The organism is Streptomyces sp. NPDC101225 (assembly GCF_044767585.1).
Classification (GTDB): Bacteria; Actinomycetota; Actinomycetes; order Streptomycetales; family Streptomycetaceae; genus Streptomyces.
In genome coordinates this window covers 406736-450851 of sequence record NZ_JBIWOE010000001.1, presented here as the reverse complement: position 1 = coordinate 450851, position 44116 = coordinate 406736, and the positions used below count along the sequence as shown (strand labels likewise).

At 72.1% G+C, this 44116-nt stretch carries 42 protein-coding genes (1 of these 42 only partly in view); 13 read left to right on the top strand and 29 right to left on the bottom strand.

Going from position 1 to position 44116, the window contains the following annotated elements; all coding sequences use genetic code 11:
• Positions 1-233: 233 nt before the first annotated feature.
• Positions 234-902, bottom strand: a complete 669-nt coding sequence (locus ACIRPX_RS02080) for a chaplin (protein WP_404187343.1) — start codon at positions 900-902, stop codon at positions 234-236.
• Between the two features lie 299 nt (positions 903-1201).
• On the opposite strand from ACIRPX_RS02080, the gene ACIRPX_RS02075 reads away from it, so the two are divergent.
• A complete protein-coding gene (locus ACIRPX_RS02075; protein ID WP_404187342.1) occupies positions 1202-2782 on the top strand; it encodes an alpha/beta hydrolase in 1581 nt (526 codons plus the stop codon).
• Between the two features lie 22 nt (positions 2783-2804).
• Here ACIRPX_RS02075 and ACIRPX_RS02070 read toward each other — a convergent pair whose 3' ends face one another.
• Positions 2805-3230: a MarR family winged helix-turn-helix transcriptional regulator gene (locus ACIRPX_RS02070; RefSeq protein ID WP_404187341.1), complete on the bottom strand. Its 426-nt coding sequence runs from the start codon at positions 3228-3230 to the stop codon at positions 2805-2807.
• Between the two features lie 82 nt (positions 3231-3312).
• Between ACIRPX_RS02070 and ACIRPX_RS02065 the strand changes: the two genes are divergently transcribed.
• The gene (locus ACIRPX_RS02065; RefSeq protein WP_404187496.1) at positions 3313-3735 is read left to right on the top strand and encodes a PaaI family thioesterase; all 423 of its coding nucleotides are present in this window, start codon (positions 3313-3315) and stop codon (positions 3733-3735) included.
• A gap of 34 nt (positions 3736-3769) precedes the next feature.
• Here the strand turns inward: ACIRPX_RS02065 and ACIRPX_RS02060 are convergent, their stop codons facing one another.
• On the bottom strand, positions 3770-5026 hold the full coding sequence (locus ACIRPX_RS02060) for an arginine deiminase (protein WP_404187340.1): 1257 nt from the start codon (positions 5024-5026) through the stop codon (positions 3770-3772).
• 26 nt (positions 5027-5052) lie between these two features.
• The gene (locus tag ACIRPX_RS02055) at positions 5053-6480 is read right to left on the bottom strand and encodes a basic amino acid/polyamine antiporter (protein WP_404187339.1); all 1428 of its coding nucleotides are present in this window, start codon (positions 6478-6480) and stop codon (positions 5053-5055) included.
• A gap of 150 nt (positions 6481-6630) precedes the next feature.
• Here ACIRPX_RS02055 and ACIRPX_RS02050 point away from each other — a divergent pair, with 150 nt between their 5' ends.
• Positions 6631-7728 carry a chemotaxis protein gene (locus tag ACIRPX_RS02050; protein WP_404187338.1) on the top strand — a complete coding sequence of 366 codons (1098 nt, stop codon included), beginning with the start codon at positions 6631-6633 and terminating at the stop codon, positions 7726-7728.
• 1 nt (position 7729) lies between these two features.
• Here the strand turns inward: ACIRPX_RS02050 and ACIRPX_RS02045 are convergent, their stop codons facing one another.
• Complete coding sequence (locus ACIRPX_RS02045) at positions 7730-8143, bottom strand: SsgA family sporulation/cell division regulator (RefSeq protein WP_404187337.1); 414 nt, start codon at positions 8141-8143, stop codon at positions 7730-7732.
• Positions 8144-8489: 346 nt separating this feature from the next.
• On the opposite strand from ACIRPX_RS02045, the gene ACIRPX_RS02040 reads away from it, so the two are divergent.
• Positions 8490-9905, top strand: a complete 1416-nt coding sequence (locus tag ACIRPX_RS02040) for a PP2C family protein-serine/threonine phosphatase (protein WP_404187336.1) — start codon at positions 8490-8492, stop codon at positions 9903-9905.
• Between the two features lie 57 nt (positions 9906-9962).
• Here ACIRPX_RS02040 and ACIRPX_RS02035 read toward each other — a convergent pair whose 3' ends face one another.
• Positions 9963-11456: a hypothetical protein gene (locus ACIRPX_RS02035; protein WP_404187335.1), complete on the bottom strand. Its 1494-nt coding sequence runs from the start codon at positions 11454-11456 to the stop codon at positions 9963-9965.
• A gap of 233 nt (positions 11457-11689) precedes the next feature.
• Between ACIRPX_RS02035 and ACIRPX_RS02030 the strand changes: the two genes are divergently transcribed.
• Both ACIRPX_RS02030 and ACIRPX_RS02025 read left to right on the top strand, forming a co-directional pair.
• Positions 11690-12832 (top strand): aminoglycoside phosphotransferase family protein, encoded by a 1143-nt coding sequence (locus tag ACIRPX_RS02030; RefSeq protein WP_404187334.1) that lies wholly within the window; start codon positions 11690-11692, stop codon positions 12830-12832.
• A gap of 289 nt (positions 12833-13121) precedes the next feature.
• Positions 13122-15089 carry an N-acetylmuramoyl-L-alanine amidase gene (locus ACIRPX_RS02025; protein ID WP_404187333.1) on the top strand — a complete coding sequence of 656 codons (1968 nt, stop codon included), beginning with the start codon at positions 13122-13124 and terminating at the stop codon, positions 15087-15089.
• Between the two features lie 21 nt (positions 15090-15110).
• Here ACIRPX_RS02025 and ACIRPX_RS02020 read toward each other — a convergent pair whose 3' ends face one another.
• Both ACIRPX_RS02020 and ACIRPX_RS02015 read right to left on the bottom strand, forming a co-directional pair.
• Complete coding sequence (locus ACIRPX_RS02020) at positions 15111-16229, bottom strand: XdhC family protein (RefSeq protein ID WP_404187332.1); 1119 nt, start codon at positions 16227-16229, stop codon at positions 15111-15113.
• On the bottom strand, positions 16222-16881 hold the full coding sequence (locus tag ACIRPX_RS02015; protein WP_404187331.1) for a UbiX family flavin prenyltransferase: 660 nt from the start codon (positions 16879-16881) through the stop codon (positions 16222-16224). Before ACIRPX_RS02015 ends, ACIRPX_RS02020 begins: the two co-directional genes overlap by 8 nt.
• Before the next feature lie 42 nt (positions 16882-16923).
• On the opposite strand from ACIRPX_RS02015, the gene ACIRPX_RS02010 reads away from it, so the two are divergent.
• Positions 16924-17670, top strand: coding sequence for a GntR family transcriptional regulator (locus tag ACIRPX_RS02010; protein ID WP_404187330.1), 747 nt, complete (start codon positions 16924-16926; stop codon positions 17668-17670).
• On the opposite strand, the gene ACIRPX_RS02005 is transcribed toward ACIRPX_RS02010, so the two are convergent.
• The 10 genes from ACIRPX_RS02005 to ACIRPX_RS01960 form a co-directional block, all read right to left on the bottom strand.
• The gene (locus ACIRPX_RS02005) at positions 17600-18676 is read right to left on the bottom strand and encodes an amidohydrolase family protein (RefSeq protein ID WP_404187329.1); all 1077 of its coding nucleotides are present in this window, start codon (positions 18674-18676) and stop codon (positions 17600-17602) included. The two genes, ACIRPX_RS02010 and ACIRPX_RS02005, sit on opposite strands and share 71 nt — an antisense overlap.
• A complete protein-coding gene (locus tag ACIRPX_RS02000) occupies positions 18673-19518 on the bottom strand; it encodes an alpha/beta fold hydrolase (protein ID WP_404187328.1) in 846 nt (281 codons plus the stop codon). Before ACIRPX_RS02000 ends, ACIRPX_RS02005 begins: the two co-directional genes overlap by 4 nt.
• Entirely contained in the window at positions 19515-20414 is a 900-nt protein-coding gene (locus ACIRPX_RS01995; RefSeq protein WP_404187327.1) for an FAD binding domain-containing protein, read from the bottom strand. The genes ACIRPX_RS02000 and ACIRPX_RS01995 overlap by 4 nt, the downstream gene beginning before the upstream one ends.
• Positions 20411-22726 carry a xanthine dehydrogenase family protein molybdopterin-binding subunit gene (locus ACIRPX_RS01990; RefSeq protein WP_404187326.1) on the bottom strand — a complete coding sequence of 772 codons (2316 nt, stop codon included), beginning with the start codon at positions 22724-22726 and terminating at the stop codon, positions 20411-20413. Before ACIRPX_RS01990 ends, ACIRPX_RS01995 begins: the two co-directional genes overlap by 4 nt.
• On the bottom strand, positions 22726-23280 hold the full coding sequence (locus tag ACIRPX_RS01985) for a (2Fe-2S)-binding protein (protein WP_404187325.1): 555 nt from the start codon (positions 23278-23280) through the stop codon (positions 22726-22728). Before ACIRPX_RS01985 ends, ACIRPX_RS01990 begins: the two co-directional genes overlap by 1 nt.
• Positions 23277-24038 carry a GntR family transcriptional regulator gene (locus ACIRPX_RS01980; protein ID WP_404187324.1) on the bottom strand — a complete coding sequence of 254 codons (762 nt, stop codon included), beginning with the start codon at positions 24036-24038 and terminating at the stop codon, positions 23277-23279. The genes ACIRPX_RS01985 and ACIRPX_RS01980 overlap by 4 nt, the downstream gene beginning before the upstream one ends.
• Positions 24032-25489, bottom strand: coding sequence for a UbiD family decarboxylase (locus ACIRPX_RS01975; RefSeq protein WP_404187323.1), 1458 nt, complete (start codon positions 25487-25489; stop codon positions 24032-24034). Before ACIRPX_RS01975 ends, ACIRPX_RS01980 begins: the two co-directional genes overlap by 7 nt.
• Positions 25490-25552: 63 nt before the next feature.
• The gene (locus tag ACIRPX_RS01970; RefSeq protein ID WP_404187322.1) at positions 25553-26563 is read right to left on the bottom strand and encodes an ABC transporter substrate-binding protein; all 1011 of its coding nucleotides are present in this window, start codon (positions 26561-26563) and stop codon (positions 25553-25555) included.
• Between the two features lie 15 nt (positions 26564-26578).
• Complete coding sequence (locus ACIRPX_RS01965; protein WP_404187321.1) at positions 26579-27412, bottom strand: ABC transporter permease; 834 nt, start codon at positions 27410-27412, stop codon at positions 26579-26581.
• Positions 27384-28223, bottom strand: a complete 840-nt coding sequence (locus tag ACIRPX_RS01960) for an ABC transporter ATP-binding protein (protein ID WP_404187320.1) — start codon at positions 28221-28223, stop codon at positions 27384-27386. Before ACIRPX_RS01960 ends, ACIRPX_RS01965 begins: the two co-directional genes overlap by 29 nt.
• A 436-nt stretch (positions 28224-28659) precedes the next feature.
• On the opposite strand from ACIRPX_RS01960, the gene ACIRPX_RS01955 reads away from it, so the two are divergent.
• Positions 28660-29928, top strand: a complete 1269-nt coding sequence (locus ACIRPX_RS01955) for an NAD(P)/FAD-dependent oxidoreductase (protein WP_404187319.1) — start codon at positions 28660-28662, stop codon at positions 29926-29928.
• A gap of 13 nt (positions 29929-29941) precedes the next feature.
• On the opposite strand, the gene ACIRPX_RS01950 is transcribed toward ACIRPX_RS01955, so the two are convergent.
• Together ACIRPX_RS01950 and ACIRPX_RS01945 are read right to left on the bottom strand one after the other, a co-directional pair.
• Positions 29942-30838 (bottom strand): SDR family oxidoreductase, encoded by an 897-nt coding sequence (locus ACIRPX_RS01950; RefSeq protein ID WP_404187318.1) that lies wholly within the window; start codon positions 30836-30838, stop codon positions 29942-29944.
• Between the two features lie 33 nt (positions 30839-30871).
• Positions 30872-31882, bottom strand: a complete 1011-nt coding sequence (locus ACIRPX_RS01945; protein ID WP_404187317.1) for an alcohol dehydrogenase catalytic domain-containing protein — start codon at positions 31880-31882, stop codon at positions 30872-30874.
• 227 nt (positions 31883-32109) lie between these two features.
• Here ACIRPX_RS01945 and ACIRPX_RS01940 point away from each other — a divergent pair, with 227 nt between their 5' ends.
• The gene (locus tag ACIRPX_RS01940; RefSeq protein WP_404187316.1) at positions 32110-33006 is read left to right on the top strand and encodes a LysR family transcriptional regulator; all 897 of its coding nucleotides are present in this window, start codon (positions 32110-32112) and stop codon (positions 33004-33006) included.
• Positions 33007-33033: 27 nt separating this feature from the next.
• Here ACIRPX_RS01940 and ACIRPX_RS01935 read toward each other — a convergent pair whose 3' ends face one another.
• The 4 genes from ACIRPX_RS01935 to ACIRPX_RS01920 are packed head-to-tail and all read right to left on the bottom strand — an operon-like array spanning position 33034 to position 36854.
• On the bottom strand, positions 33034-34026 hold the full coding sequence (locus ACIRPX_RS01935; protein WP_404187315.1) for an ABC transporter substrate-binding protein: 993 nt from the start codon (positions 34024-34026) through the stop codon (positions 33034-33036).
• 8 nt (positions 34027-34034) lie between these two features.
• Positions 34035-35057 (bottom strand): amidohydrolase family protein, encoded by a 1023-nt coding sequence (locus ACIRPX_RS01930; protein WP_404187314.1) that lies wholly within the window; start codon positions 35055-35057, stop codon positions 34035-34037.
• Positions 35047-35742 carry a 4-carboxy-4-hydroxy-2-oxoadipate aldolase/oxaloacetate decarboxylase gene (locus tag ACIRPX_RS01925; protein ID WP_404187313.1) on the bottom strand — a complete coding sequence of 232 codons (696 nt, stop codon included), beginning with the start codon at positions 35740-35742 and terminating at the stop codon, positions 35047-35049. Before ACIRPX_RS01925 ends, ACIRPX_RS01930 begins: the two co-directional genes overlap by 11 nt.
• On the bottom strand, positions 35739-36854 hold the full coding sequence (locus tag ACIRPX_RS01920) for a zinc-binding dehydrogenase (RefSeq protein ID WP_404187312.1): 1116 nt from the start codon (positions 36852-36854) through the stop codon (positions 35739-35741). Before ACIRPX_RS01920 ends, ACIRPX_RS01925 begins: the two co-directional genes overlap by 4 nt.
• A 73-nt stretch (positions 36855-36927) precedes the next feature.
• Here ACIRPX_RS01920 and ACIRPX_RS01915 point away from each other — a divergent pair, with 73 nt between their 5' ends.
• A complete protein-coding gene (locus ACIRPX_RS01915; RefSeq protein WP_404187311.1) occupies positions 36928-37875 on the top strand; it encodes an ABC transporter substrate-binding protein in 948 nt (315 codons plus the stop codon).
• A gap of 154 nt (positions 37876-38029) precedes the next feature.
• The gene (locus tag ACIRPX_RS01910; protein WP_404187310.1) at positions 38030-38482 is read left to right on the top strand and encodes an RpiB/LacA/LacB family sugar-phosphate isomerase; all 453 of its coding nucleotides are present in this window, start codon (positions 38030-38032) and stop codon (positions 38480-38482) included.
• 44 nt (positions 38483-38526) lie between these two features.
• Here the strand turns inward: ACIRPX_RS01910 and ACIRPX_RS01905 are convergent, their stop codons facing one another.
• The 5 genes from ACIRPX_RS01905 to ACIRPX_RS01885 form a co-directional block, all read right to left on the bottom strand.
• Complete coding sequence (locus tag ACIRPX_RS01905; protein WP_404187309.1) at positions 38527-39375, bottom strand: alpha/beta fold hydrolase; 849 nt, start codon at positions 39373-39375, stop codon at positions 38527-38529.
• Positions 39376-39403: 28 nt separating this feature from the next.
• Positions 39404-40237, bottom strand: coding sequence for a 3-methyl-2-oxobutanoate hydroxymethyltransferase (locus ACIRPX_RS01900; protein WP_404187308.1), 834 nt, complete (start codon positions 40235-40237; stop codon positions 39404-39406).
• Positions 40238-40249: 12 nt separating this feature from the next.
• On the bottom strand, positions 40250-40747 hold the full coding sequence (locus ACIRPX_RS01895) for a 3-methyl-2-oxobutanoate hydroxymethyltransferase (protein WP_404187307.1): 498 nt from the start codon (positions 40745-40747) through the stop codon (positions 40250-40252).
• 1 nt (position 40748) lies between these two features.
• Positions 40749-42035 (bottom strand): Rieske 2Fe-2S domain-containing protein, encoded by a 1287-nt coding sequence (locus tag ACIRPX_RS01890; protein ID WP_404187306.1) that lies wholly within the window; start codon positions 42033-42035, stop codon positions 40749-40751.
• 69 nt (positions 42036-42104) lie between these two features.
• Positions 42105-42419, bottom strand: a complete 315-nt coding sequence (locus tag ACIRPX_RS01885; protein ID WP_404187495.1) for a 2Fe-2S iron-sulfur cluster-binding protein — start codon at positions 42417-42419, stop codon at positions 42105-42107.
• Between the two features lie 152 nt (positions 42420-42571).
• On the opposite strand from ACIRPX_RS01885, the gene ACIRPX_RS01880 reads away from it, so the two are divergent.
• Both ACIRPX_RS01880 and ACIRPX_RS01875 read left to right on the top strand, forming a co-directional pair.
• Complete coding sequence (locus tag ACIRPX_RS01880) at positions 42572-43333, top strand: 2,3-diphosphoglycerate-dependent phosphoglycerate mutase (protein ID WP_404187305.1); 762 nt, start codon at positions 42572-42574, stop codon at positions 43331-43333.
• Positions 43334-43426: 93 nt separating this feature from the next.
• On the top strand, positions 43427-44116 hold the 5' portion of the coding sequence (locus tag ACIRPX_RS01875; protein WP_404187304.1) for an ethanolamine ammonia lyase-activating protein. It continues 444 nt past the right edge of the window; 690 of the gene's 1134 nt are visible here — the first part of the coding sequence; its start codon is at positions 43427-43429; the stop codon falls past the right edge of the window.

The window sequence follows — 44116 nt, the reverse complement described above, 5'->3', positions numbered from 1 at the left end:
CGGGCGCACCACAGCCGGGCGCACCACAGCCGGGCGCACCACAGCCGGGCGCACCACAGCCGGGCGCACCACAGCCGGGCGCACCACAGCCGGGCGCACCACAGCCGGGCGCGTATCCGCGCCGGCTCTCCCGTGCGCGCACTCCCCTCGCGCCGCTCCCGCCGTGGCGACGGCGGAAGGCCCCGCCGGTCACCCGGCAGGGCCTTCCGTCCGGCTCGGCGTACGGCGTGCGGTCAGCGCGCGGCCCGCCGCCTGACGCCCCGGTGGAGGACCACCCCGCCGACGATCAGGGCGGCACTCGCCGCGGCGGCGGGCAGCGCCTGGTCGCTGCCGGTGTGCGCGAGGGAGGCCTCGGCCCGCGGAGGGGCGGCGTGCCGGGCGGGGACCGGCCGCGGATGCGTCCTGGCCGGGGTGGTCGGTTCCGGCGCCGGCTCGGTGCAGTGGGGACCCGAGGTGTTGGTGGCGCGGTTGCCCGTGGCCGCGTTGCCCACGCCGACCACGTTCGCGGTGTTCCCGCTGACGTTCAGCGGGAGGTGCACCGGCAGCTCGACGGTGTTGCCCGAGACCACGCCCGGTGAATCCTCTGCGCCGCTCTGGGCCGTGCTGCCGCCCGCCGCGGAACCGTCCGCCGCCTGCTCGCCGCCCGGGCCCGCGTTCGTGCAGCTGTTGCCGGCGGCCGGGTTGAGGAGCCCCACGACGTTCACGGTGTTCCCGCACACGTTCACCGGGACGTGCACCGGCAGCTGGACGGTGTTGCCCGAGAGCACGCCGGGCGAATCGGCGGCGGCACCGTCGGCGGACGCCCCGTCGGCCGCGAAGGCGGAGCTCACCGGAGCTGCCAGGGCCATCGCGCCGGAGGCGGCGGCGACGGCGATCACACCGTTTCGGGTAACCCTTCTCATTGGTTCCCTGCCTTCCAGACTTGGTCGCGGGCACGTACCCCGCGCCGGAGAAGCGGGCGAGGCCCGCACGGGATAAAACGCGGGCGAACCATCCGGGTTATGGCTTATCGGTCTTTCACCCCATCGAGCGGCACGGTTATCGAACTAGCAGCAAAACCGCCGTACGTGCACGGACGGGTGCACAGGGTAGGACACCGTGCGCTCTCCCGCTGGCCCGGAGGCGGGCCCCACGACGCCCGCTTATCGTGATCGAGGGCGCTGCTCTCCCGGTCCCCCGGCGGGCGTCCCTGGAGGCATTCATGCTGGCCAAGTTGTCAACGCGGCCCGCTGCCGTCCGGCGCTGCGCCGCCACCGGAGTCACGGCCCTGGCCCTGGTGGGCGCGGGCCTGCCCGCGGCGGCCTCGGACGGCACCGGCCCCGACCTGACGCGGTTCTACCGGCAGAAGGTCAGCTGGTCGACGTGCCAGGGCGAGGACATGCCGAAGGACCTTCAGTGCGGCAAGGTCACCGTCCCCCTCGACTACGGCCGCCCCGGCGCCGGGACCCTCGACCTGGCTCTCGCCCGCTACCGGTCGACGGGCGGGAAACACGGCTCGGTGGTGCTGAACTTCGGCGGCCCCGGCGCGGCCGGCGTCAGCGAACTCGCCGCCGGCGGCGACGACTTCATGGGCCTGACCAACAACTACGACGTGGTGTCCTTCGACCCGCGCGGCGTCGGCAGGTCCTCCCCGGTCAGCTGCGGGGACGGCACCCCCGGCACGTCGTCCGCGACCGGCGGGAGCACGCCGACCAGCGATCCGCGGGCCCTGCTCGCGCAGTTGAAGAAGGCGGCCGACGCGTGCGCCGCGCACTCGGGGCCGGTGCTGCCCCACATCGGCACGGTGAACTCGGCGCGCGACATGGACGTGATCCGCGCGGCCCTGGGCGACAAGAAGCTCAACTACCTCGGTTTCTCCTACGGGACCCGGCTCGGCGCCGTCTACGCGGCCCAGTTCCCCAAGAAGGTCGGCCGGTTCGTCCTCGACGGCGTGGACACACTGACCGAACCGCTGTCCGAGCAGGGCGTCGCGGCCGCGGAGGGACAGCAGACGGCGCTGGACGACTTCGTGGACTGGTGCACCGAGGACATCGCCTGCCCCTTCGGACAGGACGCGCGCGACGCCCGCGACCAGGTCGTCCACCTCGTCCACTCGCTCGACCAGGACCCGGTGCCGACGGACTTCGGCCAGTCCTTCACCGGCCAGGATCTCGTCGCCGCCATCAGCCAGGCGCTCTACAGCAAGCAGTTGTGGCCCTCGCTGGAGCGGGCGATCGCCGAACTCGTCGAGGACGGCGACACCCGCGGGGTCATGGGCTTCGCGACCGGCGGTGCGGGCCTGCCCGTCCGGCAGCACAGGAACGGCGGCCTCGTCGACGAGAACGACGTGCCCCTCGACAACCTTCCGGCGGCGCTGATGGCGATCAACTGCGCGGACGATCCCGACCGCCCCGGCGCCGACCGGATCGTCGGCGAACTCGGCACGCTGCGCGCCGAGTACGAGCAGGCCTCACCGGTCTTCGGCCGCTACCGCCTCACCGAAATGCTGATGTGCTACGGCCGGCCCAAGGGCACCGACTTCATCCGCAAGGACGTACGGGACGTGCACACCCCGAAGATGCTGCTCGTCGGCACCCGGGGCGATCCGGCGACGCCGTACCGCTGGACCGTGGAGACCGCGAAGCGGCTCGGCTCCTCCGCCGTGGTGCTCGACAACAAGGGTGAGGGGCACACCGGTTACGCCTCCTCCAAGTGCGTGCACGGCAAGGTCGACACCTTCCTGCTCTACGGCACCCTGCCGCCGACCGGCAGTTCGTGCGGGCCGGAGCCGGAGGACCAGTGACGGCCGGTGACGGCGGGGCGCCTCACATCTCCCAGTGGGCGAGCTGGTGCAGCGCCCCCGCCGTCCGCACGAACCCGTCGTCCCCGAGCAGGTCCCGCAGCTCCGCGTTGAAGCGGTCCACCTCCGGCTGTGCCGCACGCAGGGCCGCGGCGCCCGCCTCGGTCAACTCCAGTACGACAGCGCGGTGTTCACGGGGATGTGCCTGCTTCAGCAGCAGGCCGGCCGCGGTGAGCCGGCCGGCGAGGGCGGTGACGGCCGACTCCCGCAGGCCGAGGGTGCGGGCCAGTTCCCGCTGGGTGATCCCGGGCCGGTCCCGCACGGCGAACAGCGCGCCGAGCTGGGCGGTGGTCACCCCGGCGGCGGCCAGGCAGCGCCGGTCGACCGTGGTGCGCAGCCGGTGCGCGGCCCGCTGGAGCAGGAAGAAGAGACGCTGATCAGGCTCGGCCATGGGCCGATGTTGACAGACGGCACCGGTGCGCGCCACCCTCACTTCACTGGTGAAGTGAGCTGAGGGGAACGTGAGCGGGACGATGGATCTGGAACTGGCCCAGCAGGTCCTCGGCCAGCAGCCCTTCAGCAGGCTGCTGGGCGCCCGGGTGACGGCGTTCGGCGACGGCGAGGCCACACTCGAACTGGACATCCGCGAGGAACTGCTCCAGCAGTACGGCTTCGTGCACGGCGGGGTGCTCTCCTACGCGGCCGACAACACCCTCACGCTGGCGGCGGGGACCGTCGTCGGGGCGGGGCTGATCACGTCCGGCTTCACCATCGACTATCTGCGCCCGGCCAAGGGCGCGGTCCTGCGCGCGCACGGCCGGGTGGTACGGGCGGGCCGGACCCGTGTCGTCACGCGCTGCGACGTGACCACCGTCGGCGCCGACGGCGCGCGGACCCTGTGCGCCGTGGCGCAGGGCAACATCGCGGTGATCGAACCCGCGGTCGGGAAGGATTAGGGAGTGCGGCACCGGCGCGGCGGGGGTCCTCCGTTCAGAAGCTGACGGGGTCGCGCACGATCGGGCAGGTCATGCAGTGCCCGCCGCCACGGCCGCGGCCCAGCTCCGCGCCGACGATGGTGATCACCTCGATGCCGGCCTTGCGCAGCAGCGTGTTCGTCTGGGTGTTGCGGTCGTAGGTGACCACGACGCCGGGCTCCAGGGCCACCGCGTTGTTGCCGCTGTCCCACTGCTGGCGCTCGGAGGCGTAGACGTCGCCCCCGGTCTCCACGATCCGCAGCGCGGACAGGCCGAGGGCCTTGGCGACGACGTCGACGAAGGGCCTCGACCCCTCGTCCGTGATGTCGAGACCGGGTGCCTTGTCGCTGGGCCGCAGGGAGAAGGTGCGGACGCCGTCCATGATGGACGGGTACAGCGTCACCAGGTCACGGTCGGCGAAGGTGAACACGGTGTCGAGGTGCATCGCCGAGCGCAGCTTCGGCAGGCCGGCGACGACGACGTGCTCCGCGGCTCCGGCCTCGAACAGCGCCTTGGCGACCTGGGTGACGGCCTGCCGTGAGGTCCGCTCGCTCATGCCCATCAGGACGACGCCGCCTCCGACCGGCATGATGTCGCCGCCCTCGAACGTCGCCTGTCCCCAGTCGCGTTCGGGATCGCCCCACCACACGGTGGAGCCCGTGTAGTCGGGGTGGAAGGAGTAGACGGCCTTCATCAGCAGGGTCTCGTGGTGGCGGGCGGGCCAGTACAGCGGGTTGAGGGTCAGGCCGCCGTAGAGCCAGCAGGTGGTGTCGCGGGTGTACAGGGTGTTCGGCAGCGGCGGCATCAGGTATTCGCGCACGCCCGTCGACTCGCGGGCCAGCGCCAGGTATCCGGTGCGGTACTCGTCCGGCAGGTCTCCGGTGGCCATACCGCCGATCAGATACCGGGCCAGCGTGCCGGGTTCGAGGGAGTCCAGGTAGGCGCGGGTGGCGTCGACGAGGCCGATGCCGACCTCGTTGGCGACGATCTTGCGGTCCAGCAGCCAGTCCCGGGCGCCCGGGACCGCCATGGTCTCGGCGAGCAACTCGTGCAGCTCGACGACCTCGACATCGCGTTCACGCAGTTTGTCGACGAAGTCGGCGTGGTCGCGCTGGGCGTTCTCCACCCACATGACGTCGTCGAAGAGCAGGTCGTCGGAGTTGGTGGGGGTGAGCCTGCGGTGGGCGAGGCCGGGGGCGCAGACCAGCACCTTGCGCAGCCTGCCCACCTCGGAGTGCACGCCGTACGCGGGACGGGAATCGTGACGGGTCACGGTGGGTCCTTCCGGGGAGCGGGCGGTCAGAGGTGGATCCAGCCCAGTGCCAGGGCGACGACACCCAGCGCGGCGCCGGCGACCGAGACGGCGAGGACGGCGAGTTCGTTCGGCGAGAACAGCCGCCGGCCCTGTTCCCTGCGGGCCATCACGAACAGGACGGTGGCGGGGGCGTAGACGATCAGGGAGACGAGGACGAACTTGAACCCGGCCGCGTAGATGAGGAAGGCCGTGTAGACGGTGGCGAGCACGGCCACCACCAGCTCGCCCCTGCCCGCCCGGTCCCCGGCCGCCGCGATCCGTGCGGCGAAGGCCGCGGCGAGCAGGAACGGGATCAGGGTCAGTGCGCTGGTGAGGTCGAGCGCGAAGTTGAAGGCGTCGTCCGAGAACAGGGTGACGATCAGGACGAGCTGGCTGAGCAGCGTGGACATCACCAGCGCGGGCACGGGCACGTCGGCCGGGGTGGCACGCCCGAGGAAGCGCGGCATGTCGTCGTCCTTGGCCGCGACGAACAGCACCTCGGCGGCCATCAGCGTCCAGGCGAGGTAGGCGCCGAGGACGGAGACGATCAGGCCGACGCTGACGAAGACCTGGCCCCAGGTGCCGACGGCGCTCTCCAGGACGCCCGCCATGGACGGCTGGCGCAGGTCGGCGATCTCGCTCATCGGCAGCAGGCCGTAGCTGACGATCGTCACCGAGGCGAAGACGGCGAAGACGCTGAGGAAACCCAGGACGGTGGCGCGGCCGACGTCCTCGCGGCGCCTGGCGTGCCGGGAGTAGACACTGGCTCCCTCGACGCCCAGGAACACGAAGACGGTGGCCAGCATCGTGCCGCGGACCTGCTGGAACAGCGAGCCCGCGTAGTCGGCGCCGCCGAAGTTCTCCGCGAAGACATGGGGTTTGAGGAAGAAGAGCGCGAGGACGACGAAGACCAGGATGGGCACGACCTTGGCGACCGTGACGATGCGGTTGATCGCCGCGGCCTCCTTGACGCCCCGGCTGATGAGCCAGAAGAACAGCCACAGCCCGGCCGAGGAGAGGACCACGGAGAGCACGGTGTCGCCGTCGCCGAGCGCGGGTGCGATCGCGCCGATCGTCGACATGATGAGCACCCAGTACGTCACATTGCCGACGCAGGCGCTGGCCCAGTAGCCGAACGCCGAGAAGAAGCCGAGGTATTCGCCGAACCCCGCCTTGGCGTAGGCGTACACCCCGGCGTTCAGGTCGGGCTTGCGCACCGCGAGCGTCTGGAAGACGAAGGCCAGCATCAGCATGCCGGTGCCGGCCACCGCCCACGCGATGAGGGCACCGGCGACACCCGTCTCCTCGGCGAACCGGCGGGGCAGGGAGAAGACGCCGGCACCGACCATCGAGCCGACCACCATCGTGGTGAGGGTCGGCAGGGAGAGTTTGGCCGCCGGTGCGGCCTGGGCTTCGTTCTCGACCTGCGTCATCCGACGTCCTGCGGAGTTCGGGCATCGCGGTGGCCGGCGATGCGGAGGGTGCCGTCCGAAGACGCGAGCGACGCTAGCAGCGAAATGTCTCTCTTGCCCGGTGCGCCCGCCCCTGATGCCTGATCGGCCGAACGGTCCTATCGTGCTGATATGGAGCACGACCTGAGTCCCTCAACCCTGTCCGAGCTCCGGCGCCCGCGCGCCTATCCGGCCGTGTCCGTGCTGACGCCGACCCACCGCCGGGAGCCCGAGAACACCCAGGATCCGGTCCGGCTGCGCAACGTGGTGGCCGAGGCCAAGAAGCAGCTGGAGGCCGATCCCGCCGTGAGCCGGGAGCGGCGTCTGGACGTGGTCCGCCACCTCGACCAGGCCCTGACCGAGGTGGACCTGGCGCATGCCGAGGACGGTCTGGTGATCTTCGCCGCCCCGGGTGAGCACCAGGTGTGGTCGCTGGCCCGCACCGTCCCGGAGCGCGTGGTCCTCTCCGACACCTTCCTCACCCGCAACCTCGTCTCCGCGCACGCCGCGGAACGGCCGTTCTGGGTGCTGTCGGTCTCCGCCGACCGGGTGACTCTGTGGAGCGGCGGGCCGGATCGCGTCACGGAGGACCGCAGCGGCGGCTTCCCCCGCACCCGGCGCCCGGAGAACTTCGACGCCGAGCGCAAGGAGCGGATCGGCGACGTGCCGAGCACGTTCCGCGACGAGGACACCCGCCACTTCCTGCGCGAGGCCGACGCCGCGATGGGCATGGTCCTGCGCGAGGCGCCCCGGCCGCTGTACGTCACCGGCGAGCCGGCCGCCCTGGCCCTGCTGGACGAGATCGGCAGCATCACCAAGGAGGCGGTGCACGTCCCGCACGGCGGTCTCGCGCACGGAACGCCCGACGCCGTACGGCAGGCGCTGCGGCCGACGCTCGCCGAGGAGGCCCGCCGCGGCACCGACGCCGTCGCCCGGGACCTCGAGTCGGCCCGTGGCCACAAGGCGTTCGCGGCCGGTGTCGACGAGGTGTGGCGCAGCGCGCGGGAAGGCCGCGTGCGGCTGCTGGCGGTCGAGGAGAACTACGGCCTGACGGTGCGCGACGTCCTCGGCGACCACCTGGTGCCGGCCGAGAGCGGCGATCTCGACGCCCGCGAGGACATCGTGGACGAGATCGTCGAGCAGTGCCTGGAGACGGGCGCCGACGTCCGCTTCGTCCCGGACGGCACGCTCGGGGACGCCTCCGGCATCGCGGGCATCCTGCGGTACTGACTCACACGTTGCCGAACAGCGCGCTCAGCCCCTCCTCGACGGACGCGCCGATGTCCTCCTGCCCGGCTGGCACCGCCGCGTACGTACGCAGCAGGAAACGGCGCAGGGCAGGGGTGTCGAAGCGGAGCAGCGCCATGCCGTAGGGCGAGTGGAGTTCCATCACCGTGCGCTGCGCGCCGCACGGCCACAGGTGCACGTCGCCGGCGCCCGCCGGACCGCGCAGCCCCTCGTCCAGCAGGGTCCGGCCGAAGGTCCAGGTGACCTCCGTGCCGTCCAGCGACACCTCGGGCGGGAAGTCGAGATGCACGGCCAGCGGGTCCGTGGAGAGGTACCGCAAGGTGACGGGGACGGGAAACTCCTGCTCGTCGGCGGTGATCAGACGGCCGCGGGCGGGCTGCTCGAGGGTGATGTCCATGATCGGTCTCCACTGCGGTCACCGGGTCGGCGGGATTGCCGTGTTCTGGTACGAGTCCGCAGATGCCGTCTGCATTACATGGAAGCGCTTCCACATTTGTGTGATCTGTGTCACTCGCTCCGCGCCACCCAGGCGGTGGCGTCACAGCGCCGGCGATCCGGCCGCCGTCACGGCACAGGACACGCGTACCGTCCGGCCGGTCCGGGAAGACGCTGGCATATGCCGGATGCACGACCGTGTCGTGTGTCGCCAAATCCCTTACAGCGCGTCGCGGGCTGTGCAAGAGTCGTAACCGGTCCCCAGCTCCGTCCGTCCCGGTCGCACCCTCCCCGCCTCGGAGTGCTTCATGCCGTCCCACCTCTCCGCGGATCGCTCAGCCGCCCAGCCGCCAGGACGCGGCTCGGTCGATGCGCTGATATCGCAGGCGCGGCGGCTCAAGGGGGACGTGGACGCCGTACGGCGGGACGCGCACGGCGACGGTTCGGACCCCCAGGAGCGCTGGCAGCGCGCGCTCTACGATCTGGCACTGCACCAACTCACCGACCTCGACGCCCACTTGGGGCAGCTGCGGGACGGCCCGGGACCGCCGCCGCCGGCCGACGGGACGAAGCCCGCGCCGGCCGTCACGCGCCCCGGCTCCTTACTCAGCCGCGTCGGCAGCGCCGAGTGGAACCTGCTGACGGACGAGGCGAGCTGGTCCGGAGAGCTCTACCAGATCCTGGGCCGTGACCCCGCCGCTCCCCCGCTCAGCCTCGACGAACTGCCGTCCGTGGTGGTCGACGAGGACCGCGCGATGCTGACGGCGATGGTCACGGACTGTCTCATCGACGCGCGGCACATCGACGGCGAGTTCCGCATCGTGCGCCCGGACGGCGAGGTGCGCGCGGTGCACATGATGGGCGAGCCCGTGCTCGACACCGACGGCAGCACCTCCTCGATGTGGGCCGTGCTGCGCGACGTCAGCGAACTGCGCCGCAGCCAGAAGGCGGTGAGCGAGACCCGTGACTCGCTCCAGCGCCACCAGCACCGCGCGCAGACCGAGCACCGGCTCGCGGTCGAGCTGCAGGAGGCCGTGCTGCCGCCGTGGCGCGGCTTGCTGCGGCTCCCGCACCAAGGACCCGAGACGCTCGATCTGGCGGCGCGCTGTCTGCCGTCCGCGGCCGGCGCCCTGATCGGCGGCGACTGGTACGACGCGCTCGAACTGCCCGACGGCCAGACCCTGCTGAGCGTCGGCGACCTCACCGGACACGGTGTCGCCGTCGCCTCGGGCATGGCGACGCTGCTGGGCGCGGTGCGGGGCATGGCGATGGCGGGCACGGCGCCCGGGCAGCTGATGTCCTGGCTGAACCAGCTGCTCGACGCCACCGTGCAACCGGCTCTCGGCAGCGCCGTCTGCTGCCGCTACCAGCCCGCGACCCGCACCCTGACCTGGGCACAGGCCGGACACCCCGCCCCGCTGCTGTTCCGCGACGGGACGGGGCGCAGGCTGCGCACACCGGGCGGCGTGCTGCTCGGCGCGACCTCCGGTGCCGTGTACGAGCAGGCCGAGGAGACCCTCGAGCCGGGCGATCTGCTTCTGCTGCACACCGACGGGCTGGTGCCCGGGCACACCGTCGCACAGACCGTGAACCGTCTCCTCGACCTGGCTCCGCGCTTCGGCAGGGCCCGGACCGCACAAGAGTGCGTACGGACGGTCGTCAACGAGTTCGGCGGGACCGAACGCGAGGACGACGCGTGCGTACTGGTCGCCAGGGTGCTGTGAACCGCCGTCGGGCGGCACGCCGACCCGGCGGGAATCGCCCGCAGCGGCACGGACGCCCTACACCCGTGCGCTGTTGCCGCCTTTCGCCGTCGGCCTGGGCAGCGCCATCTTGATCTCCTCCCGCAGCTCGTGGATCTTCGGGAAGCTGGAGAACTCCGCGGTGAGCCGGTACATCTGGCGCAGCCGGTCCCAGGTGCGGTGGGAGGAGTTGGTGCCCATCGACATCAGGGCCAGGCGCGCGTACCGGTCCGCCTGCTCGGGGTCGTCGGCGATGAAGCAGGCGGAGGCCATGGACAGGAAGTCGAAGATCTTCGACCGCTGCCGTCCGTCGACCCGCAGGGCCAGGGCCTTCTCCGCGTAGTGCTGTGCGTGCGCGGCCGCTCCCGGCTCGTGCTCGGCCAGCGTGCGGTAGGCCAGGGCCTGCATGCCGTACAGGTCCTCCTCCTTGAACATCTGCATCCAGCTCGGCGGCGGCACGTCACCCTTGTCGGAGACGAAGAGGTCCTCCGCCCGGCCGAGGGTGCGGCGCATCGCCTGGCCCTTGCCCATCGACGCCTGCGCCCAGGCCTCGATGGTGTAGAGCATCGCCCTGGTACGCGGCAGTACCTCTTCGCCGGAGCCCGACTGGGCGAGCTTCATCAGGTCGAGTGCGTCGTCGGGCCGGCCGAGGTGCACCATCTGGCGAGCCGCTCTGGAGAGCGCCTCCCCGGCACGCGGCCGGTCGCCGCCCTCCCGGGCCGCGTGGGCGGCGATGACGAAGTACTTCTGGGCCGTGGGTTCCAGGCCGACGTCGTGCGACATCCAGCCCGCGAGGACGGCGAGGTTGGCGGCGACGCCCCACAGGCGCCGCTGGAGATGGTCGGGGTGACGGTAGGCGAGCATGCCGCCCACCTCGTTGAGCTGGCCCACCACCGCCTTGCGCTGCAGCCCGCCACCGCGGGCTGCGTCCCAGGCCCGGAACACCTCCACGGAGCGCTCCAGTTCCTCGATCTCCTGCGACCCGATGGGGGCGGCCTCGAAGCGGTCGAACCCAGCGGGGTCGGCGTGCAGGGGATGGTCGTAGTCGGGAGCGTCGGCGGAGAGTGTCGCATCGGTGTGCAGCCATTCGTACATGGCGCTGCTGAGGGCGGATCCTGCGGTGAGCGCGACGCCCGCACCCACCAAGCCGCGTCGGTTGAGCATGAGGTCCATTCCCGTGAATTCGGTGAGGACCGCCGCGGTCCGCTCGGGCGCCCACGGCACACCGTCGGGATGTTCAGCGCTCCCGGCGTCCTGCCGTTTCCCCACACGCCCGTGCCGGACCAGACCGAGGTCCTCGATGGTCACGACACGGCCGAGACGCTCGGTGAACAGCGCCGCCAGCACCCTCGGCACCGGATCGCGCGGGATCTCTCCCATGTCGATCCAACGCCGTACCCGAGAGGTGTCGGTCGACAGCTGGGGGTGGCCCATGGCCGCCGCCTGCCGGTTGACCAGCCTCGCGAGTTCACCCTTGGACCAGCCGGCCAGGCCGAACAGGTCCGCAAGGCGGGTGTTGGGTTGTCCGCTCACGTCAAGCCCCCAGGTTCTCGGCTGAGTTGACAGTAGCCCGGTGCAAGTTGCCGGGCGACTATTCGCCAGGGTTCGCCAGGGTCCGCCAGATGGTGTGCCACTGGTCCACGGGTGTCAGGTAGGAACGCGCCACCCCGACCCGGTTGCCGAGGGGCATTCCCCAGGGTGCACCCAAGGGGCCGGGCCGGGTAGCGCACTGTCGTCGCAGGCACACGAAGGGATCTGTTTCGCCCATGTACGCAGCATCGTCCTCCGTGTCCGCCCCGCCCCGGTCGCTGCGCCCCCGCCCGGCCGGCGGCGGCCCCTACCTCGACCCCGGAGCCCGTCCCGCGGCCCCCGCGCTCGGCACCGGCCGGCCGCGGCGCGCGCCGGGGACCGGCACCCAACCGCTCAGCGGGAGACTCGACTTGTCCGGCCCTCAGGGCGCCCAGCTGCGTACGGCCATCGCGTCGGTGCACCGGATCTGCCCGGAGTTCGCTCCGGTACAGGTGCTGCGCCGCAGTGGCCGGTCCGTGCTCCTGGTCGGGACGACCGGGCGCAGCACGGCCGTCGCGAAGTGTTTACTGGACCAATCTCCCGCGTGGGCCGAGCGGATCCGCCACGAAATAGCGGCGTACCGCTCCTTCGTCCGGCACCGCCCGCCCGTGCGTGTGCCGAGGCTGATCGCGGCGGACCCGGACAACTGCACGCTGGTCATCGAACGCATGCCGGGACGGGTGGCGGCCCTGCAGCGGCACCCGGCCGAGGCCCCGCCCCGGGCCGACATCAGGGTGGCCCTCGGCGCGATCTGCCGGCTGAACGCCTGGCGGCCGCCGGCCGGCACCTTCGACGCCCCGCTCGACTACGCGGCCCGCATCTCCCGCTACCACGAACTGGGCCTGCTCACCGATCGCGACATGGGGGACCTGCAGAAGCTGGTGCACGGCATCGCCCACTCGGCGGGCCGTCAGGGCATGGGCCAGTTCTGCCACGGCGACGCCCTCCTGTCGAACATCCTGCTCTCACCGGCCGGTCCAGTGCTGGTGGACTGGGAGCACGCGGGCTGGTACCTGCCCGGCTACGACCTGGCCACCCTGTGGGCGGTGCTCGGCGACGCGCCGGTGGCCCGTCGCCAGATCAGCCAGATCGCCCAGTCGGCGGGCCCGGCCTCGCGCGACGCGTTCCTGGTGAACCTGATGCTGGTGCTCACGCGGGAGATCCGCACCTACGAGACCGCGGTGCAGCGTTCGATGCACGACACGACCCCGGCGGCACCGGGCACGGCCCACCCGGGTGCTGCGCCGTCCGGCGAGGAACAACGGCTGCTGCTCAGGCGGCTGCACGACGACTGCCAGCTGGCCCGCCGGGCCGTGCGCGCGGCGGTCGGCACTCGCTGACGGGGACGAAGGTCCGCGGTGCGCCCGGAGGGAGCGCACCGCGGACCTTTCGTGTGCCGCGGACCCGCGAGCCACCTTCCGGCAAAAACTTTCACAAGGGGCCATTGGTGTACACCGCTGACGCCCCGCAGGCCCATCAGCCTCCGCCGCGAAACTCCTCCATCCTCGTGTTGACATGGGAAATCCCCTGCCTCTGGGCATGATTGACGGATCGTCGGCCAGCCGGTACCACTGACCCACCGCCCGGCCCTGCACGCCCCGCCACGCTCGTTCGTCCCAGGAGGCTGCATTGCGAGGAACCGCCACCGACCCCACATCCGCATCCGGCCACAGACGCGCCCGCACAACCGCGGGCGCCCTCGCCACGGCGGCTCTGGTGCTGCCGCTGCTCGGCGCCGCCCCGTCCGACGCCCAGTCCTCCGCGGCGGACCGGCTCCAGTCGGCGTTCGCCTCGGCGTCCGCCGCGTACCACGTGCCGCAGAGCGTGCTGCTGGGCGTCTCCTATCTGCAGTCACGCTGGGACACGCACGCGGGAGCGCCGAGCGTGAGCGGCGGCTACGGCCCGATGCATCTCACCGACGCCCGCACCGCGCTCGCCGCCTCCTCGCACCACGGTGAGGGGACCGAGGACGCCCGGGGCGACTCGGCCCGCGCCGCCCTGCACCCGGACACCCGGGTCCCGGCGGAGTCCGAGCTCCCGGCCCGGCTCAAGACGCTGCCGAGGGCGGCGGGCCTGACCGGGCTGAGCGAGGAGCGGCTGCGTACGGACCCCGCGGCGAACGTGGCGGGCGGTGCCGCCCTGCTGGCGGCCGCGCAGAAAGGTCTCGGCGAGGAGCTGAGCGCGGACCCGGCGGACTGGTACGGCGCGGTGGCCCGCTTCTCGGGCGCCGGCGACACGGCCACGGCCGCGGCGTACGCCAACGACGTCTACGACGTGATCCGCACCGGCGAGGAGCGCGTCACGGACTCGGGCCAGCAGGTGGCCCTGTCCGCCCGGCCGGGGCTCTCCCCCGACACCGCCCAGCTGAAGGAGACCGGCCTGCGCACGGTCTCGGACGCGGGCACCGAGTGCCCGAGGTCGGTGTCCTGCGAGTGGATCCCGGCGCCGTACGCGGAGTTCGGGGACAACGACTACGGCAACCACGACCTGGGCGACCGTCCCGCGTCGCAGAGCATCAAGTACATCGTCATCCATGACACCGAGGGCACCTGGGACGGTGTGCTCAACCTGGTCCAGGACCCGACCTATGTGTCGTGGAACTACACCCTGCGGTCCACGGACGGGTTCATCGCCCAGCACGTGAAGGCCAAGGACGTGGCCTGGCACGCGGGCAACTGGTACGTCAACGCCAAGTCGATCGGACTGGAGCACGAGGGCTTCCTCGTCTCGCCGGACGCCTGGTACACGGAGGCGATGTACCGCTCCTCGGCGCGGCTGGTGCGGTACCTCGCCGCGAAGTACCGCATCCCGCTGGACCGGCAGCACATCCTCGGCCACGAGAACGTGCCGGGGCCCACGGCCTCGTCCATCCCCGGCATGCACACCGATCCCGGCCCGTACTGGGACTGGCGGCACTACTTCGATCTGCTGGGCCACCCCTTCAAGCGCACGGCCGGCCGGAACGGCGGGCTGGTGACGATCCTGCCCGACTACGCGTCCAACCAGCCCGTGTACACCGGCTGCGTCACCAAGGACCAGCCCTGCACGGCGCACGGCAGCGGCGAGGTACGGCTGTACTCGGACCACGACGAGAGCTCCCCGCTGATCAAGGACGTCGGGCTGCACGGCACCGGCGCCTCGACGATCGACGTCAACGACGTGGGGGCACGGGCCTCCACCGGCCAGCAGTACGCGGTCGCCGGCCGCCACGGCGACTGGACGGCGATCTGGTACCTCGGCCAGAAGGCGTGGTTCAAGAACCCGAGGAAGCACCCGACCGCGGTGAACGCGTCCGGATTCGTGGTGACTCCCAGGCCGGGCGCGACCGGCGTCCCGGTGTACGGGCGCGCCTACCCGGAGGCGTCGGCCTACCCGGCCGGGGTGCCCGTGCAGTCGGTGTCCCCGCTGCCGTACACCCTGCCCGCGGGCCAGAAGTACGTGGTCGGCGACGTGGTGCCGGGTGAGTACTACTACGCGGTCACCTTCACCACCGACTCGCACAAGGTGGTGCGGGGCAAGGACCTCTACTACGAGATCCAGTACGGCCACCGTGTGGAGTGGGTGCGTGCGGCGGACGTGCAGCTGATGCGCTCGTAGGCACCGGCGAGGTGCCGGCACTCAGGGAATGAGGCCCGGCGCGGCGGCCCGGTGGATGTCCCCGGTCAGGGCAGCGAGCCGCCGCCCGGTGCCTCCCCAGCGCAGCGAGATGATCTCCGCGGCGATCGACACGGCCGTCTCCTCCGGGGTGCGGGCGCCCAGGTCCAGGCCGATCGGGGAGGCCAGCCGGGCGAGTTCGGCCTGCGTGGCGCCCGCGGCGCGCAGCCGGCCCGTCCGTTCCCGGTGGGTGCGGCGGCTGCCCATCACGCCGATGTATCCGGCCCTGGTGCGCACGGCGGCGAGCAGCAGCGGCACGTCGAACTTCGGGTCGTGCGTCAGGACGCACACGACGGTCCGTTCGTCGATGTCCGTCTGCCGGGTGAGGTACTCGTGCGGCCAGGCCCGCACCACCTCGTCGGCGTCCGGGAAGCGGTCGGGGGTGACGAAGGCGGGCCGGGCGTCGCACACCGTCACCCGGTAGCCGAGGAAGGCCCCCATCCGCGCGGTGGCCGCCGCGTAGTCGATGGCGCCGAAGACCAGCATCCGGGCGGGCGGCCGGAACGCCTGGACGAACAGCGTGACCTCGTCCCGGCGCCGCTGCCCTCGCGCCCCGATGTGCCGTACGGCCGTGGTGCCCTGGGCGAGCAGCCCGCGGGCCTCGTCCGCCGCCGCCCGGTCCAGCTCCGGGTCGCCCAGCGTGCCCTGCGTGCCGCCGGCGGTCGCGGTCAGCTGGGCGCCGAGGGCCGCGGCGCCGCCGACGACCGTGGCGAGGGCGACCGGCTCGCCGCGGTCCACGGCGTCCAGCACCCGGGCCAGTTCCTCGCGGCGCGGGTCGTAGGCCCTGATCAGTACCTGCAGCGAGCCGCCGCAGGTCAGGCCGACGGCGAACGCGTCGTCGTCCGAAATGCCGTACGTGTGCAGCTGAGCGCGGCCCGTCGCCAGGACCTCGGTGGCGGCCTCGTACACGGCCGACTCGACGCAGCCGCCGGAGACGCTGCCGATCACCCGGCCCTCGGGCGTGACCGCCAGCACCGCACCGGGCTGCCGGGGTGCACTGCCGCGCACCCCGACGACGGTCGCGAGGGCGAGCGGCGTTCCGCTGCCCGCGAGTTCGGTCAGCTGCGGCAGGATCTCACGCACCGAGCGCCTCCGTCCGGGCCCGGCCGGCGCCGAGCTCGCCGGTCCACCGGGTGTACAGGGTGTGCGGGACGCCGATCGCGTCGAGCGCCTTGCCCGCCACGAAGTCGACCAGCTGCTGGACGTCGCGGGCGCCCGCGTAGAAGGCGGGGGACGCGGGCAGCACCGTCGCTCCCTCGTCGGCGAGGTCGGCCATCTGCCGGAGGGTGACGCGGCGCAGCGGTGTCTCGCGCAGCACGAGGACCAGCGGCCGACGTTCCTTGAGGGTGACGTCGGCGGCCCGCTGGATCAGGTCCTTGCTCAGGCCGGCGGCGATACCGGCGACGGAGGCCGTGGTCGCGGGCACGACCAGCATGCCTCCGGTCGGATAGCTGCCGCTGGACGGTCCCGCGGCGAAGTCGTTCTCCTTCCACACCACCATGTCGCCCGCGTCGCGTCCGATGAACGCCTTGACGTCGGTGCGCCACTGCGCCTCGCGGAAGGTCTGCCCCGTCTCGTCGAGCAGCGTGAGCCGGGCCGCCCTGCTGACCACGAGGTCGACGGCCTCGCCCCCGTCGAGCAGGGCCCGGATGACGGCCGCCGCGTACGGTGTGCCGCTGGCACCGGTGATGCCGACGACCCAGGGGGTCCTGGATGTGGTTGGCTGGTGATCCATGGGAGGGCCTTTCACGATGCAGCAGCGAGGTGGTGCGCCGAAGTGGCGGTGAACGGATCGGCCGCGTCGGCGGCACGCGCCCACGGCGAGCTGACGGCGGGCGAGCGGGAGATCCTCCGGGTGCTCGGCCGGACGCAGGACCTGGAGAGCGTCGGGGACGAGATCCTCGTCCAGGTCGGGGCGGCGATCATCGAGGGTCGGCTCAGGCCGGGCGATGACCTGAACTCGGTGGAGCTGGCACGCCGGTTCCACAGCAGCCGGACGCCGGTGCGCGAGGCCCTCGCCACCCTGGAGCGGGAGGGCCTCGTCGAGATCGTCGCCCGCAAGCGGCCGCGGGTGCGGCGGCTGGGCATCGAGGAGGTCCGTGACATCTACGAGCTCCGCGGTGAGCTGTACGGCCTGGTGAGCCGGCGCATCGTGGAGCACTGCACGGACGAGCAGCTCCGTGAACTCGCCGCCGTGCAGACGCGGTTGGAGGACGCGGCGGCCGACGGCGACCTGGACCGGTACTTCTGGCACAACGTCGGGTTCCGCAACACCGAGGCCCGGCTCGCCGCGAACGAGATCGTGCGGGGCGTCCTGGACTCCGTCGGGATCAGGACCCTGCAGCTGCGGCATCTCAGCCTGTCGCTGCCGGGCCGGCTGGACACGTCGGTCGCCGACCACCGGCGGCTGATGCGGGCGTACACCGACCGGGAGGCCGAGCTGGCGGCGGCCCTCACCCGGTCCATCGTGCGCCGGGGTCTGCAGGCGGTGGAGCGGTCGGGGTGGACGGGATTCGCGGACTGAGGCCGCCGGTGGCGAGGAGGCGGGCCGCCCCGAGCACGGTCGCGCGCTCCTCGCCGCCGGGCTTGGCCGCGTCGAGTGCCTCGACGGGCCGGTCCGAACGCATCGGGAACGGGTAGTCGCTGCCGAGCACGACATGCCCGTCGGCGAAGTCCAGCAGATGGCGCAGCGCGTCGTCGTCGTGCAGCACGGTGTCGTAGAAGAGCTGTCCGAGCAGATCGCGCGGGCTGCGGCCGCCTCGGGCGCGGAACTGCGGCGGCGCCGCCGTGAAGCCTTGCTGCAGCCGGCCGATCTGGTAGGGGACGAACCCGCCGCCGTGCACCAGCAGCACCCGCAGTCCGGGCCTGCGCTCGAGCACGCCGCCGAGCAGCAGCGCGGCCGCCGCGAAGGTGGTCTCGGACGGGTTGCCGACCAGGATGTGCAGGAACAGACGGCGGCTGCGGTCGGGCACGTCGAGTTCGGCGGGGTGCACGATCACGGGGACGCCGAGTTCTTCGGCGGTGTCCCAGAAAGGGTCCAACGACGGTTCGTCCAGGCCGAGTTCGCCCACCCGGGCGCCGATCTGCACGGCCACATGGCCCAGTTCGGTGACCGCGCGCCGCAGTTCCGCAGCGGCGTGCTGCGGGTGCTGCAGCGGTACGGCGGCGGCGGTCAGGAACCGGTCGTGGGTGGCGCGCAGTTCGGCCGCGGAGTCGTTCTGCACACGGGCCAGCCAGAGGCCGTCGTCGGGGTCGAGCTCGTATCCCGCGAGGTCCATCCAGGGGGCGACCAGCTGGAGGTCGACGCCCGCCGCGTCCATCCAGGCCAGCCGGGCCGGCACGTCGCTCAGTTGCGGCAGCAGGGGCAGTCCGCTGAGGCGGCCCGCGACCTCGACCCGGGTGACCGGCTTGCCGGCCATCTCCCGGGTGACGAGGCGTACTTGGTGATCGGCGCCCTCGTCGCGGATCCGTTCGACGGCGTACGTGCCGACATGGTGGGCGTGGGTGTCGACGACGACCGTTGCGCTCATGCGTGTTCTCCGACCGTGTCGCCGGCCGCCGCCCGGTCGAGCAGCGCCGTGAGCGCCTCGACCACGACGCCGGGGTTCTCCAGGGGTGTCAGGTGGCGGGTGCCCGGCACCACGGTGGCCGGCCCGTCCCCGACGAGCCGGGCCAGGGTGCGGGCCATCTCGGGCGGGGTGGCCTTGTCGTCCTCGCCGACCAGCACGGCCGCGGGGTGCGGGACGGTGGGCGCGCCGTCGCGCAGGTCGGCCCGGCCCAGCATGGCGCAGGTGGCTTCGTAGCAGTCGAGGTCGTTCGCGGTGAACACCCGCGTCAGCCGGTCCATCAGCTCGGGCTCGGCCGCGCGGAAGCCGTCGCCGAACCAGCGGGTCAGCTGGAACGGGATCAGCGACGCGAGGCCCTTCGTCCGGGCGGCGGCGGCCCGGGCGGCCCAGTCCTCCGGCGCTGTGGGCCCGTACCAGGCGGTGGTGTCCACGAACAGCGCGCCGCGGGTGCGTTCGGGATGCCGGGCCGCGAAGGCCTGGGCCACGCAGCCGCCCATGGAGCAGCCGGCGACGACGGTGTCCGCCCAGCCCAGGTGGTCCAGGAGGTCGGCGAGGTCGTCCGCGAACTGCTCGACGGTGTAGGGCCCGGTGGGGCGGCCCGAGCGGCCGTGGCCGCGGCAGTCGTAGGTCACCGTCTCCGCGCGGCCCGCGAGCGCCGCCGTCACCCCGGTCCACACCGAGCGGTCGAGGGCCAGGCTGTGCACGAAGGCGATCCGCGGGGCGCCCTCCGGCCCCGGACGGCGGGTGTACGACAGCGCGACGCCGTCCCGTGCGCGGGTCTCCCCGTCGATCGCGGTGGCGGTCATCGGTCTCCTCCGGCAGGGGTCTCGGCGCGACGGATCGCGGTGGTCAGGGCACGCCGGGAGAACTCCGCGATCATGCGGGTCTTGTAGGCGGCGGAGCCCTTGACGTCGTCGTAGGGCGTGGTGGTGGCGGCCGCGCGGTCGGCGGCCCGCTCGACGAGGTGCCGGTCGGCGCGGGCGCCGGTCAGCTCGGCGAGGTCGGCGGCGACGGGGCCGCCGGCCACCGACCCGACGGCGAGCGAGAGTTCGCGTACGGTCCCGTCCTCGGCCAGGGTGACGACCGCGGCGACGTTGACGCAGGCGTACTCCCAGACGCCGCGCACGAGGAACTTCTCGTAGGCGGACCCGGTGCGTGGCTCGGGCAGCGGGAGACGTACGTGCTCGATCAGTTCGCCGGGGCGCAGCCGGTCCAGCTCCGTGACGGTGAGGGTCCGGCTGCCGGTGAGGCTGCGTACGACGACGGTCGCGCCGGCGGCGGTGAGGGCGACGGGCGGGTCGTGGCTGTCGTCGAGCGCGGCGAGGTTGCCGCCGAGGGTGACCATCCGGCGGATGCGGCCGGTGGCGACGGAGCGCGCCGCCTCGGTCACCACGGGCCAGGCCCGGGCGAGCCGCCGGTCGGCCGCACAGTCGTCGAGCCGGGTGCCGGCCCCGATGGTGAGGTGATCGGCGAACACGGTGATGTCGGTGAACCCGGGCAGGTCGGCCACCGACACCAAGGCGGTGGGCGCCGAGGTGCGCCGGGCCCGGCGGGCGAGCGTGTGGCCGACGCCGCCGCCGAGGACCGCCGTGTCGCCGGCGACGAGCATCCGCAGCGCCTCGTCGGCGGTGCGGGGGGTCAGCAGGGTCGCGGGGGCCGAGAGCGTGTCGCTCTGCACCTGTGTGGAGTCGAGTGCGGTCATCGGGCTTCGCCTTCCTGCATGCCCCAGAAGATCTTCTCGGCGGTGACGGGCAGTTCGTGGACGCGGACGCCGACCGCGTCGGCGACGGCGCTCGCGATGATCGAGGGCACCGGGTCCAGGGCGATCTCGCCGACGCCCTTGGCCCCGAAGGGTCCTGTCGGCTCGTAGGAGTCGGCGAACTCGACGTGCAGCTTGGGCATGACGTTCGCCGTCGGCAGCTTGTAGTCGGAGAAGTTGGCGTGCGTGGGGGCGCCGTCGCGCCAGTCGAACCGCTCGGTCAGGGCCATGCCGAGGCCCTGCGCCACCGCGCCCTCGACCTGGCCCTCGGCCAGCGGCGGATTGAGGACGGTGCCGCAGTCGACGACCGCGGCGAGCTCCAGGACGGTGACGGCGCCGGTCGCCGGGTCGACCTCGACCTCGGCGGCCTCGGCGACGAAGTTGTAGGCGCCCGACTCGTTGCCGTAGCGGCTCTGGTCGGGGAACTCGGAGGGGTTGTCGAAGGAGCCGATGCCTACGATCGGCATGCCGTTCGGGCGGTACAGCTCCGCCCGCACGACCACCCCGACCGGGGCGCTCACCGGGCCCTCGCCGTCGGGGCCGGCCGGGCCGTGGACGACGCCGTCCTTGACCCACAGCTGTTCGGCGGGCCGCTCCAGGCGGCGCGCGGCGGCTTCGAGCAGCCCCTGGCATGCCTGTTCGGCCGCCCGCTTGACCGCGTTGCCCGCGACGTAGGTGACGCGGCTGGCCAGTGCGCCGAGGGCGTGGGTGGCCAGGTCGGTGTCCGGGCGGGTCACGGAGATGTCCGCGACCGGCAGGCCGAGTTCGGCGGCGGCGATCTGGGCGAGGGTGGTGCGGGCTCCGGTGCCGATCTCGCCCTCGCCGACGATGACGGTGGCGCGTCCGTCCTCCGTCAGCCGGACGATGGCGGAGCTGCCGTCGTAGTCGCCGAAGCTGCGGCGGCCGGAGACGTGCACGCTGACGCCCATCGCGAGGCCCCGGTTCGGCGTGCGGGCGGCCCGCTTCGCCTCCCAGTCGATGGCCTTGGCGGCCTTGCTGATGCACTGCTTGAGTTCGCAGCTGGTGATCTTGTGGTTGTGCGGGGAGACGCTGCCGGACTCGACGGCGTTGAGCAGGAAGAGGTCCGGGACCTCGATGCCGAGCTTCCCCGCCGCCAGGTCCCAGGCCTGGCCGACGGCCCAGTCCGCAGAGGGGTTGCCGAAGCCGCGGAAGGCGCCGGTCGGTTCGAGGTTGGTGTACACGAGCCGCGAACGGGCGCGTACGGCACGGTAGTTGAACAGCGCGTCGTGCCGTACGGTCGCCGCGCCGAGGACGGCCTGGGCCTTGCCGGTGTAGGCGCCGTTGTCGGCGATCACCTGGATGTCCTTCGCGGTGACCAGGCCGTCAGCGGTGAAGCCGAGCCGGACGGTGTAGCGCATCGGGATGCGCGGCCGGCCGGCGAGGAACTCCTCCTCGCGGGTGTTGACCAGTTGCACCGGCCGCCCGGCCTTGCGGGCGAGGATCGCGCAGATGACGGAGGTGTTGTCGTCGCCGGACTTGCCGCCGAACCCACCGCCGATCTCGGTCTGGACGACCCGGACGGCCCGCAGCGGCAGGCCGAGCGCGGTGGCGTAGCGCTGGCGGGCGAGGAACGGAGTCTGGGTGTTGACCCACAGGCTGACCCGGTCCTGCGACCACTCGGCGGTGCAGCCGATGGTCTCGATGGAGCCGTGCCACTGGCGGGCGGTCTGCCAGGTGCCCTCCACGACGACGTCGCTGCGCCCGAACCAGTCCTCCACGCCGCCCCGGTCGAAGCCGAACTCGTGGGCGAGGTTGCCGGGCGCGTCGTCGTGGACGAGGGGTGCGCCGTCGGCGAGGGCCTCGTCCAGGCCGAGGACGGCCGGGAGGACCTCGTAGTCGACCCGGATCAGTTCGGCCGCCCGCCGCGCGGTCTCGGGGTCGCGTGCGGCGACCGCGGCGACCTCGTCGCCGACGTACCGGACCCGGTCGGCGGCGAGCGGGTACAGGTCGGGCCGGAAGGCGCCCCACTTGACGCCGGCGGTGTCCGCTCCGGTGATCACGGCGTGCACTCCGGGCAGCCGCTCGGCGCGCGAGGTGTCGACGGACACGATGCGGGCCGAGGCGTGCGGGGAGCGGACGACGGCGCCGTGCAGCATGCGCGGCAGCCAGTTGTCCCCGGCGAACACCGCGCGGCCGGTGACCTTCTCAACGGCGTCGATGCGTTCGACGGGGGTGCCGATGACGGCGGGGAGGATCTCCCGGCCGAGGTCGAGGGGCAGTTCGGCGGTGGACATCAGTGCACCTCCTCCGAGGCCGCGGCCCGGTGCAGGGCGACGGCCTCGCGCGCGGAGTCGAGGATCTTCACATAGCCGGTGCAGCGGCAGTAGTTGCCGTCGACGGTCTCCCTGAGGCGTTCCTCGCCCGGGTCGGGGTCCTCGTCGAGCAGGGCGCGCAGGGCCATCACGTGCCCGGGTGTGCAGAAGCCGCACTGGAGGCCGGAGCACTTCACGAAGGCCCGCTGCACGGGGTCGAGTCCGCCGGCTCCGCCGAGGTCCTCGACGGTGCGCACGTCGCGGCCCTCGACGAGGCCGACCATCTGCAGGCAGGACGGCACGGCACGGTCGTCGACGATGACGGTGCAGGCCCCGCAATACCCGATCGCGCAGCCGGACTTGGTGCCGGTCAGCCCCAATTCGAGCCGCAGGACGTCGAGCAGGGGCGTGGTCGGGTCCTGCACGTGGACCTCGACGTCCTCGTGGTTGAGCCGGAAGCGGACGGGTACGGCCATGTCGTTCTCTGCCTCGGATTCGCTCGCCGTGATGTCGGGTGGGTCGAACAGGTCGGTCATGGTTCTTCTCCGGTCCATCCCGAGCGCTCGATCGCCGTGTATCCGGCCCGCACCAGGGACTGGGTGAGGGCGGAGGCGAGTTCGGCGTCCCGGTCCTCGTACGCCTGGAGCAGGCGCGCGTGGTCGCGCACGGACGGTTCGAGCCGGCCGGGCTGGGACAGGCTGAGGTGGCGCAGTTGCAGGGCGCGCAGCCCCAGCGAGTCGAGCACGCGGCGCAGCGTGGCGTCGCGGGCGATGTCCGCCTCGGTGGTGCGGAACTGCACGTTGATCCAGAAGTAGCGGTCCACGTCGCCGTCGGCCGCGGCGTCCTCCAGCGCGCGCTGGTGGCCGCGCAGGGTCTCCAGGTCCGCCTCGGTCGCCGTCCGTACGACGGCGCGGCTGACCAGGGCGTACAGCTCGGCGCGCAGGTTGTACAGCTCCCTGACCTCGCTCAGCAGCAGCCGGGCGACGCGTGGCCTGCGCCGGGCGGTGATCTCGACGAAGCCCTCCCGCTCCAGCACCAGCAGCGCTTCGCGCACCGGGGTCCTGCTGCTGTTGAACGAGCGGGCGAGTTCGACCGAGTTGAGGTCGTCGCCGGGCGACAGACGTCCTTCGATGATCTCCGCGGCGACGGCCAGCGCGATCTCGTCGGCGATGCTGGGCACGGAGGTGCCGCGGCCCAGCGTCCGGACGAGTTCGAGCTGGCGGGCCGCCTCGCCGACGGGCCTGCGCCCGTTGCGGCCGGAGACCGTGGGGGGTGCCGCTTCCGCCGTCACCATGTGCCGCCCAGTACGTCGGGCCAGCGCCGGGTCACCCGGTCCAGCAGCTCCCGGCTCGCCTCGGCGACCTTCGGGAACTGCTCGAGCCGGGTCCAGGGCCGGCAGGCGTCGATGACGGCGCGGGTGTTGAAGGGCGGGGCGCCCTGTTCGCGCAGCGGGTCGACCCGGCTGCCCCAGGTGCGACGCATCGTCTCGATGTCCTCGGCGGGGTCGGTGCGCGTGCACATCGCCCACACCACGTCGTTGAGGCTGCGCGGATCGACGTCGGCGTCGACGACGACCACGAACTTGTTCATGTAGGCGGCCGCCGGCAGCTGGGCCGCGAGATATCCGGCCTGGCGTGCGTGGCCCGCGTACTGCTGGTGGACAGCGACCGCCAGCAACTGCCGACCGCCGCCTGCCTCGTGGGCCCACACCCCCTCGACGCCCGGCAGGCCGGCGCGCACCAGCGCGTCCTGGATCATCGCGGACTTCATCACGCTGCGCATGTAGGAGTAGTCGTGCGGGGGCTTGCCGGGAGGGGCGCCGAGCTGGATGGGGTCGTCGCGGTGGTAGACCCGCTCCACGTCGAGGGTGAGCACCTCTTCGGTGCCTCCGCTGTAGTAGCCGGTCCACTCGCCGAAGGGGCCCTCGGGTTCGCGCCGCCCGGGGCGCAGCCAGCCCTCGACGGCGAGCTCGGCGGCGGCCGGGACCGGCAGTCCGGTGACCTCGCCGCGGATCACGTCGACGGGGCGGCCGAGGATCGCGCCCGTGTACTCCAACTCGGAGGTTCCGGCGGGCACTTCGGTGCCGGCGACGACCAGGAGCAGCGGGTCGTGGCCGAGGGAGGCGGTGACCGGGGCGCGGCCCTCACGGGCGAACCAGGCCCGGACGTGTGCGGCCCCGTGCTTGCCGGCCTCGATGTTGATGCTGGCCGCGCGGCCGTCGTGCTGCACCTGCATCCGGTAGGCGCCCGCGTTGAGGGTGCCGGTCTCGGGGTCGGTGGTGAACACCGCGCAGCCGGTGCCGATGTAGCGGCCGCCGTCCCCCTCGTGCCACTTGGGCACCGGGAAGTCCAGGAGGTCGATCTCCCCGTCGCGCAGGACGTTCTCGCGGACCGGTCCGGTCGGCACCTCGCGTACGGGGTACCGGGAGGCGTTCGCCGCCCACTCCCCCGGCTTGGTGCGCAGCGCCTCGACCAGGGTGCGGTCGTCGAGGTCGGTGCCGAGCCTGAGGGTCATGCCCAGGCGGCGCGCGTTGCCCATGGAGGCGGTGAGGACGCGCCGGCCCGGACGGTGGCCGACGATGTCGTCGAAGAGCAGCGCGGGTGGCGAGGGCCGTTTGTAGTTGACCTCGGAGGCGGCGCCGATCTCCAGGTCCCAGTGGGCGCCCGCGATCGTTCTCACCTCGCCGAGCTTGTCGGCGAGTTCCAGCCAGTCTCGCAGGTCGTGGATGTCATCGAGTGACGTCACGTCCCTCGCCTCCCTGTCGTTTCTCGGGGCGCCGGCCCGCCGGGCGGGCGGCGCACGGGGGCCTCATCGGTACAGCGAGGCGATGAAGCCGGACTTCTGCACCTCGTCGACGTAGGAGTTGTCGATGAAGATCCCGGTGTCCTTCGGCATCGTTCCGACGCCCTTGGCCACGGTGGCGGCGAACGCGTCGTGGACCAGGGCGGGATCGACCCGGGGCGTCCTGGCCCACAGGCGGTCGAAGAAGTCGTACGAGTACTCGGCGAGCGCCTTGTCGTCGACGCCGCTGTGCTTCATGATGCTCGCCACCGCCGCGGCCCTGTCGTTGTGGAGCATGGCCAGGCACTCGGTCTCGGACTTCACGAACGCGGCCACGGCCTTGCGGTTGACCTTCAGGTAGTCGGACTTGACCGTGTAGGCGTTGGCCGCGGCGGGCAGGCCGGTGAAGTCCATGATCTTCTTGAAGCCCTTCTGGCGGGTCTTCGTGCCCGTGGGCGGCTGGGTGACGATCGCGTCGACCGCGCCGTTCTCCAGTGCGGAGACCTCGGCCGGGGTGCTCTTGAGGAAGACCTTGTGGACGTCGCCCTGCTTCCAGCCGTTGTGCCGGACGAGCGAGTCGACCGCCGCGTCACCCAGCGAGCCGGGTGAACTCAGGCCGATCTTCAGTCCCTTGACGCCGTCGCCGGGCCGGACCGACTTCTTGCCCCACATCTCCAGGTAGTAGCGGTTGATGGGCAGGGCGATGTACCGCAGGTCGACGCCCTTGAGGTTCATGGCGCCGGCCGCCGTCGAGGTGGTGGCTCCCACGCCCACCTGCACGCTGTTGCTGACCAGGGCGGCGACGAGCTGCGAGGAGCTGTTGAGCAGGGTGAGCTTGACGTCGAGGCCGTTCTTGCGGAAGACGCCCTTGTCCTGGCAGATGTAGAGGTCGGAGTAGGCGGCGCCGATCGCCGTGTAGCCGATCGTCATCTTCATGCTGGACTTCTGCACGGAGGCCGTCGGCGTCACGGCGCAGCCCGACACGGCCAGGAACAGCGCGGCTCCGAGGGCGGCGGTCAGCGGTGTGGCGATACGCATGGGCGGTTCGTCTCCTCAGTCCGTGCCCGACCAGAAGGTGAAGCGGCGCTCCAGGTAGCCGACGCCGCGGGTGAGCACGATGGCCACCACGGCGATCACCGCGATCGAGGCCATGGCGTCGTCCATGTCGAAGTTCGAGGTCTGCAGCTGGACTTGGTAGCCGAGGCCCGCGGAGCCCATGAACAGCTCGGCGACGATGGCACCGATCAGCGCGCGGCCGACCGCCTGCCGTATGCCGGCGAGGATGTACGGCAGGGTCGCGGGGAAGGCGACCGAGCGCAGGGTCGTCAGCCGCGAGGCGCAGAACACCCGGGCGACCTGCATATGGCTGGACTCCAGGTTGCGGGCGCCCGCGATGACGTTGATCAGCAGTGGGAAGAGGGCGCTCCACACGACGATGACGATGCGGGCGTTCGTGTCGATGCCGAACCAGAAGATGAGCATCGGCAGGAAGACGACGTAGGGAACCGAGTACATGATGCTGATCAGGGGATCGGTCAGGCCGTGGAGCACGTTGTTGCGGCCGATCAGCAGTCCTGCGGGGATGCCCACGACGATCGAGATGAGCATGCCCCAGGCCACGATCTCCAGGGTGGAGCCCAGCGGGTCCCAGACGCTGCCGGTGCGGATCGAGTCGACGAGCGCGGTGAAGGCGCCCGAGGGCGAACTGCTGAAGTTCTCGTCGACGAAGCCGGTCGCGGCGCAGATCTGCCACGCGGCGAGGACCACGGCCAGGCCGACGACGCCGAGGATCAGGTTCTGGTAGCGGCTGCCCAGCGTGCGCCGTCCGCTGCGGGCCGACACGTCCCGCGTGCGGACGCTATCCGACGACAGTTGCGTTGCTGTCATGGTCCATCGCCCTTCGACCGGATTGGGTCTGGCTCATCACCAGCCCGAGGATGTAGTCGTGGATCTCCTGGAATTCGGGTGTCCGCTTGATGTCCGAGCGCCGCGGGCGCGGCAGGTCGACGTCGACGACCTCGACGAGGTGGGCGGGGCCGCTGGAGAGGACGACGACGCGGTCGGCGAGGAAGACCGCCTCGGGGACGTCGTGGGTCACGAAGATCGCGGTCTTGCCCGTGCCGGCGCCGTCCGCCTGCCAGATGCGGGTCAGCTCGTCCTGCATCAGCTCGCGCGTCTGCGCGTCGAGGGCGGAGAACGGCTCGTCGAGCAGCAGCAGATCGGGGTCGGTGGCGAGCGCGCGGGCGAGGTTGACCCGCTGGCTCATGCCGCCGGACAGCTCGCGCGGGTACTTGTCCTCCTTGCCCGTGAGCCCGACCAGCTCGATCAGCTCGGCGACGCGCTTCCTGCCCCGGTCGTCGAGGCGCTTCTGCGCCTTGAGACCGAACTCGATGTTGGCGGCGACGTCACGCCACGGGAAGAGCGCGGCGTGCTGGAAGACCAGCGAGCGGTCGGGCGCGGGGCCCTGGATCTGCTCGCCGTTCAGCTCCAGCCGGCCCGAGGTCACCGGGGTGAGCCCCGCCAGTGCCGTCAGGAACGTGGTCTTGCCGCAGCCGCTGGGACCCACGATGGCCACGAACTCGTTCTCGGCGACCTCGAAGCTCAGCCCGTCACAGGCGAGCGAGAACGCGCCGGACCGCCGCGACCAGTGACCGAGCCTCAGATCCTCGACGACCAGTTTTCGTCGTGGAAGGTTCACGGATACCTCCTCCGGGACGGGGTCGACGACCGCCGCCGTGGCGAAGTGTCGACACTCGGATTCAAGCAGCAGCACCACCCCATGTCCAGGGGGTTACCGGCAGACGTCCACACTGTTGCGTCGGCGGGCGACGCGACCGGATCGCCCCGCCCTCCCGCCCCCACAGCGGTCCACCGTTCCCCGTAGGGACTCTGAGCTGCAACGGAGCGGAACTTGAATCAGATCACCCCTGGGATGCACCGACAGTGGCGGCGCGCGCCCGCTCGCTCGCGCGGCCACCCGGTCGCATACCGACCGCCCGGCGCTCCAATCCCCGCACGGGACGCTTGGTGTCGACACTTGGTCCCGAGTGCACCCGCCTACCCCGTGGCCGGTTAGCGCCTCTTGAAGGCTTGGTATAATGGTATGACATTAATCGGTCGAGAGGGGCCACCCAATGACAGGCGGAACGCTCATCGTCGGCGCCAGCCAGGCCGGTCTCCAACTGGCCGTCTCCCTCAGGCATTTGGGAGACACGGGGCCGATCATGCTGGTGGGCGAGGAGCACCATGCCCCCTATCAGCGGCCCCCGCTGTCCAAGGAGTTCCTGAGCGGTGCGGCGGACGCCGACTCGCTGGCCTTCCGTGCTCCCTCCTACTACGCGGACGCGGGGATCGGGCTCGTCAGCGGTGAGCGCGTCGTCGCGACATCGCTCTCGGCCTCGGGCCGGCCCGGCTCCGGTGTCGCGACCACGGAGGGCGGACGCACCCTGTCCTTCGACCGGCTCGCCCTCACCGTGGGCGCCGGGCCCCGCAGGCTCGGCGTCCCCGGCGCCGACCTCACCGGTGTCTGCTACCTGCGCGACCGCGACGACGCGTCCGAACTGCGGGCCCGGCTGGGCTGCGCCTCCCGTGTCGTGGTCGTGGGCGGCGGCTTCATCGGGCTGGAGGCGGCCGCCGTGGCGCGCGCCCTCGGCAAGGACGTCACCGTGGTCGAGGCGGCCGAGCGGCTGATCGCGCGCGCGGTGGCCCCCGTGGTCTCCGGGTTCTATCTGCACGCCCACCGGCGGCGCGGCACCCGGGTCCTGCTGTCGACCGGTGTCACCGGCTTCGAGGGCGTGGACGGGCGTGTGAGCGCGGTACGGCTGAGCGACGGCACCGCCCTGCCCGCCGACCTCGTCCTGGTCGGGGTCGGCGTCGTCCCCCGTACCGAACTCGCCGAGCAGCTGGGGCTCGAGTGCGACGGGGGCATCGTCGTCGACTCCTGCGCCCGCACGAGCAATCCCCATGTCGCCGCGGCCGGTGACTGCACGGTCCAGCCGCATCCCCTCACCGGCCTGGGGCGGGTGCGGCTGGAGTCCGTGCAGAACGCCGTGGCGCAGGCCACGGCCGCCGCCGCCACGCTGCTCGGCCGGCCCGAGCCGGCGCGGGCGGTGCCCTGGTTCTGGTCGTTCCAGGGCGACCTGAAACTGCAGATCGCCGGGCTGTCGACGGGGTACGACGAGTACGTCGTGCGGGGTGAGCCGGCCGACGAGCGGTTCTCGGTCCTGTACTACCGCGGGGGCGAACTGCTGGCGGTGGACGCCGTCAACAGTCCTGCCGACTACATGGCCGTGCGCCGGGCGCTCGGGCAGGGGGCGACCGTCCCGCCGGACGGGGCGGGCGACCCGGGCACCCCGCTCAAGACCCTGGTGGTCGCCCGGCCGGACGCGGTGGCCGCCCCCTGAGCGGGGCTGCCGGTCAGTCGGCCGTGCGCGTGGTGAGCAGGTCGGTGAAGCCGATCCGCTCGTAGAAGTCGGCACGGATCCGGTCCGCGACGTCGCTGACCGCCTCGGAGCCGTCGTCGGCCGGGTCGATGGTGGTCCGGAAGGGCCTGCTGCCCTTGGGGGTGCCGACGATGGTGACGATGGCCCGGGCCACCTCCCGCACGTCGGCGTCCGGCGGCGCCAGTGCCGCGAGACGCTTGCCCACGTCGTCCATCAGACCGGCGTAGTAGGTCTCGTACGCCTCCGCGGTGGCCGTGTCCTCGGGGTGCATGGCGTGGGCGAAGTGGTTGGTGCCGGAGGTGAACGAGCCGGGGACGACGATCGCGCTGTCGACGCCGAACCGGGACAGCTCCACGGCGTAGCTCTTCGCGAGGTGGTCCATGGCGCCCTTGGCGGCGAAGTAGGGCCCGAGGTACGGGGGCGTGCCGCCGTAGGTGCTCGAGGAGCCGACCCACACCAGCAGTCCGTCGCGGCGCTTGCGCATCTGCGGCAGCACGGCGCGGTTGACCCGCTGGGTCGAGACCACGTTGGTGTCGTAGATCTGGGCGATCTGCTCCGGGGTGAAGGACTCGGCGGGGCCGAGCACCATATGGCCGACGTTGTGGACCACGACGTCGACATCGCCCGCCTCGGAGCTGATGGCGGCGACGGCGGCGTCGACGGAGTCCTGAGCGGAGACGTCGAGCTCGACCGGGCGCAGCCGGACCCCGTGCTCGTCGGCGTAGGCCCGGACGTCGGCGACGGCCGGGGCGTTGCGTCCGGTGGTCCGGCGTATGCCGGCGTAGACCGTGTGCCCGGCGTCGGCGAGGGCGCGGGCGGTCAGCGCGCCGAAGCCGCTGGAGGCACCGGTGACCAGGATGACGTACGGCATCTCGTGCTCCTTGGAACGGTGGGACGGGTGCGGTCAGGCGAAGGCGATGACGCTGCGGCCGTGGGCGGTGCCCGCGCCCATCGCGTCGAGGGTGGCGGGGGCCTCGTCGAGGGTGATCGGCATGACATCGGGCAGGATGCCGTGCGCGGCGGAGAAGCCGAGGGTGTCGCGCAGGTCGTGCGGCGAGCCGGACGGGTTGGCCGCCACGTGCAACCGGTTGAGGACCATGGGCTGGGTGGGCAGGACCAGCGGCTGCGCCCCGTAGCCGCACAGCAGCAGGGTGCCGTCGGGGGCCAGGCCGCCGAGGGTGGCCGCGGCCGCGTCGGTCGACGGCGCGGCGTTCAGGATCAGGTCCGCGCCGCCGTCCCAGGCCTTCAGGGCCTCGGCCGGGTCGGTCTCGGAAGTCGCGACGTACCGCTCGGCACCGAGTGCCTTCGCCTGCTCCTCGCCGCGCGGCGAGCGGCCGACCACTGCGACGCGGGCGCCCATGGCGACGGCGTACCGGATGGCGAGCGCACCGATGCCTCCGGCGCCGATGACGGCGATCCGGGAGCCGGGGCGGGCGCCGCCCTGCCGCAGCCCGTTGAACGCGGTGATCCCCGCGCACATCAGCGGGGCGGCGGCGACGGGGTCGAGGCCGGGCGGCAGCGGCGTGACGTAGCCCGCCTTCAGCAGCGCGTACTCGGCATAGCCGCCGTCGGCCACGACACCGGTGATCCGCTTGCGCGGGCACAGGATCTGGTCGCCGCGCACGCAGTAGTCGCAGTGGCCGCAGGAGTCGTAGAGGAACTGGGCTCCCACGGCGCTGCCCACCTCGGGGAAGGTCACGCCCTCGCCCACGGCCGTCACCACCCCGGTGATCTCGTGGCCGGGCACGACGGGGAAGCGGGCGAAGGGGTAGTGGCCGCGGAGCAGGTTCAGGTCCGAGTAGCAGACGCCGCACGCGGTCACCTTGACGAGGACCTCGCCGGTGCCGGGCTGGGGGACGTCGAGGTCGGTGAGCGTGAGCGGGGCGTCCACCCCGGTGGCTACGGCAGCACGCATAGGGAGCTCCAAGGGTGCGGGGCCGGGCAGCGAGCGGCGCCTCTCTCCGTACCGGGAGCCCTGCGGAGTGGCGGCTCCTAGACTGCTGAGAAGGGCGTGTCGCTGCGGGGCCTGGGCTTTCTGCGGTACGTGCTCCGAGTCTCCGCCGTGGTGGCGCACGGGTCCAATGCCTCTCCTGAGGCCTTCGATGAGCACACGGCATCGACGCAGAAAGACGGGCGGATGAGATGCGAGGCGGGTCGGCAGATCTGGATTTGCGCAGGCTCCGCTCGTTCGTGGCGGTGGCCGAACGGCTGCACTTCGGGCAGGCGGCGCTCGCACTGCATGTCACCCAGCCCGCGCTCTCGCGCCAGATCCAGCAGCTGGAGCACGACCTCGGCACCGCTCTGCTCATCCGCAGCAGCCGGGACGTGGTGCTGACGCCCGCGGGCCAGCAGTTGCTGCACGATGCCAAGGACCTGCTGGCGGCCGCGGAGGCAGCCCAGGACCGGGTCCGCCGGATCGGGTCCGGCGTGCGCTCCCTGACGGTCGGCTTCATGCTCGGCACGGACGCCGCCACACCGCTGCACGAGTTCTCGGCGCGCCACCCGGACGTGATCGTCGAGCTGGTCCGCATGCGCTGGTGGACCCAGACGCGGGCGATCCTCGACGGCGACGTCGACATCGGTTTCGTACGGCTGCCCCTCGGCTCGGAGCGGCTGAGTGTGCTGCCGCTGTACCGGGAACGGCTCAGCGTGGTCCTGCCGGCCGGTCATCCCCTGGCGGTCCGGGACGCGACGGACCTCGCGGCGGTCCTGGACGAGCCGCTGCTGCAGTACGCCGACGCGGAGCCGGGCTGGTCGGCCGTCTGGAACGGCGACCCGCGCCCTGACGGCACCAGGGCCCTGCCCGGCCCGTTCTTCCACGACATGGAGGAACTCATGATGTACGTCAGCGCGGGGCGCGGTGTGGCACTGGTGCCGAGGCCGGTCGCGGCCGTCTTCCCCCGGGCGGACATCGCCCATGTCCCCGTCACCGACGTCCCGGGCGGCCAGGTGGCCCTCGCCTGGGACGACGACCGGCGCACCCCCCTGGTCGCGGACTTCGTCGAGGCCGCGAGGAGCACGCTGCCGCCCACCGGCTGAGCGGGCGGCACGTGCGCGGACGCCCCGTCAGATGACCGCCGCCTCCAGCGACTCGGGGGCGAACAGTTCCTCGGGCTCCCACCGCCGCGCCGACAGTCCCTGTTCGTGGTGGTAGCGCAGGAAGGTCGACAGGGTCGCGCGGTTGCCCTCGAGTCCGTAGGACCAGTAGTCCCGGCCCATCAGGGACCGCGCCTCCTCCAGCTGGGGAGTCAGCCAGGGCAGCATGAAGCGCAGGGCCGAGGTGTCGTAGAGGCTCTCGTAGGCGGCCTCCTTCGCCGCCAGCAGCGCCTTGTACAGGGACTGCGCGACCCAGCGGTGGCGTTCGTAGACGTCCCGGCGGATCACCACGACGTGCATGATCGGGAAGATGTTCGTCGCCGCGTAGTACTCCTTCTCGGCCGCGACGACGTCCGGGAACACCCGGCGCACCCGCGGGTCCCCGGCGACGAACGGGCTCGGCACGCGGGGCGTGCACAGCGCGTCGATCTCGCCCTCCGCGAGCATGTGCGCCAGGGTGCGGTCCTCGGGGATGCGGCTGATGCGCAGCGAGTCCGGCAGGTCGACGCCCGCCTTCTCGATGCGGCCCGGGGTCTCCTGGCCGCCGGTGAGATAGCCGACCGAGTCGAAGGGCACGTCGTGCCGGTCGCCGAGGATGCCGCGCATCCACACGCAGGCGGTCAGCTGGTACTCGGGGGTGCCGATCCGCTTGCCGCGCAGGTCCTCGGGGCTGTTGATGCCGGAGTCGGCGTGGCAGTACAGCGCGCCGTGGCGGAACATGCGCGAGGTGAAGACCGGCAGGGCCACGAAGGGTGAGGGGTCGGTGCGCAGGGACACCACGTACGAGGACAGCGACATCTCCGCCACCTCGAACTCCTGGTGGCGCATCATCCGGAAGAAGGTCTCCTCGACGGGCAGCCGCAGATACGTCAGCTCGATGCCGTCGGGGCGGACCGTGCCCTCTTCGAGGGCGCGCGTGCGGTCGTAGTCGCCGCAGGCGAAGGTGAGGGGAAGCCGTGCCATGGGTGGGGTTACCTGCCTTCCGCCGTGAGTCGTGCGTCCAGGCGCGGGTACACGCGCCGGGCGTTGGCCTCGAAGACCTGGTGGCGCTGTTCGCCGGTGAGACCGGCCCGGTCGAGGTACTCCTTGGTGTCGTCCCAGGCGATCCCGGTGTCCGGGTCGACCCCACGCACCGCACCCAGCATCTCCGAGGCGAACAGGATGTTGCCGGTGCCGACGACTTCTCGCAGGAGATCGATACCCGGCTGGTGGTACACGCAGGTGTCGAAGAAGACGTTGTCCATGAGATGTTCGGCCGGGTCGGGACGGCCCATCCGGACCGCCAGTCCGCGGTAGCGGCCCCAGTGGTAGGGCACCGCCCCGCCGCCGTGCGGGAGCACGAACCTCAGCGTGGGGAAGCGGGCGAACAGGTCGCCCTCGACGAACTGCATGAACGCGGAGGTGTCCGCGTTGAGGTAATGGGCGCCCAGGGTATGGAAGTTGGGATTGCAGGACGTCGAGACGTGGATCATCGCGGGGACCTCCAGCTCGGCCATGGTCTCGTAGAGCGGGAACCAGTACGGGTCCGTCAGGGGCGGTGAGTTCCAGTGGCCGCCGGACGGGTCCGGGTTGAGGTTGCAGCCGACGAAGCCCAGACCCTCCACGCAGCGGCGCAGTTCGGCCACCGCGTCGTCGAGCGGGCCGCCCGCCGTCTGGGGCAACTGGCAGACGCCCGCGAAGTGCTGGGGGAAGAGGCCGACGACCCGGTGGACGAGGTCGTTGCTCGCGCGGGCCCAGTCGCGTGCGGTGGCCGCGTCCGGGACGTGGTGCTCCATGCCGGAGGCCTTCGGCGAGAAGAGCATCAGGTCGGCGCCGCGCTCGCGCAGCACCTTCAGCTGGTGGTGCTCGACGCTCTCCCGGATCGCGTCGTCGCTGATGTCCGGCGGCCGCGGGGCCGGCAGCGAGGGGTCGGCGAGCCGGGCCAACTGGGCGTCGCGGAACGCCTGGTGCCGGGGTGGGGCCGTCGTGTAGTGGCCGTGGATGTCAATGATCACCGGCCGGCTCCTGGTCGACGTAGGTCAGGCCCTTCGCGGCCAGCCGCTCGCGCATGCCGTTGATGTCGAGGCTCAGCTCGCCGTCGGCGTAGCGCTTGCGGACGGCGGCCTCACGCTCCTCGCGGGCCCGGGAGGCCGCGAGCACGGTGGCCGCTTCGAGCCGGGGCACGACCACCACTCCGTCGTCGTCGGCGACGATCACGTCACCGGGGGCGATCCGCCGTCCGGCGCAGACGATCGGGGTGTTCACCTCGCCGAGGGTCTCCTTGACCGTGCCGAAGGCGCTGATGTGCCGGGCCCACACCGGGAAGCCCATCTGCCGCAGTTCGGCGACGTCACGGCAGCCGGCGTCGATGACCAGGCCGCGCACGCCGCGCGCGGCGACAGCCGTGGCGATCAGGTCGCCGAAGTAGCCCGCCTCGGAGGGGGAGGTGGGGGCCACGACGAGGACGTCGCCGTCGCGGCACTGCTCCACGGCGACGTGGAGCATCCAGTTGTCGGCGGGCGGCACGCTGACGGTGACCGCGGTGCCGGCGATGCGCGCGCCGGACCAGACGGGCCGCAGCGCGGGGTCGAGCAGACCGGTGCGGGCCTGCGCCTCGTGGACGGTGGCGACGCCGAGGCCGGCGAGCGCGTCGACGGTCGCGCGGTCGGCGCGACGGGGGTTGCGGACGACGATGCTCATGCCGCCGCCCAGGGCAGCAGGGAGACATGCACGGCGTTCTCGCCGCCCTCGCCGCCGACCGTGCGGATGGCGCGGTCGGCCTCGGCGAGCGGGAAGCTGTGCGTGCTCAGCTTCTCCAGCGGGAAGCGGCCCGACGCGAGCTGTTCCAGGGCGAGTTCGCAGGCGCGGTAGCTGTGGCCGCGGGCGCTTCTGAGCGCGATCGACTTCTCCGTCAGCTTCTTCAGGGGGAAGTCGGGGAAGGCGGCCAGTTCGCCCTGGACGACCATGGTGCCCTCGCGCCGCTTGAGCGCGTCGATGCCGAGCAGGACGGGCGCGGTGCCGGCGCCCGCGGTGCAGTCCAGGACGACGTCGACGCCCCGGCCGCCGGTGATCTCCAGGATGCGGGTGAGCGCGTCCTCCTGGGTCACGTCGACGACGTGGTCGGCGCCCAGCTCCCGCGCCAGGGACAGGCGCGCGGCGTCCTTGGTGGTGCCGGTGACGATGATCAGCGAGGCGCCCGCCTGCTTGCACGCCACGACCTGGGACAGGCCCTGCTGGCCGGGACCCTGGATCAGGACGGTGGAGGCGTAGCCGACGCCCGCGGTGACCAGGGCCCACTCGATGCCGTTCGACAACGGCGTGACCAGACCGGCGAGTTCGGCCGGAACACCGTCCGGAACGCGGTGCGTCACCGCGTTCCAGGGCAGGTAGAGGTACTGGGCGAAGCCGCCCCAGAGGTGGTACGGGTGGTCCGCCGAGGTGTAGCCGTAGCGGCGGGCGTCGGGGTTGGTGCGCCAGTCCGTGGCCTCGCAGTGGCGGTACTCGCCCTGGTGGCACCACGCGCAGCGGAAGCAGCCCACGTAGTGCTCGACGAAGACGCGGTCGCCCTCCGCGAGGCCCTTGCGTTCGCCGAAGGTGCGGCCCGCCTTCGCGATGACGCCGACGTTCTCGTGGCCCATGATCACCGGGTCGGTGAAGGGTGGCCTGCCGTACATCTTCACGTCGGTGCCGCAGATCCCGGCGACCTCCACCTTCAGCAGGGCTCCGTCGTCGGGTATGTCCGGCATCGGGAACTCCCGCAGTTCGGTCCGGCCGGGTGCGGTTCGCACGGCCGCCAGCACCTGTTCCGCCATGACGTCGTCTCCTCACGTTCGGGGTCGGCGACAGTCTATGGACGAATGGACTAACCATGCTACCTTTCGGCTCATGGTGATACCTCAGCTCAGGACAGTGACCCGCACCCAGGGCGGCAACGAAGCGCTCAAGACCGGTGCGGTGACGCCCCGCGGCTTCAGGTTCGAGTTCGAGGAAGTGCCGGTCCTGGTGAAGGCGTTCCGGCGCATGGTGCGCGGGAACGAATTCGACGTCAGCGAGATGGCGCTCACGACGTATCTGGTGGCGAAGGCGCACGGTGCGCGCTTCACGGCCGTGCCCACGTTCCTGGTACGGGGCTTCCACCACGGCGCGATCTTCCACGACCCGGCGTCCGACGTGCGCGAGCCCAAGGACCTGGAGGGCCGGCGGGTCGGCGTCAGCCGGGGCTACACGGTCACCACGGGCGTCTGGGCGCGGGCGGTCCTCGGGGAGGAGTACGGCGTCGACCTCGACAAGGTGACGTGGGTGCTGTCCGGCGACGAGCACGTGGCGGAGTTCCGGCCGCCGTCGAACGTCGTCCCGCTGGAGCCCGGGCGCACCCTGGAGGACGCGCTGGTCGAGGGCGACCTGGCCGCCGTGATCGGGCCGAGGCCCGCGTCGGCGGCGCTCGCTCCGCTGATCCCCGATCCGGAGGAGGCCGGGTTCACGGCGCTGCGCGAGCGGGGGCTGTACCCGGTCAACCACCTGGTGGTGATCAGGGACGAACTGCTGGCCGAGCGGCCGGAGCTGGCCGCCGACGTCTTCGACGCCTTCGCCCGCGCCAAGGAGTTGTACGTGGACCGGCTCCGGCGGCAGGACGCCCGGGGCGACTCCCCCGCCGACCGCATGTACCGGCGGGTCATGGAGATCACGGGGGCGGACCCGCTGCCGTACGGGATCGAGCCCAACCGGGCCGTGCTGGAACGGCTGATGCGGCACGCGGTCGATCAGCGGATTCTCGAACGGCCCCTGCCGCTGGACGAGTTGTTCGCGCAGACGACCCGCACCCTGACCGCCTGACGCCGACCGGCAGACTCCTGCCGCCCGACCGCCTCACCACCGCCTGCGCCGGACCGCCCCACCACCGCCTGCGGCTGACCGCCTCACCACCGCCTGCGCCGGACCGCCTCACCACCGCCCGCACTTGACCGCCTCGCCCGCCGAAGGGACACCGATGCGCATCGCCATCGCCGCCGACCACAACGGCTACGCCCTCAAGACCCGGCTCACCGCCTGGCTCACCGCGGCCGGGCACACCGTCGACGACCGGGGCAGCCACGAGGAGGGAACCGTCGACTACCCGCCGCTGTGCGCGGACGTCTGCCGGCAGGTGACGGGCGGCTCCGCGGACCGCGGCATCGTCCTCGGCGGCAGCGGCCTCGGTGAGACCATCGCCTGCAACAAGCTGCGCGGCATCCGGGCCGGCCTCTGCCACGACCTCTGGAGCACCCGCATCTCCCGCGGGAACAACGACTCCAACGTCCTCGTCCTCGCGGCGAAGGTCCTCACGCCCGAGACGGCCGAGCAGATCGTCGAGGTGTGGCTGACGACGCCGTTCAACGGGGGCGTGCACGCGCGGCGGCTGCGGCAGATCGCGGAGCTGGAGGATCTCGCGTCCCGGAACTGACCCCGCGACCCCGCGACCGCGCGGTCGCCGCGCCCGTGACGCGCCTACCTCCGGGCGAGGAAGTCCAGCACCCGCCCCGGCGCCGTCTCCTCCGTCTGCTCGGCCACCGGCACGTCCCAGTACTCGGTCTCCGGCAGGCACTCCTGCAGGTACCGCGCGGCCGACGGCGCGTGGGAGGTGTCCTGGCCCGGCACGATCAGCGCCGGTACGTCCAGCCGCAGCAGATCCTCGGGCTCGGGGCCCGGCACCGTGTCGCGGTCGAACAGCAGCCGCGCCATGCCGGACACCGTCGCCCGGTAGCGGGCCGGGTCGGTGCCGGCGTACGCGGCGGCGAACTCCGCGTCGCGGCGGATCACTTGGGCCCACGGTCCGACCCGGGGATCCTTGGTGAAGCCCTCCTCCGTACTCCGCGCCAGGCTCACCACCCCCTCCGGGCCGTGCTCGTCGACGTGGGCGAGATGCCGCCCGAAGCGTTCGTGCTGCTTCATGCGGTACCTGACGCCGCCGGCGGGCGAGTACAGGACCATGCTCAGCACCCGCTCGGGGTGGGCCACCGCGACCGACGCCACGGTCGAGCAGCCGACGCAGCCGCCCATCAAGTGGGCCCGGTCGATGCCGAGATGGTCGAGCAGGCCGACGCCCTGGCGGACGTAGGAGTCCCAGGAGATCCGCTCCAGCCGGCCGCCGGAGCGCCCGGACTCGCGCCGGTCGAAGGTGATGCAGGTGAACTTCGCGGTCAGGTGGTCCAGCAGGCGCAGGCGGCGGTGGACGCCGACCGTGCGCCAGCTCTCCAGGCTCGAGTCGAAGCCGCCGGGCGAGAACATCAGCAAGGGCGGTCCCGAGCCCGCGACTTCGTAGCGGGTGGGGATGGCGTCGATGACGGCCGTGGGCACGGTTCGTGCTCCCTTCGTGAGGCCGGGTTCAGGTCGCCGGCGGGACGGGAACACCGCCGGTGACCTGGCGTGCGGCCCGTACGTCCGCCGCGTACGCGCTGATCGCGTCGAGCGTGATCCGGGCGACGTTGGCGTAGGTCTCGGGCGGGTCGTCCAGCGCCGAGGCGGCGTAGCCGATGGCCGCGTGGGCCATGCGCATCCGGCCGTCCAGCCAGGGGCCGCCGCCGAACCCGCCGACCACCGGTACCGAGACCGCCGCGGCGACGGCCGCGCCCACCACCGGGCCGGAGTTGGTGAAGTTCAGCAGGACCGCGCCCGCCTCCTCCAGCCGCTTGGCCTCGGCGACCATCGCGTCCTGCATCGCCACCGGCACCTGGTCGGCGGAGGAGGGGATCGCGTTGTACTCGACGCCGTAGCGCAGGGCCGTCTGGGGGGTGATGCCGAACTGGGCGAAGACCGGGATGCCGGCGCGGGTGATCGCCTCGACGGCCTCGGGGAAGTCGGCGGCGCCGTCCAGCTTGACCAGGTCGACCCCGGTCTCCTTGACGAAGCGGATCGCGGCCCGGACGGCGCTGTCGGTGCCCTCCTGCAGCGGGCCGAACGGGAAGTCGACGCTCACCAGGGCGTGTTCGACACCGCGCCGCACCGCCCGGGCGACGACGACCATCTCGTCCATCGTCACCTCGAAGTTGTTGGAGTGACCCCACAGGTTCACGCCGACGGTGTCGCCGACGGAGACCAGTTCCACTCCCGCGCGGTCCACGATCCGGGCGATCTGGTAGTCCCAGGCGACGACGCCGACGATCTTGCGGCCCTCGTCCTTCATCCGCTGCAGAGATCGCAGCGTGACCTTGTCGGCCATGTGCCGGGCCTCCTAAACCCTGAGTGCGGTGAGCAGTTCGAAGGCGTCGCCCTCGTCGGCGGACAGCAGCAGGACGCGGGCGTACGGTCGCAGCGCGGCGACCGCGTCGTCCGCCTCGAAGCCGTCGCCGAGGACCACGCCCGCGGTGGTGATGCCGCGCCGCCCGCAGATCCGGCCGATCGCGGCCGCGGCCGCCCGGCCGCCGTCCTCGGTGGCGAGGACGACGACCACGTCGGTGCCGGTGAGCACCTCCTCCAACGGAGCGGCGGCGCCGTCGAGTTCGCGCAGGCGCGCGTCGCCGTCACCGGTGTAGAAGCGGGCGTGGGCCCAGCGCCGTCCGGCCAGCCGGCGGGCGACGGCCGCCGCGCGCTCGTCCAGCGCGACGACGCGGGCGGCACGGGCCGGCCGGATCGGTACGTCGATCCGGTGGCGGGACTCGCTCGCCGAGGCCGCGCGGGCGCTCTCGCTCAGCTGCGGGGTGGGGGTGGTCGGCATGGTGGGGGTCGTCATGTCACACCGAGGCCTGCGGGACGCCGGGCGTCACCTTGACCGCGTCCCGGCAGGAGTCCAGGAAGGACTCGGCCTGCGGCAGGACGACCGCCGCCGAACGCACCTTGTGGTGCTCGGGGTTCACGCCGGGCGGGGTCACGCCCTCGTCGCGCAGCGCCACCGCGGCCTTGCGCAGCTTCTGGCGGGCCTTGATGATCCCGCTGTCGGCGGGCACCAGCCGCTCCTTGGAGCGGTCGACGATCGGGCCCATGCTCTCCTGCAGCGAGGCGTCCTGCATGGCGATGCCCGCCACGCCGGAGTAGGTCTCGCCGCGCCTCTGCGCCTCCCGGTCGATCAGGTAGTCGTTGTCCATGTTGGCCATCGGCCGGTAGGTGCCCGGGATGTTCTTGCTGTGCACGCCGTGGCCGTCGGCCATCGCCTGCCGCTCGGTGTCGGTGAGCGGGCGCACGGGGTGGTAGTCGAAGGAGTACGTCCAGCAGTTCTCGTCGTCGATGGGTACCCAGAAGTGGCCGTGCACGGGGTGGTCGCCGCGCGGCGGGACCATGGTGAACGCCGGCATCACGTACGGCGTGATCCGCCAGTAGTACCTGCCCTCCTCGGCGTTGCGCCGGGCGCCCACGAAGAGCCCGCCGTCGCTGTCGGCGACCTCGAAGAAGGGCTTGGTGTCGTTCATGTTGTACTCGTTGCCCTTGGCGCCCCGGAAGAGCGGGTCGGTCTTCAGGCCGCCGGAGTGCAGGAAGGTGACGTGGCTGGAGTCGATGCCGCCCTCGAAGGCCTGCAGCCAGTTGCACTGCTGCCAGCGCTTGGAGGTGTAGGTCTGCTCCGGCGGGACGTGCACCCACTCGAACTCGGGCAGCGGGGGCTGGGTGGCGCGGTCGCCCATGTAGGTCCACAGCACGTCGCCGATCCGCACCAGCGGGTACGAGGTGAGCTGCACGTTCTGGCAGAAGCTGCTGTTGTCGGCCTCGGAGGGCACCTCGATGCACTGGCCGGTGATGTCGTACTTCCAGCCGTGGTAGGGACAGCGCAGGCCCGAACCCTCGTTGCGGCCGAACCAGAGGGAGGCGCCGCGGTGGGCGCAGAACTCGTCGACCAGTCCGAAGCGTCCCTCGCTGTCGCGGAAGGCGACCATGCGCTCCGACAGGAGCTTGACCCGCACCGGCGGGCAGTCGTTCTCGGGGAGTTCCTCGGCCAGCAGGGCGGGGATCCAGTACTGGCGGAACAGCTCGCCCATCGGTGTTCCCGGGCCGGTCCGGGTGAGCAGTTCGTTGATGTCTTTCCTGAGCACAGCCGTTTCCCTTTCAGGTACTGACCCGTGGCCGGGTCGTGGACGTCGGTGCCGGGTGGGGCGGCGCGGTCAGGGCTGATCCGGGGGGATGTCGACGGTCAGGCCCGCGAGCTCCCGGGTGACGCGGATCTGGCACGCCAGCCGGCTGGTGGCGCGGCGCTCGGCCACGGCGAGGTCGAGGAGGTCCTCCTCCATGTCGCCCGGCGGGCCGACGCTCTGTGCGAACTCCTCGCGCACCCAGACATGGCAGGTGGCGCAGGACTGGTTGCCGCCGCATTCGGCGACGATCCCCGGCACGCCGTTCTTCACCGCGGCCGCCATGACCGAGTCCCCGACCGTGGCGTCGACGGTGTACTCGGGACCGTCGCTGCCGACGAAGATCACCTTGGGCAAGGTCCCTGTTTCCTCTCGCGATCGGTGGATCCACTGCGGACGGGCAGGCCGTTGGGCCACTTTCCCGGTCCGGTGGTCTGTCCATTAGACCAGATATGCGGAACGCGAAACAAGAGACGGGACACGGGGTCACAATCGGCGGCATGCCAACGCTGATCCTTCTGCGCCACGGCGAGAGCGCGTGGAACGCCAAGAACCTGTTCACCGGCTGGAGCGATGTGGACCTGACCTCGCGCGGCGAGGACCAGGCCCGCGGCAGCGGGCGGTCGCTGCGCGCGGCCGGACTGGTGCCGCAGTCGGTGCACACGTCCGTCCTGACCCGCGCGGTGCGCACCGCCGCCCTGGCCGTCGAGGCGGCCGGCGCCGCGGCCCCGATCGCCCGGCACTGGCGGCTCAACGAGCGCCACTACGGCGCCCTCCAGGGCCGCGAGAAGAGCGAGATCCTCCGGGAGTTCGGCCCGGAGCGCTTCCGGATGTGGCGCCGCTCCTACGACGAGGCGCCGCCGCCCGCGCCCGAGGGCGGCACCGGGGACGTGGCACACGACGCGCGCTACGCGGACCTGCCCCGCGAGCTGCTGCCGCGCACCGAGTCGCTCGCGGACGTCACCGCCCGCCTGCTGCCGTACTGGCGCGAGGCCGTCGTCCCCGATCTGCGCGCGGGCCGGACCGTGCTGGTCGTCGCGCACAGCAACTCGCTGCGGGCCCTGGCCGCCCGTCTCGACCGGCTCGGCCGCGCGGAGCTGCTGGACCTCGACATCCCGACGGGTCTGCCGCTCCGCTACGACCTGGACGACGACCTGGTGCCGCGCGTGCGCGGCGGCCGCTATCTGGATCCGCGCGCGGCCGCCGAAGCGGCGGCCGAAGTGGCCGATCAAGGGCGCAGACGACTCGGTACGACTCGTTGACGGCTCCCAGGGGTGGCCTTATGGTTCTACCAATCCACCCCCTGTGAATGTCAGCACATGTCGTGCTGAACGAGCCGACCGGGAAGGGCCCTCATGGCCAAGGACGCGATCGTCAACGACACCCTGGCGGCGAAGTTCGCCACCGAGAAGGACTCCCCCTACACGCGCTGGGTGGCCGACGAAGGCCTGGACATCATCGCCGCCCACTACATACCCGACCTGCGCACCGTCGAGCTGAAGCCGTGGGAACGGCGCGGCGGCCGGGGCGTGTTCATCAACCACGAGGCCACCCGCACCTCCAACGACTGCTACGTCTGCGAGATCCCGGCGGGCGGCGGGCTCGCCCCGCAGCGGCAGCTGTTCGAGGAGATGATCCTCGTCCTCGAAGGGCAGGGCTCGACCAAGGTCTGGAACGACTCCGGCGCGGAGGTCACCTTCGAGTGGCAGGCCGGCTCGATCTTCGCCGTCCCACTCAACGCCCACCACCAGCACTTCAACGGCTCCGGCCGCAAGGCGGCCCGCTTCGTCTCCTCGACGAACATGCCGCCGGTCATCAATCTCTACGGCGATCCCGGCTTCGTCTTCGGCACCCCGCGGGACTTCCCGGACCGCTTCGACGGCGAGCCCGACTACTTCTCCCCCAAGGGCGAGCAGAAGGGCCTGCTGCTCGACACGAACTTCGTCGCCGACGCGGTCAACCTGCCGCTCGTCGAGGCCAAGGAGCGCGGCGCCGGAGGCGGGCACATCCGGTTCGCGATGGCCAGGGGCTCGATGAACAGCCAC

Bases quoted from the DNA above. Each gene is read 5' to 3' on its own strand.
- ACIRPX_RS02080 (WP_404187343.1), bottom strand. From the start codon at position 902: ATGAGAAGGGTTACCCGAAACGGTGTGATCGCCGTCGCCGCCGCCTCC.
- ACIRPX_RS02075 (WP_404187342.1), top strand. From the start codon at position 1,202: ATGCTGGCCAAGTTGTCAACGCGGCCCGCTGCCGTCCGGCGCTGCGCC.
- ACIRPX_RS02070 (WP_404187341.1), bottom strand. From the start codon at position 3,230: ATGGCCGAGCCTGATCAGCGTCTCTTCTTCCTGCTCCAGCGGGCCGCG.
- ACIRPX_RS02065 (WP_404187496.1), top strand. From the start codon at position 3,313: ATGGATCTGGAACTGGCCCAGCAGGTCCTCGGCCAGCAGCCCTTCAGC.
- ACIRPX_RS02055 (WP_404187339.1), bottom strand. From the start codon at position 6,480: ATGACGCAGGTCGAGAACGAAGCCCAGGCCGCACCGGCGGCCAAACTC.
- ACIRPX_RS02050 (WP_404187338.1), top strand. From the start codon at position 6,631: ATGGAGCACGACCTGAGTCCCTCAACCCTGTCCGAGCTCCGGCGCCCG.
- ACIRPX_RS02045 (WP_404187337.1), bottom strand. From the start codon at position 8,143: ATGGACATCACCCTCGAGCAGCCCGCCCGCGGCCGTCTGATCACCGCC.
- ACIRPX_RS02040 (WP_404187336.1), top strand. From the start codon at position 8,490: ATGCCGTCCCACCTCTCCGCGGATCGCTCAGCCGCCCAGCCGCCAGGA.
- ACIRPX_RS02030 (WP_404187334.1), top strand. From the start codon at position 11,690: ATGTACGCAGCATCGTCCTCCGTGTCCGCCCCGCCCCGGTCGCTGCGC.
- ACIRPX_RS02015 (WP_404187331.1), bottom strand. From the start codon at position 16,881: ATGGATCACCAGCCAACCACATCCAGGACCCCCTGGGTCGTCGGCATC.
- ACIRPX_RS02005 (WP_404187329.1), bottom strand. From the start codon at position 18,676: ATGAGCGCAACGGTCGTCGTCGACACCCACGCCCACCATGTCGGCACG.
- ACIRPX_RS02000 (WP_404187328.1), bottom strand. From the start codon at position 19,518: ATGACCGCCACCGCGATCGACGGGGAGACCCGCGCACGGGACGGCGTC.
- ACIRPX_RS01995 (WP_404187327.1), bottom strand. From the start codon at position 20,414: ATGACCGCACTCGACTCCACACAGGTGCAGAGCGACACGCTCTCGGCC.
- ACIRPX_RS01990 (WP_404187326.1), bottom strand. From the start codon at position 22,726: ATGTCCACCGCCGAACTGCCCCTCGACCTCGGCCGGGAGATCCTCCCC.
- ACIRPX_RS01985 (WP_404187325.1), bottom strand. From the start codon at position 23,280: ATGACCGACCTGTTCGACCCACCCGACATCACGGCGAGCGAATCCGAG.
- ACIRPX_RS01980 (WP_404187324.1), bottom strand. From the start codon at position 24,038: ATGGTGACGGCGGAAGCGGCACCCCCCACGGTCTCCGGCCGCAACGGG.
- ACIRPX_RS01970 (WP_404187322.1), bottom strand. From the start codon at position 26,563: ATGCGTATCGCCACACCGCTGACCGCCGCCCTCGGAGCCGCGCTGTTC.
- ACIRPX_RS01965 (WP_404187321.1), bottom strand. From the start codon at position 27,412: ATGACAGCAACGCAACTGTCGTCGGATAGCGTCCGCACGCGGGACGTG.
- ACIRPX_RS01955 (WP_404187319.1), top strand. From the start codon at position 28,660: ATGACAGGCGGAACGCTCATCGTCGGCGCCAGCCAGGCCGGTCTCCAA.
- ACIRPX_RS01950 (WP_404187318.1), bottom strand. From the start codon at position 30,838: ATGCCGTACGTCATCCTGGTCACCGGTGCCTCCAGCGGCTTCGGCGCG.
- ACIRPX_RS01945 (WP_404187317.1), bottom strand. From the start codon at position 31,882: ATGCGTGCTGCCGTAGCCACCGGGGTGGACGCCCCGCTCACGCTCACC.
- ACIRPX_RS01940 (WP_404187316.1), top strand. From the start codon at position 32,110: ATGCGAGGCGGGTCGGCAGATCTGGATTTGCGCAGGCTCCGCTCGTTC.
- ACIRPX_RS01935 (WP_404187315.1), bottom strand. From the start codon at position 34,026: ATGGCACGGCTTCCCCTCACCTTCGCCTGCGGCGACTACGACCGCACG.
- ACIRPX_RS01925 (WP_404187313.1), bottom strand. From the start codon at position 35,742: ATGAGCATCGTCGTCCGCAACCCCCGTCGCGCCGACCGCGCGACCGTC.
- ACIRPX_RS01920 (WP_404187312.1), bottom strand. From the start codon at position 36,854: ATGGCGGAACAGGTGCTGGCGGCCGTGCGAACCGCACCCGGCCGGACC.
- ACIRPX_RS01915 (WP_404187311.1), top strand. From the start codon at position 36,928: ATGGTGATACCTCAGCTCAGGACAGTGACCCGCACCCAGGGCGGCAAC.
- ACIRPX_RS01910 (WP_404187310.1), top strand. From the start codon at position 38,030: ATGCGCATCGCCATCGCCGCCGACCACAACGGCTACGCCCTCAAGACC.
- ACIRPX_RS01900 (WP_404187308.1), bottom strand. From the start codon at position 40,237: ATGGCCGACAAGGTCACGCTGCGATCTCTGCAGCGGATGAAGGACGAG.
- ACIRPX_RS01895 (WP_404187307.1), bottom strand. From the start codon at position 40,747: ATGACGACCCCCACCATGCCGACCACCCCCACCCCGCAGCTGAGCGAG.
- ACIRPX_RS01880 (WP_404187305.1), top strand. From the start codon at position 42,572: ATGCCAACGCTGATCCTTCTGCGCCACGGCGAGAGCGCGTGGAACGCC.